31 protein-coding genes and 1 pseudogene (1 of these 32 cut by a window edge) are annotated in these 41,937 nt (G+C 41.9%); 15 read left to right on the forward strand and 17 right to left on the reverse strand.

The genetic code is table 11. The features are described 5' to 3' along the window. The 9 genes from I2I13_RS05185 to I2I13_RS05225 form a co-directional block, all read left to right on the forward strand. Positions 1 to 2,108 carry the 3' portion of a two-component regulator propeller domain-containing protein gene (locus I2I13_RS05185; RefSeq protein WP_195649008.1) on the forward strand. The gene continues 625 nt to the left of window position 1, outside the view, so 2,108 of the gene's 2,733 nt are visible here — the last part of the coding sequence; its start codon lies beyond the left edge, outside the window; the stop codon is at positions 2,106 to 2,108. A gap of 700 nt (positions 2,109 to 2,808) precedes the next feature. Further along, positions 2,809 to 3,324, forward strand: a complete 516-nt coding sequence (locus I2I13_RS05190; protein WP_195649009.1) for an RNA polymerase sigma-70 factor — start codon at positions 2,809 to 2,811, stop codon at positions 3,322 to 3,324. A 69-nt stretch (positions 3,325 to 3,393) separates the two neighbouring features. Further along, the gene (locus I2I13_RS05195) at positions 3,394 to 6,681 is read left to right on the forward strand and encodes a TonB-dependent receptor (RefSeq protein ID WP_195649010.1); all 3,288 of its coding nucleotides are present in this window, start codon (positions 3,394 to 3,396) and stop codon (positions 6,679 to 6,681) included. A 12-nt stretch (positions 6,682 to 6,693) separates the two neighbouring features. Then, a complete protein-coding gene (locus I2I13_RS05200) occupies positions 6,694 to 8,418 on the forward strand; it encodes a RagB/SusD family nutrient uptake outer membrane protein (protein WP_195649011.1) in 1,725 nt (574 codons plus the stop codon). Between the two features lie 37 nt (positions 8,419 to 8,455). Further along, positions 8,456 to 10,009 carry an Ig-like domain-containing protein gene (locus I2I13_RS05205; RefSeq protein ID WP_195649012.1) on the forward strand — a complete coding sequence of 518 codons (1,554 nt, stop codon included), beginning with the start codon at positions 8,456 to 8,458 and terminating at the stop codon, positions 10,007 to 10,009. Between the two features lie 34 nt (positions 10,010 to 10,043). Then, positions 10,044 to 11,438: an alginate lyase family protein gene (locus tag I2I13_RS05210; protein ID WP_195649013.1), complete on the forward strand. Its 1,395-nt coding sequence runs from the start codon at positions 10,044 to 10,046 to the stop codon at positions 11,436 to 11,438. 219 nt (positions 11,439 to 11,657) lie between these two features. Beyond that, positions 11,658 to 13,307: a glycoside hydrolase 43 family protein gene (locus I2I13_RS05215; protein ID WP_195649014.1), complete on the forward strand. Its 1,650-nt coding sequence runs from the start codon at positions 11,658 to 11,660 to the stop codon at positions 13,305 to 13,307. An 89-nt stretch (positions 13,308 to 13,396) separates the two neighbouring features. Next, the gene (locus tag I2I13_RS05220; RefSeq protein ID WP_195649015.1) at positions 13,397 to 14,617 is read left to right on the forward strand and encodes a glycoside hydrolase family 88 protein; all 1,221 of its coding nucleotides are present in this window, start codon (positions 13,397 to 13,399) and stop codon (positions 14,615 to 14,617) included. A gap of 64 nt (positions 14,618 to 14,681) precedes the next feature. Next, entirely contained in the window at positions 14,682 to 15,239 is a 558-nt protein-coding gene (locus I2I13_RS05225; protein ID WP_148366064.1) for a thioredoxin-like domain-containing protein, read from the forward strand. An 88-nt stretch (positions 15,240 to 15,327) separates the two neighbouring features. Here the strand turns inward: I2I13_RS05225 and I2I13_RS05230 are convergent, their stop codons facing one another. From I2I13_RS05230 to I2I13_RS05245, 4 genes are all read right to left on the reverse strand, one after another. Then, a complete protein-coding gene (locus tag I2I13_RS05230) occupies positions 15,328 to 15,804 on the reverse strand; it encodes a copper resistance protein NlpE N-terminal domain-containing protein (protein ID WP_167511813.1) in 477 nt (158 codons plus the stop codon). A gap of 56 nt (positions 15,805 to 15,860) precedes the next feature. Next, on the reverse strand, positions 15,861 to 17,153 hold the full coding sequence (locus tag I2I13_RS05235) for a hemolysin family protein (protein ID WP_148366065.1): 1,293 nt from the start codon (positions 17,151 to 17,153) through the stop codon (positions 15,861 to 15,863). A gap of 192 nt (positions 17,154 to 17,345) precedes the next feature. Continuing rightward, positions 17,346 to 18,128 (reverse strand): M48 family metallopeptidase, encoded by a 783-nt coding sequence (locus I2I13_RS05240; RefSeq protein WP_148366067.1) that lies wholly within the window; start codon positions 18,126 to 18,128, stop codon positions 17,346 to 17,348. Between the two features lie 31 nt (positions 18,129 to 18,159). Next, positions 18,160 to 20,538 (reverse strand): TonB-dependent receptor, encoded by a 2,379-nt coding sequence (locus tag I2I13_RS05245; protein WP_195649016.1) that lies wholly within the window; start codon positions 20,536 to 20,538, stop codon positions 18,160 to 18,162. A 179-nt stretch (positions 20,539 to 20,717) separates the two neighbouring features. On the opposite strand from I2I13_RS05245, the gene I2I13_RS05250 reads away from it, so the two are divergent. Both I2I13_RS05250 and I2I13_RS05255 read left to right on the forward strand, forming a co-directional pair. After that, a complete protein-coding gene (locus tag I2I13_RS05250) occupies positions 20,718 to 21,152 on the forward strand; it encodes a DUF2007 domain-containing protein (protein ID WP_148366071.1) in 435 nt (144 codons plus the stop codon). Positions 21,153 to 21,177: 25 nt separating this feature from the next. Continuing rightward, positions 21,178 to 21,996, forward strand: a complete 819-nt coding sequence (locus tag I2I13_RS05255; protein ID WP_148366073.1) for an alpha/beta hydrolase family protein — start codon at positions 21,178 to 21,180, stop codon at positions 21,994 to 21,996. 381 nt (positions 21,997 to 22,377) lie between these two features. Here the strand turns inward: I2I13_RS05255 and I2I13_RS05260 are convergent, their stop codons facing one another. Further along, positions 22,378 to 23,826, reverse strand: coding sequence for a S41 family peptidase (locus tag I2I13_RS05260; protein ID WP_148366075.1), 1,449 nt, complete (start codon positions 23,824 to 23,826; stop codon positions 22,378 to 22,380). Positions 23,827 to 24,006: 180 nt separating this feature from the next. Between I2I13_RS05260 and mnmA the strand changes: the two genes are divergently transcribed. The 3 genes from mnmA to I2I13_RS05275 all read left to right on the forward strand — a co-directional run bounded on the left by mnmA (position 24,007) and on the right by I2I13_RS05275 (position 25,749). After that, positions 24,007 to 25,074: a tRNA 2-thiouridine(34) synthase MnmA gene (gene mnmA, locus I2I13_RS05265; RefSeq protein WP_148366077.1), complete on the forward strand. Its 1,068-nt coding sequence runs from the start codon at positions 24,007 to 24,009 to the stop codon at positions 25,072 to 25,074. Between the two features lie 89 nt (positions 25,075 to 25,163). Then, complete coding sequence (locus tag I2I13_RS05270) at positions 25,164 to 25,418, forward strand: hypothetical protein (RefSeq protein ID WP_148366079.1); 255 nt, start codon at positions 25,164 to 25,166, stop codon at positions 25,416 to 25,418. Next, entirely contained in the window at positions 25,408 to 25,749 is a 342-nt protein-coding gene (locus tag I2I13_RS05275; protein WP_099146391.1) for a type II toxin-antitoxin system RelE/ParE family toxin, read from the forward strand. Before I2I13_RS05270 ends, I2I13_RS05275 begins: the two co-directional genes overlap by 11 nt. A 9-nt stretch (positions 25,750 to 25,758) precedes the next feature. Here the strand turns inward: I2I13_RS05275 and I2I13_RS05280 are convergent, their stop codons facing one another. The 7 genes from I2I13_RS05280 to I2I13_RS05310 form a co-directional block, all read right to left on the reverse strand. After that, positions 25,759 to 26,418: a response regulator transcription factor gene (locus I2I13_RS05280; RefSeq protein ID WP_148366081.1), complete on the reverse strand. Its 660-nt coding sequence runs from the start codon at positions 26,416 to 26,418 to the stop codon at positions 25,759 to 25,761. Positions 26,419 to 26,507: 89 nt separating this feature from the next. Beyond that, a complete protein-coding gene (locus tag I2I13_RS05285; protein WP_148366083.1) occupies positions 26,508 to 27,098 on the reverse strand; it encodes a DUF4251 domain-containing protein in 591 nt (196 codons plus the stop codon). Positions 27,099 to 27,165: 67 nt separating this feature from the next. Further along, on the reverse strand, positions 27,166 to 28,593 hold the full coding sequence (gene nhaC, locus I2I13_RS05290; RefSeq protein ID WP_148366085.1) for a Na+/H+ antiporter NhaC: 1,428 nt from the start codon (positions 28,591 to 28,593) through the stop codon (positions 27,166 to 27,168). 156 nt (positions 28,594 to 28,749) lie between these two features. Continuing rightward, positions 28,750 to 29,184 carry a hypothetical protein gene (locus tag I2I13_RS05295; protein ID WP_148366087.1) on the reverse strand — a complete coding sequence of 145 codons (435 nt, stop codon included), beginning with the start codon at positions 29,182 to 29,184 and terminating at the stop codon, positions 28,750 to 28,752. 47 nt (positions 29,185 to 29,231) lie between these two features. Beyond that, positions 29,232 to 30,407 (reverse strand): MFS transporter, encoded by a 1,176-nt coding sequence (locus tag I2I13_RS05300; RefSeq protein WP_195649017.1) that lies wholly within the window; start codon positions 30,405 to 30,407, stop codon positions 29,232 to 29,234. A 26-nt stretch (positions 30,408 to 30,433) separates the two neighbouring features. Next, positions 30,434 to 32,872 carry a penicillin-binding protein 1C gene (gene pbpC, locus I2I13_RS05305; protein ID WP_195649018.1) on the reverse strand — a complete coding sequence of 813 codons (2,439 nt, stop codon included), beginning with the start codon at positions 32,870 to 32,872 and terminating at the stop codon, positions 30,434 to 30,436. 135 nt (positions 32,873 to 33,007) lie between these two features. Beyond that, complete coding sequence (locus I2I13_RS05310; protein WP_195649019.1) at positions 33,008 to 38,638, reverse strand: alpha-2-macroglobulin; 5,631 nt, start codon at positions 38,636 to 38,638, stop codon at positions 33,008 to 33,010. 100 nt (positions 38,639 to 38,738) lie between these two features. Here I2I13_RS05310 and I2I13_RS05315 point away from each other — a divergent pair, with 100 nt between their 5' ends. After that, complete coding sequence (locus I2I13_RS05315; protein ID WP_074556384.1) at positions 38,739 to 39,140, forward strand: FKBP-type peptidyl-prolyl cis-trans isomerase; 402 nt, start codon at positions 38,739 to 38,741, stop codon at positions 39,138 to 39,140. A 24-nt stretch (positions 39,141 to 39,164) separates the two neighbouring features. On the opposite strand, the gene I2I13_RS05320 is transcribed toward I2I13_RS05315, so the two are convergent. From I2I13_RS05320 to I2I13_RS05340, 5 genes and pseudogenes are all read right to left on the reverse strand, one after another. Continuing rightward, a complete protein-coding gene (locus tag I2I13_RS05320) occupies positions 39,165 to 39,551 on the reverse strand; it encodes a LytTR family transcriptional regulator DNA-binding domain-containing protein (protein WP_148366370.1) in 387 nt (128 codons plus the stop codon). Between the two features lie 169 nt (positions 39,552 to 39,720). After that, the gene (locus I2I13_RS05325; protein ID WP_148366095.1) at positions 39,721 to 40,833 is read right to left on the reverse strand and encodes a helix-turn-helix domain-containing protein; all 1,113 of its coding nucleotides are present in this window, start codon (positions 40,831 to 40,833) and stop codon (positions 39,721 to 39,723) included. A gap of 130 nt (positions 40,834 to 40,963) precedes the next feature. Beyond that, positions 40,964 to 41,317 (reverse strand): DUF1622 domain-containing protein, encoded by a 354-nt coding sequence (locus tag I2I13_RS05330; protein ID WP_099146399.1) that lies wholly within the window; start codon positions 41,315 to 41,317, stop codon positions 40,964 to 40,966. Between the two features lie 185 nt (positions 41,318 to 41,502). After that, positions 41,503 to 41,706 (reverse strand): annotated as a pseudogene (locus tag I2I13_RS05335) (hypothetical protein); the annotation flags it as partial. A 111-nt stretch (positions 41,707 to 41,817) separates the two neighbouring features. Further along, positions 41,818 to 41,937 (reverse strand): GGGtGRT protein (locus tag I2I13_RS05340; protein ID WP_195649020.1); only part of this gene is annotated, 120 nt, incomplete at its 5' end.

The raw sequence follows: 41,937 nt of genomic DNA on the forward strand, positions 1-41,937 counted from the left end.
AAACAGATTATTTCCGTTGTTTGACCCGTATCGGAGAAACGCTCTATCTAGGTACAATGAGCCAAGGTGTAGTACGTTTCGATATAAAAAAGGAAATATTCTCTCATGCGGTATCTTTAGGCTGTGATGTCATTTCTGATATTTCCAGCGATGGAAAAGAGACCGTATATATAGCTACTGACGGTAATGGCGTCCATTTCCTCTCACATAAAGACCAACAAGTGACACGCCGCTTCTACCACGATGTCAATGATAAGGAAGGAATTCGCAGTAATTCTATTTATTCCTTACTTGTAGATGATAGAGGTGCTGTCTGGGTGGGACATTTTCAGGCAGGATTGGATTATTCACTCTATCAGAACGGACTTTTCCGTACGTATGCCTATCCGCCTTTGTTCAATTCGGCAAACCTCTCCATTCGTTCTTTCGTAAACCGAGGGCAAGAGAAGGTTATCGGTTCACGCGATGGTTTGTTTTATATAAATGAGGTTTCCGGAGTCGTGAAGAGTTTTGTAAAACCCGTTTTGACTTCGGATCTGATACTGACAATCAGCTTCTATCAAGGAGAATATTATATAGGTACGTATGGTGGCGGTATGATGGTACTGGATCCGGGAACGTTATCTCTTAAATATTTTGCACAAGGAGATACGGAGCTTTTTCAAAAGGGACATATATTCTGTGTGAAACCGGATGCAAAAGGAAATCTTTGGATAGGTACTTCACACGGACTCTTCTGTTATAACGGACAGACCAAACAGATCAAACACTTTACCAGTGCTAACTCCCAACTGCCGGAGGGCAATGTGTATGAAGTAAGCTTTGATTCTACGGGTAAAGGATGGATTGCTACCGAAACCGGTATGTGTATTTATGATCCGGCTTCTCAAAGTTTACGTTCTAATGTGTTTCCGGAGGGATTCGTTCATCGGGATAAGGTGCGTACGATCTACGAAGATGCTGAACACAACCTCTATTTTATCCGTGAGAAAGGGAGCTTGTTTACATCTACTTTAACGATGGATCGTTTCCGGAATCGCTCTATCTTTTCTACTCTTCCGGACAATTCGCTGATGTCTGTTATAGAAGATAACCAAGGCTGGCTGTGGGTAGCTTGCAATGATGGATTGTTGCGTATTAAAGAAGAGGGAGAGGAGTATGATGCTTTCACTTTCAATGATGGAGTGCCGGGACCAACTTTTACGAATGGAGCCGCTTATAAAGATGAAAAAGGACTATTGTGGTTTGGTAACACCAAAGGACTGATTTATGTCGATCCGAAACGTGTGGACGAAGTGCGTGGCAAGGTTCGTCCGATCGTATTTACCGATATACTGGCTAATGGCGTTCCTTTCACCAGCTCCTCTTTGAAATACAACCAGAATAATTTGACTTTCTGTTTCACTGATTTTGCCTATGGTCTGCCGTCTGCCTTACTATATGAATATAGACTGGAGGGAGTGGACAAGGACTGGAAACTATTGGCTGCACAGAACGAAGTTTCCTATTACGGACTTTCTTCCGGAACTTATACTTTCCGTGTACGTCTTCCGGGAAATGAGCAGTCGGAAGCTATCTGCCGAGTGACAGTACGCTCTATGATACCCTGGTGGGGATGGGGATTTTCCATTTTATTAATTGTAGGAATTATAGCCTTTATACGATATTATGTCTGGAAACGTATGCGTCGTTTACTTGCTTCTTCTGCTGTTGAAGAGAAATATAAGACGAATAGACTGACCGAAGAGGAATGTAAAGAACTTCATAAGAAACTGGTGGCTTATGTGGAGAAAGAAAAGTCATATATCAATCCCGACTTAAAAATGGGTGACTTGGCTTCTGCTTTGGATACTTCTTCACACTCATTATCGTATCTTTTGAACCAGTATCTAAATCAGTCTTACTATGACTTTATCAATGAATACCGCGTTACCCAATTCAAAAAGATGGTAGCGGATAGTCAATATTCCCGCTATACCTTGACTGCACTGGCAGAACTTTGTGGTTTTAGTTCACGTGCTTCTTTCTTCCGTTCATTTAAAAAGAGTACGGGAGTTACTCCGAATGAATACATCCGTAGTATAGGCGGAACAGCCAAAGAAGAGTAACTTTTCGACTTATTATCTCTGAAATCTATTTTGCACTCATATTCCCTTCACTCCTTCACTTCTCCCTGTTCATCGGGGATAGAGGGTGAAGGCTCCCGATTCACTAAGTGACTTTCTTTCTTCCGCTTATTTCTTTCCATAATCTATTAATAGATAAGTTCTCCTTCTCCCTATATAAACTTCTTTTGGTCCTATTGTAAAGTTGTTTTTTATAGGGAGTAATCTATAAACGCAAGCTTTGTTTTTATAAATGCAACTTGCGTTTATAAAAACAAAGCTTGCAATTATATAATTGAAGCTTGCATTTATAGTTTACCCTTAATCAAATGTAACTTTGCAATAAGTGCAAAGCAAGTTTATCTTTAATGAAATGAAAGTTTTCTCTTAATGTTTATGTTTCATCAAAGCCGTTGATGAGACAATGAATCGGTAAGATCATGAAATGATGAGATTGAAAAGGAGAGAAAGGTAAGGGCAAACAGGTGTAAGTGGAGCAAAAATGCGTAGATTTTAGTGTATGGAGTCTCATTTTATAAAGTGATACTCTATTTGATGCGAGTGTAAATTGTTGATAATGAGAAGAATGTGTTTAAATAAGTCTAACTAGATTCGTTGAGATTGATCTGCTTTATTTTCTGGCTGTTATATCCGAAATCCCCTCTATATTTGCATCGTGATCAAAACCGAAAAAGATAGTATTATGGAGACAATAGCTAACACTTCCGACAACATTATCACCCGTGCTTATGAAGAATATTATCAGGTGATTCTTACCTATATTACTTATCGTATTACTCATCGCTACGAAGCAGAGGATCTAACCCAAGATGTATTTGTACGTCTGTTGGACTACAAACAAATGCTCCGTCCGGACACTGTGAAATATTTTCTGTTCACTATTGCCCGCAATATTGTAATCGACTATATCCGTCGTTATTATAAGAAGCAGGAGATAGACAGCTACATCTATGATACTATGTCTACTTCTACCAATGAAACCGAAGAAAAAATTATCGGTGATGATTTAATGACAATGGAACGGACCCGTCTGGCTGCCATGCCCGAACAACGTCGGTTAATTTATACATTAAGCCGTTTTGAAAATAAAACTTCTCCGGAAATCGCTAATGAACTGAATCTAAGTTGTAGGACGGTAGAAAACCACCTATTCCTTGGACGTCGTGAAATGCGCGAATTCTTCCGAAACTGTATATAATCTTATTCATTAATAAATAACCCTTTGTGCTTATGGAAAAGGAGTCAGAATTTACAAAGAGGCACCTGTATGCCTTCCCTTATTTTAGAGAACAAAAATTTAATACTATTTTTAAACCTCAAATTTAATTTTATGAATGATATCTTAAAGTGTTCGCCGAAGAGATTTTTATTTTCAATGGTGGTTGCTTCTGCGTTATTGACAGGAATACCCCAAAATACCTATGCGGAAGTTGATAGGTCGCAAACTGTTATGCAGACGGTGACAGTAAAGGGGACTGTGTTAGATGCAAATAATGAGCCGATAATCGGTGCTAGTGTGTTGATGAAGGGGACTACTAATGGTACAATTACGGATATAGACGGAAACTTTATACTTAGTAATGTCAATCCGGGAACATTGGTTATTTCTTATATTGGCTATAAAACAAAAGAAGTTAATGTGAACGGTAGCGCACCTGTGAAAATTACATTGCAAGAAGATTCTGAAGTATTGGATGAAGTGGTAGTAGTGGGTTATGGTACCCAGAAAAAATCTTCATTAACAGGTGCTGTTGCAGTTGTAGGAGCTAAAATGCTTCAGGAAAAAGGAGGACTGTCTAGCCCATTGGAAGCTCTACAAGGACAGGTGCCTGGTGTTATGATAACTCGTAGTTCCTCTGCTCCGGGTGATGAAAGCTGGGGATTAAGTTTGCGCGGATCAGTATCAGTGAACAGTACAGAACCATTAATAATAATTGATGGGGTAGCGTATGAAAGTGTGAATGAGCTTCGTCTGCTGAATCCTAATGATATTGAATCAATGAACTTTTTGAAAGATGGTGCCGCTGCAATCTATGGTTCTCGTGCTGCTGGTGGTGTTGTCTTAATAACTACAAAGAAAGGCGCTGAAGGTAAAGTGAAAGTAGAATATAGCGGTAGCACTACTTTGAAAACTGTTGGTTTGATGGCTTCTGCCATGAATATTGATCAATGGGCAGATGGGGTAATGACAGCATTGACGAACGATAAAAACACGTCTAATGTCTGGTATACTTATGCGGAATTGGCAAAGAAATATAAAGGGTCATATCTTGATATGCGCTATAGTCCTAACCCGTTCGGTTCGACCAACTTTACGGATGTTGCAGATTTTGTGTTCACAGATGATGTAAATTGGCTGGATACGCTTTTTGGTGATACATGGAGTACGGAGCATAGTTTAAGTGTTTCCGGTGGTTCAGAAAAATCATCTTATCGTATTTCGATGAGTTATCTTTATGATGGTTCTACATTGCAATTTGGTGACAATAACAACAAGCGTTATAACTTTCGTATGAATAATACATATAAGTTTACAAAGAACCTGAAACTGGACTCTTCTATTTCGTACAATCGGCAGGAACAGGTTGCTCCGACACAGATTGAGTCAGCTTTATCCGCTACTTTGCCTATGCCGGGACTTCCATTTGAGTCCTTAAACGGAAAACCGTATGCATGGGGAACATGGGGATCTCCTGCGGCTATTGTTAGTAATGGTGGTAATAATAAACTCTCTGTTTCTGCTATATCATTAAGCGAGACATTGAATTATCAGATTTTAGATTGGTTATCCGCTAATGCTAATGTTGGATATAGTACGAGTACGGCATCCCGTAATAAAACAACAAATTCAGTCACTTTTTATAATTATATGGGTGATGTAGAAGTGCGGACAGATCCAACGCAAGCAAACTCAACTTACACTCAGACAAGTTCGAGAACTGATTTTTATTCAGTTTCCGGTTATTTGGCAGCTAATAAAACATTTGCGCAAAAACATAAGTTGAATTTGACATTGGGTGCACAATATGAATTTAAGGAGTATACTTATTTTGGAGTGATGGTGAAAGATATTCAGAATGGTATGGAAATAGTAAACGGTTCGGGTGATGTGACTTTGACCGGTGATGAAAAGAAATATCAAAATGCGAATCTTTCTTATTTTGGACGTTTTAATTATGATTATGATGGGCGTTACTTGCTGGAACTGAATGGACGTTATGATGGTTCTTCTAAGTTCTTGCCGGAAAACCGTTGGGATCTCTTTTATGGTGTTTCATTGGGTTGGCGTATAAAAGAAGAATCTTTTTTGCAGAAGGTTGATTGGTTAAGTGATTTGAAGCTACGTCTTTCTTATGCAGAAGTCGGTAATCAGAGTGGCATTGGAAACTATGACGGAGTACAACTTTATAATTTGGTTGCAGCAGGTGATGATGGCGCATATATAGGTTCTAATAAACTTTCTTATATAAAAACGAACGGAACTCTGGCTTCTACAACACGTAGTTGGGAACGCATAAAAAATTATAATGTTGGTGTTGATTTTGGTTTTCTGAATGGTAGTTTGACTGGTTCTGTCGAGGCTTTTATGAAGCAGAACAATAATATGTTAGTTAGTGTCACTTTCCCGGGAACGTTAGGAGATTCTGCTCCGAAAGCGAATGCCGGAAAGTTTAAAGGATGGGGATATGAAGGTCAACTTAACTATCGTAACAGGATTGGAGATGTAAACTATCACATAGGTGGTACTTTTACTTTTGCCCGTAATGAATTAGTGGATTACGGTGGTACAACAGTTTTAAAGTCAGGATATGTACAAACACAACAAGGTTATCCTCTGAATTCAATTTTCGGTCTGCGTTACGGTGGCAAGATTCAGAATGAAGAACAGTTGGCTGCCTACAAGACAAAGTATTATAATAATAATGGAATTGGTATGCCATCGAATCTGCGTGTAGGTGACAATATGTATTGTGACGAAAACGGAGACGGTGTATTAGATGAAAAAGACTATATCTATCTGGGCAGTGACACTCCTGAAATCTCTTATTCTTTCAATTTTGGGGCAGACTATAAAGGATTTGATATCAACGTTGTTTTTCAGGGAGTTGCCAATCGTTTTGTTTATCGTCCGATTGATAATTGGACAGTGCCGTTCCGTAGCAATTATACCAATACAAGCACTGCTTCTCTTGGCAATACATGGAGTGAAAATAACCGGGATGCTTACTATGCCCCATATACCAATGAAAGTAATATCAATAATTACAATTATCAGGCATCCTCTTTGACAGCACAAGATGGTCGTTATCTTCGTCTGAAGAATGTAACAATCGGTTATACTTTTCCTGCTAAGTTGTTGAATAAAACAAAAGTAATATCAGGGGCCCGTATATATCTGACGGGAGCTGATTTGTGGGAAACTACCAAAATAAAAGATGGATGGGATCCTGAAGCATCTGCTCGTGATACCAATAATACCACTCAGGCAGCTAAGGGGGTGAAACGTTATCCGTTCACTCGTAACTTTACTATCGGAGCTAATTTAACCTTTTAAATAATTGATGATATGAAATTAAAACAATATATAAAAGCCGCATGTCTTTTTTCTTTCGTAGCAGTGACAACTTCCTGTATGGATTTGGAACCATTGTCGGATTTGGGAGATAATTTGGTGTGGGACAACGCTGCCAACTTTCAGCTGTTTGCTAACCAGTTTTATAGTTGGCCTCATGATTTTGACCGTGCTGTGTCAGATGAACCTCATAGTGATTACCGTTCTGATTTAGTGGCAGGTTCATCCATGAATGTATATAGCCAGGGTACAAATGCTATTCCTGCTACAGATGCTAATTACACCAAACTATATAAACGTATTTACTATACTAACCTATTGTTGAAGAATGCAGAAAGTTTTGATGTACCGGCGGATATTATAGTACCTGTAGCCGAAGCTAAATTTTTCCGTGCATATAGTCATTTCGAATTAGTACAGCTTTATGGTGACGCTATCATTCTTACGGAACCTTTGGACTTGGATTCTGAAAAACTTTACGGCAAACGTAATGATCGTGGTGAGGTGATTGACCAGGTGATTAAGGATTTGAAGGATGCAGTTGGCGGCTTACCTGAAACATCATCGGAGGCGGGACGATTGAATAAATATATCGCATATGCCATGTTGTCACGCGTAGCATTGTATGAAGGTACTTGGCAGAAATTTCACACTAACGGCAAAGATGCCACCTCAAATACTTCCCGTAGTACGGAATTGCTGACTATTGCGAAGGATGCCGCCAATGAAGTAATTAAAGGTGGTAAATATCAGTTGTTCTATAATGAAAAACTGGGTAATGAGAGCTATCGCTATATGTTCACATTAGAAGATGGTGCACAATGTAATCCGGCAAATCTTTCGAAGAGTGACAATACAGAATATATCTTTGTGAAACGTCATCGTAATGGAGATAAAACTGCATGGAACCTGACCCATGGTATGGTGGCAAATGCTTGCTATGTAACCCGTAAATTGGCGAATATGTATCTTTGTTCTGATGGGTTGCCTATTGGTAAGTCATCCAAATTCCAGCAATATGCCAGTGTGACTGATGAATTCCAAAATCGGGATAACCGCATGGGAAATAATATGCTATATCATGGACAACAATACTGGAATAATGACGGTAAATGGCGCACAACTTGGACGGATGCTGATTTAACAAGTAGCCTGACTGCTAATGTACGTTCGGGTAGTGGATATCAAAACCGTAAATGGGGTACTGAACGCCAGGTGGAAGATTATTACGAATCTTATGATTTCCCGGTTATCCGGTATGCAGAAGTATTGTTGAATTATGCGGAAGCTGTTTATGAATTGAATGGTACTATTACAGATTCAGAATTAGATTATTCATTGAATAAGGTTCGTCTTCGTGTCAATCCAAGTATGCCTAAGTTGAGTAGTACATTAGTTTCGGCAAACAATCTTTCAATGCGTGAAGAAATACGCCGGGAACGTACTGTAGAACTGGTATTGGAAGGTTTTCGCATTGATGACTTAAAGCGTTGGGCTACAGCTCCTGATGAAATGCCACAAGATATGCTTGGTGTGCAAGTGACAGATACTTGGTTTGAAACAAACTGGACAGATCATAAACGTTCACTTAGTTCTGACGGTTGTCTTATTCTTTATAGTGATCGTACTTGGAATGATAAACTTTATCTTTACCCGCTGCCTTCTGACCAATTACAGTTGAATCCGCAGTTGGAACAGAACCCTGGTTGGAAGAACTAAGATGTGTTATTGTAATAATGAATAAAAGAGAAAACGTATGAAACAGATATTAAAATATGGGCTGGGTTGTCTTTTTATGACAGCAGTTGTTTCCACATTTTTTTCATGTGATGATAATGATGAGGTATCCCCACTTTCTAAAGCGATTTATCCTGCGTCGGTTGAAATGATTATTTCTGAAGATTTGCAGCAGTTTATCTATATTGATGATACGAAAGTCAAGGTACTTCCTTTAGTAAAAGGAGAGAAAGTGGAATTGGGATATAGTATAACACCTGATGACGTAACTTATAAGGAGGTGAATTGGACTTCCAGTAATGAAAATGTGGCCACGGTGGATGCCAGTGGTACGGTAAATGCCGTCAGTGGTAATGGTACGGGCATTGCTGTAATTCAGGTTGCTCCAAGTGTTTATTATTCGGGTAGTGATGTGGCTAGTGCCTTGAAAGTGTTGGTTGTTAATTCATTGGTTAGTGCGGAAAGCATTACGATTAGTTCTGATGCGGATAATGTATATGCAGGAGAGACATTGCAACTTTCAGCAGCAATTTTACCGTCTTCTGCTACTTATAAGACAGTGAAATGGTCAAGTTCTGATGAAACTGTAGCTACTGTGGATAAAGACGGACTTGTTACGGGACTGGATAGTGGCAAGGGCGCTGCTGTCACTGTTACTATCACTGCCACATCTTTGGACGGTGCAAATGTGATAGCTACTAAAGATATTATCGTGAATTCGATTGTACAACCGGAAGAGATTACCATCGATCAGAATTACTCATCAACTAATGGCTATGAATTTGCTATTGCAGAAAAGAGTGTAGCATTGAACTTTACTACAGTGCCGGAAAATTGTACTAAGTCATTGATAGAATGGACTTCAAGTGATGAAACAATTGCTACAGTGAAAGCTGGTGTTGTTACTTTCAATAAGAACGGTGTGTTTGGCAAGGTTACTATTACGGCTACCTGTCCGGAAACAGGAAATACTTCATCTATTGAATTGAATTTGGCAGAAGGTTTAATACGAGAGCTTTTCCGTGATAAAGATAATTGTACATGGTATTATGATCCAAACCAAGCGGCTTCATGGGAATGGCATGAAGGCTATATTACCATTACTCCTAAGGCGGGTACAAAATGGCGCGGAGACTTTAAATGTTATGAAACATCCTGGTTGCATGCTGGTAATTATCCTATTTTTGCAATTCGTATGGATGATTTGAAGGATGTTGAAGGAGTGACTGCACGGAATATTAATCTGGATGGATCGAATGGCTCTTGTGAGGGCGCTAAATTCTCTGGTAATTTAGGTGGAAATAATAATAAGTGGCTGAATGATTATAAGTGCAGTGATGGTAGTCATGTCTTTATTTATGATATATCTACTCAGAAATGGGGATCAACGGATATACTACCGACGACTTCTGTTGCATCATTTAGTACTCTTACATTTAAATATGCCGATATAACCTCATCTTCTGCTACGCCGGTAAGTTATAATGTTTATTGGATACAGACATTCAAGACTGTACAAGATGTACAAGCATATGTTGAATCGGAAGGATTAACTTACGAAGTAATAAAATAATTGGAATAACAATCAAGGTTCAAAATAGATTCTTATGAATAAAAATATAATAAAGACGATAGGTTTAGCACTGCTGATAGCAGTGCAAACTTCTTGCCGTGAGAATGAATTCGGAGTAGTGGATTTGACACTTCCGGAAGGAGTATATGTTCCGGTAGAAGCAGAATATACCTATAATCATCCCTGTGCTATGTTTAATCAGGCTGATTTTGACCGCGTGAAGAATATGTTGGATGATGGGACTGCACCGCAAAAGGTAAAAGATGAATTTGAAAATCTAAAGAACTCGAGTTATGTTTCAGCTTCTTCATACAATCCGCAGCCGCAAACTAAGATTGTTCGTGGCGATGTGACCGGAACTGGTGTTAGTAATGAAAATTACAGTTATGCAATGAAGGATGCCGCAGCTGCTTATCAAATGGCACTTTTATGGAAGTTGACAGGTACTGAACAATATGCAAAGAATGTGATTAACATCTTGAATCAGTGGGCTGCGACCTGTACAGAAGTTACTTCCAATGATGCTAATCATAAACTGGCAGCAGGTGCACAAGGATATACTTTTGCCAATGCAGCAGAAATTATGCAAACTTACGATGGTTGGACAGAAGCGGATCAAACTACTTTTAAAACATGGATTGTGAAAGTATTCGCTTCTAAAAATAAAGATTTTCTGGACAACCACCAAGGTAGTAGTAACTGTGCTTTACATTACTGGTCGAATTGGGATTTGGTTAATATGTGTTCTTATCTGTCTATTGGTATTTTGACTGAAGATGATGATATGGTTAATTATGTCGTCAACTATTTTTATAATGGAGCTGGTAATGGAGCTTTAAATAATTTAATCCAGGGCACTCATATTGATCCATTGTCGAATGAAGAGATATGCCAGAATCAGGAGAGCGGACGTGATCAGGGACATGCTCAAATGTCGGCAGCTGTGACTGCTAATCTTTGCCAGATAGCTTATACATTCTATCAGGATAACAAAGATGTTTCCCGACTGGATTTCTTCGCAGCTAACAACAATGCAATTATGAAAATGGGTGAGTATGTAGCGCTTAGTAATGCAACGGATGGAATGAAGAATGACAATTCAGATGGTACTTGGTTGATTGATATTACAAAAATACCTTTTAAAGAGTATCAGTACTGTATAAATTGTACATGTAAAGATAAGAATCATGGGCAAGATCATAAAATGGTGTCTGATGATGGTCGTGGTGAAGTTCGTCCCGGATGGGAAATCTTTTACACCCACTATGCAAAGATCAAAGGATTAACTAGTGGTTATAAGTATGCTCAAATGCTGGCAGATAAGATGCGTCCTGAAGGTGGGGCAGGAGAGATTGCTAATCGTTATGGATCCAATAGTGGTGCTTTTGACCAATTAGGTTGGGCTACGTTGATGTTGTATCGTGAATAGAGTTAATATGACTTCTTAGATAAATAGAAAAAAGTTGTAAGGGGATTAGGTATTTACCTAATCCCCTTCGTATATATAAGCAAATAGGTCAGTAAATAGATTGCTTTAGAAAAAGAGATAACATTCAGTTTTCTGATAGATTAGTTTTATATAAGGTAGAAAGAACCTGTTTTTTAGGAATAACACTTGAATTTAGAAAAGAATTATTAGTTAGGTAGTATGCGTAAAAAGATTCTGTTTTTAGCAGGAATGATGGCTTGCTGTTCATTGGCAGGTGCACAAGAAATTTCTAAGACCTGGGTGGCTGATAAGGGAAACGGTACTTATCAGAACCCGGTTCTTCATGCTGACTATTCGGATCCGGATGTCTGTGCAGCCGGAGATGATTTCTATATGACAGCGTCCAGCTTTAATTGTATTCCGGGGATTCCTGTTCTTCATTCCAACGATTTGGTGAACTGGTCGTTGGTGAATTATGCACTACCGGTGCAGGAGCCGGAAGAATTTTTCGATAAGGCACAGCACGGTAAGGGAGTATGGGCGCCTTCTATCCGTTTCCATAACGGGGAATTTTATATCTACTGGGGTGACCCGGATTACGGAATCTACATGATAAAGACAAAAGACCCGAAGGGAAAATGGAGTACCCCCGTACGGGTAAAGGCTGGAAAAGGAATGATTGACCCGACGCCGCTTTGGGATGAAGATGGTAAGGTGTATCTTGTATATGCATATGCTGCCAGTCGTAGTGGAGTAAATAGTATTGCCGTGATCTGCGAGTTGAATGCCGAAGGTACGGAAGCTATTTCTGATCCGGTGATGGTATTTGACGGAAATGATGGAAAGAACCATACGGTGGAAGGCCCGAAACTTTATAAACGCAATGGATACTATTACATTTTTGCTCCGGCAGGCGGGGTAGCTACCGGTTGGCAGTTGGTTCTTCGTTCAAAGAATATCTACGGCCCCTACGAATCGAAGATTGTCATGGCACAAGGAAGGACAAATATCAACGGTCCTCATCAAGGCGGCTGGGTAGATACGAACACTGGAGAATCATGGTTCATTCATTTTCAAGATAAAGGAGCTTACGGACGTGTGATTCATCTGAATCCGATGACTTGGGTAAATGATTGGCCCGTAATCGGAGTAGACAAGGATAAAGATGGCTGCGGTGAACCTGTGACTACTTATAAGAAACCGAATGTGGGAAAGACATATCCGGTAACTACTCCACCGGAAAGTGATGAATTCAATACCCGGCATTTGGGACTACAGTGGCAATGGCACGCTAATAAAAAAGACACTTACGGGTTCACTACTGACTTAGGATATATCCGTCTTTATGCAGGCAGCCTCTCAAAAGAATTTGTGAACTTCTGGGAAGTTCCTAACTTGTTGATGCAGAAGTTTCCGGCTGAAGAGTTTACGGCTACGACCAAGTTGACATTTACTGCCAAGCAGGACGGTGAACAAACCGGAATCATTGTGATGGGATGGGATTATAGTTATCTTTCCATTCGTAAGGCAGGAGATCAGTTTATTCTGCAACAAGCAGTCTGCAAGGATGCGGAACAGCAAAATCCCGAACAGATAAAAGAATTGGCAAACCTTCCGGTGGAACATCTGAAGATGCCGGGAGTAGCAGATAATGAGTGGCAAACAGTTTACTTACAAGTAAAGGTTCGTAAAGGAGCCGTTTGTACATTCGCTTATAGTCTGGACGGAAAGAAATATACGACAGTGGGAGAGCCTTTCACAGCCCGACAAGGCAAATGGATTGGAGCCAAAGTTGGAGTATTCTGCGTAACTCCGAATGACGGTAATCGCGGATGGGCAGATATAGACTGGTTCCGGATGACTGAATAAGTGGTGTATGATTAAGTAACTGATGAATGACTAAGTAATCGACAAAGAGAAATAAAGAATAAGAATTAACGCGAATATATTAAACGAAGATGAAAAAGATTGTAGTAGGTCTGGCTGTGATGTTAGGTTTTTGTACGTGTACTCACAAGCCATCCGGTACATTGGATGTGAATAAGGCATTGGACTACTGTGCGGCACAAGCACAGCGTACACTTACGGAACTGAAAACAGATTCCGGAATTGACTATACGATGATGCCGCGTAATATCATGGCTGACGAACATCACTGGAACTGCCGTAAAGCAACGAAAGAAGAATGGTGTGCCGGTTTCTGGCCGGGGGTGCTCTGGTATGATTACGAATATACACAGGATAAACATATTCTGGAAGAAGCTAAGAAATTCACGAACTCATTGGAGTTTCTTTCTCAAATTCCCGCCTATGACCATGACTTGGGATTCCTCGTGTTTTGCAGTTATGGAAATGGTTATCGTTTGACAAAGAATCCAGCTTATAAGAAAGTGATTCTGGATACTGCCGATTCTTTGTCTGCTCTGTTTAATCCGGTAGTGGGAACAATGCTTTCATGGCCTCGTGAAGTGGAACCGCGCAACTGGCCTCACAACACAATCATGGATAATATGATTAACCTTGAAATGTTGTTCTGGGCGGCGAAGAATGGTGGCAATCCTTATTTGTATGATATTGCCGTTTCTCATGCCGACAAAACAATGAAATGTCATTTCCGTCCTGATTATACTTCATATCACGTAGCCGTATATGACACGATTTCGGGTAATCTCATTAAAGGAGTCACTCATCAGGGATATGCCGACAGCACCATGTGGGCACGCGGACAAGCATGGGCAATCTATGGATATACCGTAGTCTATCGTGAAACGAAAGACCCGAAGTATCTTGATTTCGCGCAGAAGGTGACAGATGTTTATCTCGAACGTCTGCCCGAAGACAAAGTCCCTTATTGGGATTTCGATGACCCCTCTATTCCGAATGCCCCACGGGACGCCTCGGCTGCGGCAGTGGTGGCTTCCTCTTTGCTCGAATTATCTACTTATCTTCCGAATGGTACGGGCAAACGTTACAGGGATGCTGCGGTGGAAATGCTGACGAGTCTAAGTTCTGATAATTATCAGAGTGGAAAAAGTAACCCCTCTTTCCTGTTGCATAGTGTAGGACACTGGCCTGCTCATTCCGAGATAGATGCTTCTATTATTTATGCAGACTATTACTACATTGAAGCATTGCTTCGGTTGAAACGTCTGCAAGAAGGAAAGAATGTAATTAAATAAAGAAGATTTATATCGAATAAAACACTATCTTTATCACAGTTATTTAACAATAAATCTATGTTGTATGAAACAGTGCATTAAAACAAATGGAGTTTTATTCTTTTTTTGTTTGATATCATTAATCATTACTGCACAGGAGCAATCAGTGCAGTCTAATATCAAATGCTTGAATTATCCTAGTTCGTTTGAGTTATTGCTTCGGCATTTTAAAGGAAAAATTGTATATATTGATGTAATGGCATCTTGGTGTAAACCCTGTCTGGCAGAACTCAAAGAATATGAAAAAACAGATGATTTTTTCAAAAAGAATGATATTGTGAGACTTTTTATTTCAATAGATGAACCCAAGGATTGGAATGCCTGTCTGAAAAGATTGGATGAAAGATTATTAAATGGGTATTTTGTCACCTATCATCGACCAGAGAATAGTGTTGAGAATAACGAATTTTCTGTTGAAGTGGAGAAGTTGTTTGTCACTTATGATGAGAAAGGTAATTTCGCCGGGCTTTCAGTTCCTCAGTTTATTATTGTTAATAGGGAGGGAGCTATTGTAGAATATAAGGCACAAAGACCAAGCAATCCGGAGGAATTGAAGAATCAGTTGAAACAATACTTGGAATAATATGAGGAAAGACTCCCAAAAACGAAAAGCTCTGCACAGAACCTTCGTTCTGTGCAGAGCTTTTTTACTGGTTAGGGTTAGGTTTATTTTATTGTTTTACCTTGATGATGTCATAATTCAGATCACTGACAGCTTCTTGCAAGCTATCGTTCACCAGACGAAGAGTGGTGTCATTCACAATCACGAAATACATCGGAGCTTCGCCATCCTTCGGAGTTAACTTAACGGCAGTCACAGGTTTTTTGTTCACTACCTTGTGTACAGTTTCTTGTTTCCCTTTTGAAGTGAAAGTCTTGTTTTGTCCTTGACCTTCAGCGTCGAGGTAAGTCATATCCAATGTATACACAGTGTCCATACCGTCAGTTGCAGCGTTCAGGGTCAGTACATAATCAATACCCGGACCGTCGGCAGCAGGAAGAGTACCTTCATAAACTTCAGTCAATTCGGTAATCGGAGTCATAGCAAGAGCTAGACTGTCTGCTTGAGCCTCTGCGGCTTTGTTTGCTTTTGATTGGCATGATGCCAAAGCAGCTACGACTGCTGCTAACATAATTACTTTTTTCATCGTTAAGTGCTTTAAGTTAATATAAATATAGTGAGCTATTGCTCGTTTTTGCTATTCTATTCCTGTTCCTCGTCCCGTTTGATGACAAGCAGTTTGTCTACTCGTCCGCGGTCCATATCCACTACTTCGAATTGTAAATTCTTGTAGGTGAAGATGTCTCCCGCTTTCGGGATACGGCCAATCAGGAACATGGCTAATCCACCCAGAGTAGTGAAGTCTTCCGATTCCAGATCTTCATAGGACAAAATACCCATTTCCTCCATGAAGTCGTCGATATTCATCGAAGCTTCCACCAGCATCGAACCATCCTGCCTGGTAACGATTTCTTCTTCTTCCGTTTCATCCTCTTCAAGGATGTCTCCGAAGATACTTTCAGTCAGGTCGTGCAGGGTGATGATACCCTCTGTGCTGCCATACTCGTTAACAACAACTCCGAACTTGTTTTTGTTCTTCTTAAATAGCTCTAAAACTTTATTTGCATACAAACTTTCCGGAATAAAGAGGGGAGGACGGGCTATCTCGCGTAAGTTAAACAGCTTTTTACTGCCTACCATCAGGATAATATCCTTTACGGAAACAACACCGAGAATTTCGTCTTTCCGTTCGTCCACCAACAGATATTTACTGTAATGTTCTTCTTCGATCGTCTTCATCACCTTTTCCTGCGTATCATCAGGGTGAAGGATAATGAGATCTCTGCGATGCGTCATCAGTTCGTTAGCCCGTTTGTCGGAGAAGCGGAACACGTCACGTATCATTTCTGTTTCCTCTTTGTCAATCACACCCTGTTCCGAACTTTGATGGAGAATCATTTTGATTTCTTCTTGTGTCATGGGGCGTTCTTCGCTTTTCAGACCGATCAGTTTATTCAGTAGCCGGGTAGAGACACTTAGCAACCATACGAAAGGGTAGGAAACCTTTGTCAGCAGGATCATGATAGGACTGAATAATATCGCATAACGCTCCGGATTACTAAGAGCGATAGATTTGGGTACTAGCTCTCCGATAATCAGAGAAAGATAGGTGATGATTGCTACGGTAGTAACCATTGCCAGATTGCGTGCATAGGTTTCCGCTCCCGGGATAAGGGAAAAGAAAGGAACAAGGTCGTCGGCAATAGCCACACCACCATAGGCACCGGATACGATACCGATCAGAGTGATACCAATCTGAATGGTAGATAAGAACTTTTCCGGTTCTTCCAATTGTTTCAAAACTCCGCGGGCTGATTTGTTGCCTTTGGCGACAAGTGTTTCAAGACGTGCTTTGCTGGATGATACCAGCGCAATTTCATACATGGCAAAAATGCCATTCAGTACAAGTAAGAGAAGTATGATAAGAAATTCCATAAATGGATTAAAATGGTTATAGGGTCGAAATTACAAGAAATCAAGACACGATGCAAATATGTGTGACAGATTAATGAATATTTAATAATCGTGTTGTCTTTTTAGATGCAAATGACGCGGATAACACAGATCTAATAAAATGATAGATCCGTGTTTTCCGCGTCATCCGTATTTGAAGAGTTTTCTTACTTGTTATTTAGCGTAGGTTGCTGCTTTTGCTTTGGCACGCTCGATACGTTTCATTGTATCCGGGTGTGACGAGAACATCTTCTGCAGATAAGAAGCCTGTGGAGCATCTTTTGACAGTTCGGACAGTTTGGTCAGTGAGTTAGCCATCGCATACGGATCGATACCATTCTTTACACAGAACTCTACACCGTAATCATCTGCTTCACTTTCCTGTTTCTGCGAGTATTGCGCGCCTGCCAAAGCTTCCGCCATGGCTCCCAGTTCAGAGTCAGTCAACTTGGCTACTTTATCGTTGGTGGCGCCTGCTGCATTCTTTACAGCTGAACGGAGATAAGCATTCTTCATGGCATCTTTTGAGTCTGTGTGAATAACGTGACCGATTTCATGTCCTACCACAGCCATTACTTCTTCATCTGTCATAACATCCATCAGACCGGCACAAATACGTACACTACCGTCACCGCAGGCAAAGGCGTTTACGTCTATCACTTCGTATACACCGAAGTTAAGTTTCAGTCCGTCCACTTCTTTGATATGTCCGGTCAGTCTCTCCAGACGTTTGCCGTATTCGGAATCAGGTTTAGTTAAAGGATTATGAGCATCCATCCATACCATATATTCCTTGCTCATGTTAGCAATGTCCGCATCGGATAAAGTAACGGCTGATACTACGTCTTTACCGGCTTGTAACGCTTTTCCCAGATTAATCTTCTTGCCGAATTGTGCAGAAGCTGTCATACCCATGCCTAACAATACGAAGGCAATCATAGCAATTTCTCTTTTCATACTTTTTTCTAGTTTGATGTTTTATGTATAGTTAATATTCAAATGTTATTCCTAATGTAGGGAGTAATGTTCCGCTCGATTGTTTGATGCGTTTCATTTTATAGTGTTGGCTATCGGCGGGAGCTTCCGGATTCTCAATGATGCCCGTACTCATCAGTACGTCCTGCTGTTTCAATTTGCTTGCCGTGATATTTTGCAAGTCAAGATAGAATCCCAGCATACAATGTTTCAGATAAAATGTCTTGTCGATACGGAGGTCTACCTGTGCAAAGGCCGGAAGCCGTTCCTTATTGTATCTCGAATAGTCGTAATAGGCTTTGCCTTGTGCATCCCAGGCAGATACCAAGGATGATTTATCTTCATCATAAGGCGTATAAGGAGCACCGCCGATGCAACTGACTTTCATTCCGATGCTCCATTGGCACGGTAGATTGTAGGTTCCCCGTAAGTTGAAGATATATCGGTTGTCCCATGCAGATGCAATGTATTCACTCTCTTTGTCGTTGCGGTATTCGCTTTTAAATAAGGTAAAGGAAGAAGCCAGATTCAGTTTCTTGGCGATCAGCCATTTCGCCAGAATCTCCGCACCATACGAGCGTCCCTGGGCGGTAGAGGTCAGCAATTCATTGCCAATTACCCCATAGTCATTCCCTTTGCAAGTAAGAGGGATGCCATCTACAACGGAGAGTGGGATTTTATCATAATCTTTGTAGAATCCTTCCACGGACACTTCGAAAGTATCTCCTTTGCGCCAACTGATGCCCAAGCTTTCCTGGCTGACTTTCATATAGCGGAGATTGTATTTGTTGACATACGTTCCGTTATTATCCTTAAAACCGAGAGCCGTGTAAGGAGGCAACTGGTAATAAAGTCCTGCATTTCCACTTAGAAACCAGTGATCGGCAAGCTGATAGGAAAGCGATATGCGCGGTGAAAGCTGGTCGGAGAGTGATTTCATCGCCGATGAATAATTGTTGGCATCCGCTCTCAATCCCAGAGAAGCTGTGAAGCGTTCATCCATTGAAGAGTAGCTGATAGTGCCGAAAAGTCCCCAGCGCATCATTCCCAAATAGGTATGGTAATCAAACGTTTGTGCCTGATTGGTATATGCCTTTTGAAAGGTGGTATTGGTATATTGGCTATAATCCAGATTCACTCCGAGGTTGACCTTCCAGTTTCGGAGAGAGGAAGTGTTTTCGAAGCGGAATTTTGTTTCCTGTTCGGTAGAGCGGAGACGGAGCATCAAATTCTCCGGAATGCTTTCATCATTCTGGCGGTATTTGGTGTTGCGATTGTTCAGATAGCTGTGACTGACTACCACCGACTGCACATGTGCGCCTGCATAATGACGATAAACGGCCCCTAATGTAAATGTCTCCTGCTTGATTTTCGGCAGGTAACTAAGGATGTATTCATTGTCTTCGCTATCCGCTTTCGTGTTCAACCGCATATTGTCGATTCCTCCGAGTCCCAACACTGTCAACTCGTTCTGTTCGTTAAACCGGGTTTTCAATTTGAACTGCGCATCAGTGAAAGTCGGCAGGAAAGGGAGGTCGAGCATGTCAAACAGGAACTGCAGATAGGATTGGCGCACGGATACCAGATAAGAGGTCTTTTTCCCGATATGTCCGTTGGAGGCGAGCGAGACTTCGGATGCTCCGAGGGTAGCCTTTATTGAGTTATGCTCCATATCTCCGTCGCGCAACTTGAAATCAAGAACGGAACTAAGTGCATTTCCTCTATCAGTGGGAAAAGCACCGGTGTAGAAATTGACTTCACGTATCAGGTCGGCATTGAGGATTCCTACGGGACCGCCCGATGCTCCTTGTGTACTGAAATGATTGATATTGGGAATTTCCACTCCGTCCAGATAGAAACGGTTTTCTGAAGGAGAACCACCGCGCACGATCAGGTCGTTGCGGTAACCTATTGGTGAGAAGGCAACTCCCGGATAAGACTGTACGATGCGTGAAATGTCCCGGTTGGCTCCCGGACTCTTTTCTATTTCCTGCAATCCGATAATGCGAAGACTGACGGGACTTTCCAGATCACGCCGGAAAGGAGAAGCGGTGACGGTTACTCCTGCCAGTTCGGTCAGGTTCTCTTCCATCTCTATTGAGATGTTCAGATCTTTGGTCGATAAAATATATTCGGGAGTAGTGACACTCTTGTAGCCGATGGCTGTCGCTTGCAGGCGGTAGATGCCGGGAGGCACTTGTTCGATAGTGAAATGGCCTTCCGCATTGGTGACGCCACCTTTGTTCAGCCCGAGAACCATTACGTTAATGAACTCTAATGGTTGACGGCTGTTTTTTTCAATAACCGTTCCCTTAATTTGGTGTACAGGTTGTGCCTGTAGCAGGGAAAACAGAAGGTTGGAAAATAGTAGCAGTGTCAACAGTTTTTTCATGTGATTGCAAATTATTGCTGCGAAAGTACAAAAAAAGCATTAAAGAATGATACCTTCCGTGAATAAAAATAGAATCACTTCTTATTTGGCTCGTTTTACTTCTTGATAAAGTTAGCTGGATTTTGTTTCACATTTCATTTTTATATCTTATTTTTGTGGGAAATTAAAACAGATTCCTGATGAAGACTGTAAAATTGATAACTTGTAATGATGCGATGAAGGCGCATATCCTTCAAGGGGCATTGGAGAACGAAGGTATTGAGTCTATTCTGCACAATGAGAATTTCTCTACTTTGTATAAAAGCTGTGTGAGCAGCATCGCGGGGGTGGATATATTGGTGGCAGATGAAGACTATGATAGGGCTGTTCAAGTGTTGAGGGATAACGATAGTTGGCCGGAGGAGTTGACGCTTTGCCCGTACTGCGGTTCATCGGATATCCGGTTGGTTTTGAGAAAAGGAAAGCGATGGCGTGCGATGGGGGCTGCCATACTTTCGGCATTGATGGTTATTCCTCCGGGAGACAACCACTGGAATTACACTTGTAAGCAGTGTCATAAAACCTTCGAAATGCCGGTTTCTAAATTTGATCCTTCCGCAGTGACAGAGGAATAACTATATCTAACTATAATAACACATAATGAAAAAGAAAAAACTTCTATTAATTGTTCTTCTTTTAGTTCTGGTGGCTCCCTCTTTTGCTGCCAAAGTAGATACCTTATTAGTTAAAAGTCCTTCTATGAATAAGGAAGTGCAAGTGGTGGTGGTAACGCCGGATGCTGCGCTGGGGAAGAAAGCGGTTGCTTGCCCCGCCATTTATTTGTTGCACGGTTACGGTGGAAACGCTAAAACATGGATGGGTATTAAACCGGATCTTCCTCAAATTGCGGACGAAAAAGGAATCATATTCGTTTGTCCGGACGGAAAGAATAGCTGGTACTGGGATAGTCCGCTTAATCCGTCTTATCGTTATGAAACTTTTATTTCATCGGAATTGGTGAAGTATATCGACGGACATTACAAGACGATTGCCGACAGGAAAGGGCGTGCCATCACCGGATTAAGTATGGGTGGACATGGAGCGATGTGGAATGCGATCCGTCATAAAGATGTATTTGGTGCTGCCGGAACTACCAGTGGCGGGATGGATATTCGCCCGTTTCCGCAGAACTGGGAGATGGCGAAGCAGTTGGGAGAATTTGCCGCTAACAAGAAGGTATGGGATGAATATACGGTCATCAATCAGATTGATAAAATAGAAAACGGGGATTTGGCAATTATCATCGACTGTGGTGAAGCGGACTTCTTCCTGAACGTGAACAAGGATTTGCACAACCGTCTGTTGGCACGAAAGATTAATCACGACTTTGTCACTCGTCCGGGTGGGCATACAGGAAAGTACTGGAATAATTCCATTGATTACCAGATTCTGTTCTTCGATAAGTTTTTCAAGAAATAAATCCGGGAATGCTTGACTTTGGCTTTTCAATGTCGTATCTTTGGATACAGAATCATAAAATAGATTGAGGTTAAACTACGATAGAAGGAGGAGGCGAAAGCTTTCTCCTTTTTTGTTGTATGCTGCGGTGACGGAGAATCTCACCCCGGCTTGTAGCGGTTGTAAGTCGGTGTATGAAGAGGTTTTAGCTGCCGGGGGACAGGAAATCAGCTGTTTTATCAGGGTAAATCATACGTTCTGTTAAGTATAAACCGATGCTTTATTCAGTAGAATCAGACAGCCTGTTCGGAAAAAGGTGGAATAATGGGACTCTTTTGTTAATGATGCGTAAATCTGCGTTTTGATACACTCTCTTCAGTCTATTTGATTCTTGTTTTGCTTCTATTTAATCTTTAGACCGCCGCCTCCGATAAACCGCCTACTTGCGGGACTAATAACACTTTTCTCTATCTTGAATTGTGCTTTTGTAGTTGTATCTTCTTCTTTTTTCGGGGGATAAGTGCCTTCTATAACTCCGATGGCTACTTTCAGAAGTCTTTCATTGGGATCACCGAATGGCAGGAATTCACTGTAATTGGTAATTCCATCAATGGTTGTCTCACTGATTTTAAGATCTGCGTTAGGTACGAAGGAACCGTTTTCATCATGCTTAGAATTATAAACTGTACAAACCACTGGATTCACCGACCACAGGAATTCCTCGTTGACAAACTGCTCTGTTGCTACATTTTGCCCTTTAGTGGCACTACCTATGCTTACAACGGGATAGCTGTCTTTCAAGAAGAGACTCCCTATTAACATTTCCGGTGCTCCGGCTGTAGTTCCACTGGTGATAACAAACAGACCGGGCAGGTTTAAATTAGTACCGCTTCCTAATATGGTAGGATCAAAGTTGATGGTAGCATCTTTATCCCTGTTCTTGTCGTTGTATTCCAGATAGGCCATTGGCTCGTTTAACCGTGCATTTGATGTTAAGATTGTGCCTAATAACTGCACACAATCTAATGAACCTCCGGCATTGTAGCGCAAGTCAAGTATGACATACTTCACGCCTGCTGTCTTGAATTCTTGCGAGATTTGACGCAGTTCGTCATTGTATTTTTCCGGATCAGCTTTTGTCCCGGCGGTGAAGCTGTTGTACATGAGATAGCCGACCTTGATGTCGCTATTGTTTTCTTTTACCGTAAGTATTTCTGTTTTATGTACCGGATTGTCTTCAACGACTCTTGCAGCAGGTAGTTTTAGTATTTTATCATTCGGAACGACCTTATATACAGTTGTTTCTTCTTCGTCTACTTCCCCTTCTTCAGGCTCAACAGGAACTTCTTTCCATACTCCCATCACTAAATCCCGGGCTTTGGTTCCTTGCAGTAATTGAGTCTCGTATTTTTTGCTGATGTAAGAAGTATCGACTTTCATAATCCAGTCACCGCGCACCAATCCGGCCGCTTCTGCCGGTGAACCGGGAATGACGTAAGTAATTAATGCATTATAAGCTGTATCAATATCCGCACTTCGAACCAGTGAATAATCAAATCCATAGGTAGGCAGGGGAGTTTCCATCACAGAATCCACAAACGAATAACTGTCGCTTTTCGATTTCACTTTAGACAAGAATGAGGCAGGATCCAGAAACAGATTCACATCATTGTAGGAAGGTAGATCTTGATACCACAGATAGTTCTGCTGCATGATGTCGTACATCCATGTATCCAGTGCGGTCTGGTGGGCATACTCCGGCCAGCGGTCGACACCACAGGAGAAAAAGCCACTGATAAATACGATGCTCAGGGCAGGTATGAGGATTATCTTTCTTAATTTCGTCATCATAAAAAGCTTTTTACTGTGCAAATGTAGGAAATACTTTGCTTATCTACCACATTTATGGTATAAAAATGCCTTCAATATGTGATTGGCTGTTAGAGATTCTTGCCTTATCTTTGTAGCATAGAAATTTCTAATAGGTATTAGCTTACATATAGAACGTTATTAATAGACGAATCATTATTCATGGATATAGCTGCATTATTATCAGGAGGTGTCGACAGTTCAGTTGTTGTGCATCTCCTTTGTGAGCAAGGATATAAGCCCACTCTTTTTTATATTAAGATAGGCATGGACGGAGCGGAATATATGGACTGTTCGGCAGAGGAAGATATTGAATTATCTACTGCTACGGCACGTAAGTACGGTCTGTCTTTGGAGGTAGTGGATTTGCATCAGGAGTATTGGGAGAATGTAGCGGCCTATGCCATTGATAAAATCCGGCAGGGACTGACACCGAATCCGGATGTGATGTGTAATAAGCTTATCAAATTCGGCTGCTTTGAACAGCGTGTCGGGAAAGACTTCGACTTTACGGCAACCGGTCATTATGCCACCACCTTGCAACGTAACGGTAAAACTTGGCTGGGCACAGCGAAAGACCCTGTGAAAGACCAGACGGACTTTCTCGCACAGATTGATTACCTGCAAGTTTCCAAACTCATGTTTCCCATTGGAGGGTTGATGAAACAGGAAGTGCGTGAGATTGCCAATAAAGCCGGATTGCCGAGTGCCAGAAGGAAAGATAGTCAGGGCATCTGTTTTCTCGGGAAGATAAACTACAATGATTTTGTCCGTCGGTTTTTAGGAGAAAAGGAAGGGGCGATTATTGAATGGGAAACCGGAAAGAAATTGGGTACACATCGCGGCTATTGGTTTCACACAATCGGCCAGCGCAAAGGGCTTGGATTGAGTGGTGGTCCCTGGTTCGTAGTCAAGAAGGATATTGAAGAAAATACAATCTATGTGTCCCGCGGTTATGGTGTGGAAACACAGTATGGCAATGAATTCCGGATGCATGATTTCCATTTCATTACTGATAATCCCTGGAAAGGACAGGAGAAGGAGATAGACATCACTTTCAAGATTCGTCACACTCCCGACTTTACCAAAGGAAAACTGATACAGGAAGGGGAGACGCAATTCCACATTTTGTCCTCTGAAAAGCTGCAAGGCATTGCTCCGGGACAGTTTGGGGTGATTTATGATGAAGAGGCGAAAGTTTGCGTGGGAAGCGGAGAAATCATCTGTTAAATAGTTTATTTTGAAAGGTGAGGATTCGATAATCAGGATAATTTTCACTACTTTTGTTTCGTAGAATAATAAATAAAGGAGGATTGCTTATGACAACGATGGAATTGAAAAGTCTGAAAATGGACTTGGTGGAGGAACTCCTGAGTTTGAATGACAAAGAGATGCTCAATCGGGTGAAGAACTATTTGAAACGACTTAAGAAAATGGAAGCAGAAAAAGAAATGGAAGAAATCACAAAAGAGGAGATTCTTGCAGGGATTGATGCAGGACTGAAAGAGGTAAAACTTTCTATGGATGGCAAGTTGGAATTAAAGAGTGCAAGGGAGTTTTTGAATGAACTATGAAATAATAGTTAAGCCAACGTTTCAGCGGGAAGCTAAACGATTGGCAAAACATTATTCTTCTTTTAAAGAAGATTTTGCTTCATTGATTGATGAGTTGGAACAGAATCCGCAATTAGGTACCGATTTAGGTCATGGCTTGCGCAAAGTCCGCATGAAAATTACTGCGAAAGGGAAAGGAAAAAGCGGAGGTGCAAGAGTTATCACTTTCACTTTGGTTGTTTCCCAGCAAGATGCAATTTTGAATCTTCTCTATATTTATGATAAAGCAGACAGGGCTTCTATATCAGACAAGGAAATAGAACAACTTTTGAAGCAAAATGGCTTGAAGTAAAGCGTATAATCAGATATAGTATTCGGCTAAATCCACAATCCCTGCCCTCATCGCATATTTAGTAGCCTCGTGCACATTATTCACTCCCAATTTACGAAAGATATTCTTACGATGGCTGTTGATCGTATGGAAACTAAGATTTTTCTCTGCAGCAATCTCTTTCGTCGTTTTTCCTAATGCGATTTCTTTTAGGATATTCTTTTCTGTTTGCGTCAGCAGATGGTCGTCCATGTTTGACGCTACCAGCGGGGAAGAAGCTCCCGAAAGCAGCAGATTGCTGACATGATTGCAAATATACCGTTGTTTGCGGGTGGCGCATTGAATGGCGGTCATGATTTCTTCTTTTGAGTTATCTTTCATCACTACCCCGAAAGCCATGCTGCTGAATAATACCTGACGGAGAAAGTTCAGACTCAGTTCATCGGAGAATAGAATCCAGTCGGCTTCCTTGAATCTTTCCTGCAAGACAATCAATTCATCTGCCCCGGCAAAATTGAACAAGGTATAGTCCAGTATAATCACTGCTTGCGGATACAATCGTAGCTGCTGAATCAGTTCAGCCTTGTTGTCAGCTTCTAAAAGGAGGGACACCTCCTTTTGTTTACTTAACAGGAACATCATTCCCGCCTTACTGATATCCTGATTGTCTGCAATGATAAATTCTCTCATAAGCCATGCTGAATAAAAAAACTCCGCTACAAATGTACGCATTTTGCGCGATTTGCAGCGGAGTTATGATAAGATTCTTAAGATCCGGATTACCAGGAACGTCCTTTGAAGATATTTGACTGGTCAAGCGGAACGATATTTCCGTTCAACGTCAGGTTATTGTTGTTGAAGTTCGGGCTGATACTAACCGAAGCAGTATTGTTTCCGCTGCTCATATTAATAAATACTTGAGCGGAGATGCCGATACCCTGAACACTGAATGAGCAGTTCACATTTCCTTTTTTGTCGATATTCATCTTCATATCCGAAGAATTACCATCCACTGTCACACCACCGATTCCGTTAGGACCCGGGTAAGGAGTATTGAAGGCAGTCTGTACGGTAGCTCTGTTGCCGTTCATCAAGACGAAGTTGGTGTTTGAAGTAACGAATGCACTCATACCGTTACGGAAAATAACCTGATTGGCTTCCAGTACAAATTGCTTGTTCTTCAAAGCCTGCACAGCTTGTTGATAGGCTGCCATGTCCTGCACCTCTTCTTCGGCACGGAGTTTTGCTCTCTCTGCATCTCTTTCTGCTTTTCTTTCTGCGCGGCGTGCTGCTGCGTTACTTTCTTGTGCATACATCATTGTGCTTGCACTCACTAATACTAATGCTAATAATGCAATAAACTTTTTCATAACTTTTTTTTGTTTAGGTTTAATACGTTGTTCGTTTATTGCAAAAACAATGTGTATGCCAGATTGTTCACGAGCGTCGTGCAATTTTATATCCGATGGCTGCCACAGTGATACTCATTAAGGGGCTGATAATGTTGAAAAAACAATAAGGGAGATACACAAGTGTGGGTACACTCAAGATAGTGGCTTGGGTCATTCCACAGCTGTTCCACGGGATCAATACGGATGTAACGGTTACTGCATCTTCCGTCGTGCGGCTTAGTAAGCAACTTTCATATCCTTTCTTGGCATAAATATCGCGAAACATATTTCCCGTCAGAATAATACTGATATATTGATCGGCAGTGGTCAGATTAAGAAACAGCCCGGAACAGACCGTCGCACTGACCACGCTGACTGTTTTCTTCATAAAGCGCACAAAGATAGAAGTGATACTTCCCACCATGCCGCTTGCTGTCATTGCTCCGCCGAAACACATGGCACATAGTATCAGCCAAATCGTATTCAGCATTCCTGACATGCCACGTGTGGCAATTAAATCTGTCAGAACGGCATTATCCGTGTGCAAATTTGTCTCTCCGTAGATAGTCATCATTAGTCCTTTGAACAATGAATTGAATCCGGAAGCGGCGACTCCTGAAATTTCCTCCACTAAATCAGGCTGAAAGATCAAAGCAAAAACAGCTGCCAACAGGGTGGACAGGAACAGCGTAACGATAGACGGCACTTTCCGCGCTATCAATATGCCGGTTACTACGGGAACTATCAACAGCCACGGAGTGATATGAAACTTTTCATTCAGAGCTGCTGCCACTTCTGCGATGTGCTGTGTATTGTTGGCATCATGAGAGAATCCCGCTACGGTGAAAATAATCAGTGTAATGACAAGAGATGGAACCGTAGTAATCATCATGTAACGGATGTGACGGAACAGGGGAGTGTCTGTGATGGAAGAAGCCAGAATAGTGGTTTCGGATAAAGGAGATATTTTATCTCCGAAGTATGCCCCCGAAATAATGGCTCCGGCAATCCAGCCGTCTTCAAAACCTTGCGCCTTTCCGATACCCATCAGAGCGATACCGATGGTAGCAATGGTAGTCCATGAGCTCCCGGTCATAACGGAAATCAATGCGCAGATGATGCAGGTAGATGCCAGGAAGAAACTGGGATGGATAATTTGCATCCCGTAGTAGATTAGCGTCGGCACTACTCCACTAATCATCCAGATCCCACTCAACGCACCGATGATTAATAGAATAATAATAGCTGTCGCTACTCCGGCAATATTGTTGGTTATGGCAAGCTCGTAATCTTTCCAGGGAATTTTATAAAACACCATGCCGATAAGGATACAAATAGCTGTAGTGGTGAGCAGTGACACTTGGCTTCCGCCGCTTAGGGCATCGCTGCCAAATGTGCGGATAGTGGCAAACAATAATAACACCAGTACAATGATCGGTATCAATGATACGAGGGGCGAGGGAGCTTTCTTCATGTTGATTCTTATAACCTTTTATTTATTTTCCGGCTACTGTTTTGTTTATAGCCGCGCAAAGATACAACAAAAAAGGATGAAATCTTTTGCTTCAAAACGTCAGGCAATAAAAATTATTATAAGTTTGTATTTGATCGGAATATGTATAAGCCCGGCTCAATTGGCGAAAGTCTTACGTCTTATCCACCAGTAGCGGATGAAAAGCCCTCCCGTCAGGATGAGGGCAATGGATAATCCGGTATAGAAAACGGAAATGAACGTTTCGGGCAGAAGGTGGAAGCTACGTATGGTAATTCCCAGAGAAATCATGAAGATCATTGTAATCCAGCTTTTTACATCGAAAAATGAAAACGGGCAATTTCTGTGTTCTTTCTTTTGTTCGATTCGCTGGGTATGTTTATAATAAAGTCTTCTGAACACCAGAACGAAGAATAACAAGAAAACAACGGTAGCTTCTCCTATTTTGAACATCCAATCTTGGGAGGTGTTTAACCATGTTACAATTCCTATTCGCAGAATATTGGCACCGGCTATAATCCAGACGACACCGGCTGTGATAAGTAAGATTTGTCTGTTAACTCCGTATTTCATTGGCTTATTTTATTGTAATAAACGGTTTGACCGTCTGTTTTGTTGACTTACTTCTTGTAGAAAGTCGTAATTAATAAAGAAATCCCTGTTAAAACGACTCCGGTACCGATCACTCCGTGCCAACCATACAGTTGCCAGAAGCTGCCCGCCAGAAATGTTCCCATCGAACCGCCAATAAAGTAAGTAGTCATGAAAACTGTATTGATGCGGTTCGAAGCGCGCGGGTCCAGTTCGAAGATACTTGTCTGGTTGCTAAGTTGGATACATTGCATCCCTATGTCAATGATGATGATTCCGGCAATGATACCAATAAAGGTGTTTTCACCGATGAAGAACAGTAACCAGGCAAAGAGAATCAATCCGCAGCCGATAAAGTTGAAGCGGCGTACACCGACTTGTTTTACATATTTTCCAACAAAAGAGGCAGTCAATGCCCCCGCCACTCCGCAAAGTCCCAGCATACCAATGACGTCGCTGTTGGCAAAGAACGGAGCTTGTCCCATTTTAAAAGCCAGACAAGACCACATGGCGAGGAGGGAGCCGAAGTTCAATGCCGCCCGGATGGAATAAATCCGTAGTTGCGGATATTCTTTCACTAAGGCTAACAGGGATTTCATCAGGCCGCTATATTTCCCCTGAAAGTTGGTCTGAATGTCGGGAAGGACTTTTAGTACAACAATGGCACAGATAAGCATCATGCCTGCAGCGATGTGATACATTTCCCGCCAGCCAATCAGTTCACCGATAAATCCGCTGATAACCCGTGAAGCCAGAATACCGGTCAGTAATCCAGATAAGACAATTCCTACATTCCTGCCTTTATTTTCCGGACGGGAGAACTGGGCGGCTATCGGAATGAATATTTGTGGAATCATCGAACAAACTCCCGTGAGGAATGAAGCAATAAGTATCAAATGGAAATTGTGCGTCAGGGCGATGGTCAATAGGGAGAATATCAGAACGGTGAAGTTGACCAGGATGATTTTCTTACGTTGATATAAATCTCCCAGAGGGGTGATGAACAATAATCCTGCCGCATAGCCTATTTGCGTGACCATGGCAATCAGGTTAGTTCTGAACTCTGATATGCCAAGTTCATGGCGTATCATATTTAATAGGGGTTGGATATAATAGATGTTGGCTACCGAGACACCGGCCACAATAGCAAGTGTCCAGAGGATAGATGCCGGTAGTCCACCGTTTTCTTTTAATGGCTGTTTCATGCGGCAAAGATAATAAAATAAGATGTTTATTCGATGAAGAAAGTGGTGGAAACTGTGTTACCTTCTCCGTCTACTGCCGTCAGGGAATGTTTGCCGGGAGCAGGTCGCAGTGAAATTTTGTGGAAATCCTGTGTCTGTGTCTGATAGGTGTCGTCGAGATGCCAGAAGATAGTGGCATTGGGATTGCTGTGTGCCAGTTCCACCGTGATAAAGCCTTTGCTGCCGTCCAGTTGCTTGGGCAGCTTGATGTGGGCGTTCATCGGAGGGTAGATGAACTGCATGGGTTGGAAAGAATCTTCTCCACAGCCGGCTTTGAAAGGTGGCAGCGGTTTATATTCCGGATGATGCTGTTTATAGTACCATTCCCATACGGGTGGCAGGGCAAACCATGATTGCTGAATGGTAGGTTCCGTATTTGCACAGTTTTCATAGATGCGGTGGCTTTCGTCGGCGGATAGTGTGACGAGATGATGGTAAGGACAAGCCTCTGTCCGTAATCCGACGGGAAGGATCAGTACGGTGTCGGTTTCTTCACAGAAACGTCCTTTCAGATGACCGGATTGACGGCATATTTCTGCATCAACGAAAACTCCTGTGGGACGTTCGAACCAGGGTGAAGATGGGAGATAATTGAATATATCGAATAATACGGGACCGGCCGTTTGTGCACCGACCAATCCGGGTTTTCCCTCTCCGGTTGCATTTCCTACCCATACGCCTACTGCATAGCGGGGAGTCACGCCAACGGCCCAGGCGTCACGGAATCCGTAACTGGTTCCGGTCTTCCATGCGATAGTCTGCATGGAAGGAATTGATTTCCAGTCAATCTCTTCAGGCCGGTTGACTTCTGTTAAGGCGGAAAGGGTGAGCCAGGCTGCTCCTGCCGAAATAACCTCTTCAGAAATAGCTCCTTCTGCTATTGTTCTTTCTGATATAGCCTTTTCCGAAGTTGTCTTTCTTGAAATTGTCTTTCCTGAAGTAACTTTTCTTGAATCATCTCTTCCCGAAACAGTCTTTTCTTCTGTTCCCAGTAGTATCTGTACTTCCTTTTCTTGGGGAAGATTGTTGGAATGATTGTTGGAGAGGCTTCGTCCCATTTGTGCATAGGCATTCGTTACATCCCATAAAGTAGCTTCAGCGCCTCCTAAAATGAGTGATAATCCGTAATGGGAAGCTGATCGGTTGATAGTCTTGAATCCCATTTGTTGCAGCATGTGATGAAATTTGGGTACTCCATACCTTTGTAACATAGTGACAGCCGGGATATTCAATGAGCGGGCAAGAGCTTCGGAAGCGGGGACGGCTCCTTCAAACTGCATGCTGAAGTTTTGTGGAGTAAAGCCATTGATGTTGACGGGTACGTCCGGTAACAGCATTTGCGGTAATAGACTTCCTTCCTGTAGCATGGCACTATAGAGAAAGGGTTTTAAAATACTACCTGTACTTCTGGGAGCTTGAATCACGTCTACTTGATTCCCCCCTTGTTTGCGGTCGAAATGTACATTTCCGCAGTATGCTACCACTTGATTGACGGGAATGTCTATAATTAGGATAGCCAGGTTACGGATATCACTTCGATTAAATTCATTGCTCCACCGTTCCGCCAAACTCTCTATATGGGTTTGTATTCCTTTATCAATGGTTGAGCGGGTATATAATCCGTTTCTTTCCTGATAGAAGCGGGTAACCAGATGTGGGGCTGTTTGAGGAAGAGGATGTGGTTCGTCGGGTAACGGTTCGCTAATAGCCAATTCATAGGTGGACGCATCAATAATCTCTTCTTCAAAAAGTTGTTTCAATAGACGGTTGCGTTTGGAAAGAAGTGTTTTTCGTCCTTTGGATAGATGAATCATGGCGGGGGCATTGGGCAGGACAGCCAGCATGGCTGATTCCGCCCATGATAAATCTTCGGCAGAATGACCGAAGTAACGCCAGGCAGCAGCATCCAGTCCTACCACATTTCCTCCGAATGGTGCATGAGAGACATACATGGATAAGATTTCCTCTTTGGAAGTCCGGAACTCCAAACGGGTAGCCCAGATCATTTCAATGACTTTCTCTCCGATAGTTCTGGGTTTGTTTCGGGCGAGACGGATGGTTTGCATGGTAAGGGTACTACCTCCGCTTACAACACGTTTATTCTTTAAATTCTGATAGAGTGCCCTTCCGGTAGATAACGGATTAACTCCCCAATGGTGGTAAAAGTGTTTATCTTCAAAGGTAATAAGGCATTGCTTGATTTTATCAGGTGTTGTCTTTCGGGGAGGAAACCGCCATTGACCATCCGAAGCGATACGTGCTCCCAGTAATTCTTCGTTTCGATCAGTCACAACGGTGGAGTAGGGTACATGAAACAGTTGCTGGGGAAGGCAAAAGATGTATCCTATCGTCAAAAGGGTAATGCTTATTGTCATTACTTTCTTAGTGACAGATAATCGTTTGAAGAATTTATATATCGGGTTCATTTAAATGTTAAAAGCTAAGAGACATATCTTTTTGAAACATGATTAGGGAAGAAATAATTAGGCACGGATTACACGGATTTCACGGTTCTACTCGTTAACCAAAACCGCGTAATCCGTGTAATCCGTGCCTAAAATTTATCGACTGACAGTTGTTCTTCCCGCTTTGCTGCGTGCCTGTACGTTTACATCATACATTGCTTCACATTGAACGGCAGGAAGAATAAAGTTACCTGCATAAGTCGCTTGCAGTCTGACAGTGAATACTTTTGTTTCACCACGACGCAAATTGAAATAAGTCAATACCCTGTCATCGCGTATATCCAGATAATTATATTTGCTGACGGACTTACCGGAACCGTCGGCTGTTACGCTTTCCGTTTCGGGGGCAACCATTCTTTCGTTGTATATTTCCCAGCCGGACGGTATGATATGCGTCAGTGCCAGATTGGTGTAGTCGGAAGTTCCGCTAATATTGGATATGGAGGTGATAGCCATAAAGTCAGTTCCCTGTATAATATCATTGACAGAGATCGGTGTACCGTTCAGGTTGGCATATCTTATATCCATGCGAAGATTGTCGCTGATGGCCGGTAATGTATCGTTCAACAACTGTGTGCGTGTGATAAGGTCAACGCTAAGCGCTCCTTTTCCTTGATTTTTCACAGCGATCATACCGGATTTGGGAGTGGTGGCTATTTCCTTCTCAAACACAGCCTTAGCTGATTTCACGGCAGGTTGTTGTTTGTCGTTCCATGTCCATACGAAATCCAGTGTGCCTGACAGCTTTTCGGCCAGACGTCCCATTGCCATAAGAGCAAAAGCGGTGGATTGGGTACTGAACCACTCCTCTTGTGACAGATTCTTTGAAACGACTTTTGCCTGCTGCAAAGCATCCCGTTCCCGGTTCATCAGGATCAGTGTTTCCAGAATCATAGCTTCATCACGGTCGGAGGAACCGTAAATCTGATTCATGGAAGAGTAGGGGCTTACTGTTGTTTCCGCATTATACACCAGTTCTTCAGCCGGTTTCATCTTTCCGGTCAGTGCATAGGTTGCTGCCAGTCTCCATTTAGCCTGAATGGATAATCCTGCCTGTTCTTTCATCCGGTTCATGGCACCATATTCCGGTGCTCCTGCCAATGCAAGCGTATATAAACGGAAAGCCTGTTGCAATTCCGACTGCCATTGTTGCCAGCCGCTTGCATCCTGCGGCATCCGCCAGTTTTGTGCGGCAGCACGTTGGAAACGCTTCCACTTATTCAGTACGTTCGAATGAACGGCGTATCCTTTTTCTTGTGCCAGTGTCAGGAACATTCCTGCATAAGAACTGATCCATTCGTCGGCAACAGCATTTCCCGGCCAATATACAAATCCGCCATTGGGAAGTTGACGACCATAAATCTGCCGGATAGCTTCCTGTACATTTGTCTTTATCTTTTCGGCTTCTATCTTATCTATTGTTTTGAATTGACCGATAAACAGAAGAGGCAAAGCCTTGGAAGTCAACTGTTCCGTACAATGGTGCTGATAGTTGTATAAGAAGTCGAAACGGCGGCTGATGTCAACCGAAGGTATGCGTGATACTTCCAGCTTTATCTGATTATTTGCAGAAGAACTGCTTAGATTGTATGAAAGTTCTTTGCTTTGTCCGGCTTCTACCCATTGACTGTTGCGCAGGGTTACTACCGGATTCGGGTTGCGTACTTCTATTTCAATGGTTTCTTTCGTTTGTTGTCCGCCACCATTGGCTGTCAGATGGATGGTAGCCTTTCCTGTTTTACTACCTGTTTTTAAGGTAAAGAACACGAGCTGGTCACCCGGTTGGCTAAATTTGAGCGACTGTTGGTTGGCCCCTACAATCTGTACTCCTCCACCGGACGCTTGAAGTGATACGGTTACATTCTTTACTTGATTTTCCATCGCAAAGATATTTACCGGAACGGTGATTTCTTCCTGAATACTAAGCACACGGGGCAAGGTGGACAACATCATTAACGGAGTCCGTACGAAAGCCGTTTTTTCCGCATTGCCGTACGCTCCCTCTTGTCCGGCAACCACCATGGCACGTACCGAACCTACATACATCGGAAGTTTCAACGTATGCGTCTGGCTCTTACCTTTTCCCAGATAGAAAGGACCTATAAACTTGACTACCGGTTTGAAACGGTTTGCTTTTGCATCGGCAGGCTTCAATGTCGCGTCGCCACCCGTACTGAAAAGTGAACTGTAACTTCCGGCGGAAGCTCCCAATACATTATCATACATATCCCATGTCCGGATGCCGAGTGCTTCGCGTGAATAGAAATCATTCCATGGGTCCGGGGTCTTGAAATTGGTAAGATCCAGCAAACCGTCGTCTACAATAGCTAATGTATAAGTCATCGGTTTTCCGGTCTTTTCGCTGACGGTCACATTGAAGTTGGTTTCCGGGCGTAACACTTCCGGCATCTGTATCTGCGGTTGTAACACCGTCTGACTGTTAGTCACGAATACCGGAACGACGCCATACATACGGATGGGCAGGTCATTGACTGTTTGCGCATGAGGCTGTAACAAACTGATATGCAGATATACATTCGGAGTCATCTCCGGTGTAATCTTGAATGTATATTTCGTATCTCCTCCGTTGGAAACCTCTATCCATTCTTGCCGTAATACGGTAGAACCGTTTTCTATGGATACCAGTGCACGTCCTCCCGCTGCTGCAGGAATGATTGCTGTGGCTGTTTCTCCTATTTCATAAGAGTCTTTGTTCAGTGAGAAAGCAAGCATCTTGATACCGCTGGGATCAGTCTTGCTCGAACGTCCCCGCCATTCCGGCCAGTCAACATAAACTGTACCTCCGGTGGCATGTCCACTCTCTTTATCTTTCACGTAAACCAGATAGCGTCCCCATGACGGATAATCGATACGGAATTTGAAAGATGCTTTTCCGCCTCTTGTCTGTAAATTGCCGCTGGCAACAGGAGTGATGGAACTATTGTTGATATACGTTCCGAAAGATTCACCACTGTTTTCCCACCACCAACTCCAGCCGATGCGGTATATTTTGTATTCCAGATTAGAACTGTTCACTAGCTGTCCCTGCGTGTTTACAGTTACAATATCGAATACATGATCTTTGTCAGTTTCAATATATTTGCCTTTCGGCTGGTTCAGATTGATACCGACATAAGAGGTGAATGGTGAGAATGGAATCGTTTGAGTGTAGATGCTGGCATCTCCTCCCGGTTCGAACACGCGGGTGGTGAAAGTAGCGTTCAGCATACCCGGCGCTTCCGTTGCGGTCGGAACTTTCAGCATGACGTTTGCTTTCCCTTCTGCATCCAGTGTGCCGTCAAATATATCTGTTTTGATAGTCGTGAAATCCGTAGCCGGATTGTTAAAGATATATTGTCCGTAATTCTTGAACTGTGTATTCACTTTCGATAAAGACATTTCTACTTTGGCTTTCAGTTTGGAGGCAGTTGCTCCTGTCAGCCAAGTTGAAGTGAGTGGGGCATAGAAATCCTTGTCCGTGGCTTGAAGAACCTTCGGCAATGCCAGATTTATTTTCAGGCGGTTGGGTTTTATGGTTTCGATACGCAGACCTTTGTGGAAGGTGGTTCCTCCCACCTTGATATACGCATTCCAAAGCCCGGTCGGGTCTGTTGCCTGTGTCGGAACGTCGAATGTATAGAATCCGTTCATTCCTTGTGTTGAAATCATTTTCGTGTAGAACTGTCCCCTCGGATTGTAAATCTCCAATGCTACGGGATGCTTGTCGGGGATTCTCTTTTCGCGGTCTTCCAATATAAAGGAAATATGCAGCGTGTCTCCCGGGCGCCATACCCCTCTTTCGCCATATATGAATCCTTTCAGTCCCTTTTGGATATCTTTTCCTCCCACGTCGAATCTGCTGACGGATTGTTCTTCACCGTCCACAACGCGGACGTATGCCTTTTGCTTTTCCGATTCTGCCACAATTATGAAAGGCACACCGTTCGGAGTGATTTCAACGAATCCTTCCCCATTGGTTTCTCCTTTCCCTATGGGTTGTAACTGGAAGTTATACGCTGTTACCTGTGCTTTCCCTATCGGCTTTGTATCCAAAATATTACTGACAGCAATCCACAGTTTATTCAGTGAGTTCCGTTTTACAATCATTCCCAGGTTGGAAGCAAAAACGTTGCAGGCAGCTATCCGGTCTGAATTCATGTAATAAGACGGATGACAGGGATTGTCGCGTTCCGTCCATCGGTACACACTCCAGTCCATTGTTCCGCCATTGTAATAATAGTAGGCTTCGGGGGTATTCCAGATTGCTTCATCTTCTTCGGACAAGACACTTCCACTTACTTTAGTCAGTCCGTCGGAGGTGCTGCTGTCGGCGAATTTCATATCCTGATTCTCGACTCCTCCACAAGGATAAGCGGAGTATTCCTGACGGAATGAAAGTATTACACGATAGATGGCACCCGGTTCCTGATGGATTAATCCGGCAAGGTCTATCGAGTAATCTCCCCAATGATGAATGTCTTTGGAAGCATCTTTGGCAAGCCATAACGTTTTCTTGTAAACCAGTCTGCCCGAACGGCGCAGCTCATTGGCCGAGGCCAGTGAATTGGTTTGCATAAACATCAATACATTGTTCTCAAAAATGCGGATCACGCTCAAATCCACAGCATACAGGTTGACAGCCCTGAAAGGAATAATCAGACTTTTCGAATCGGGCAGGATAGCGGCGGTAGTAGACATTTCCACTTGTGGTTTCAGACTTACTTCACTGAATGAGATCGTATGAGAAGTTCCCAACGCTTTACCTTGACTGTCTTTGACTCCTTCATGGATATTCAACGTCAGTTTATTTTGTGTGTTTGCTTCGAAATAGATAAAAACTCTGTTCTCGCTGATTTGGAAGATCGATGAGGAGATTTCCGGGATCTCAATCAGTCCTTTTAAATCTTGAGTAGTGGATAGGGGAGCGGAGAAAACAATCTCGATTCCGTTTTCCGGTTGGTCGATGCGTTCGGCAGACATAAAACGAAAACAATCTTTCGCCGGTATCAGTACTTCTTCGCTTTGTTTACGGTCGATGCCGGCCGGGGTGCCGTTGGCTGTGATAGTCAAGGGGTAATCATCAGCTTCTCTGGGGATTTGTCTGATACTAAACAAATACCGGGTATGATTGTCGGTTGCGGTGACTTCCACCGGATAACTCTTTTTCCCGTCACTGGCAGTCAGCATCTTTTCTACCTCTTCCTTTTTCACTACATCGCTGAAACGTATCTCTCCTTTCATATTTATCTCATTCGGTTGGGTAGCTGTAATCGGTAATGATTCCAGTTGCAGGGTGAAGTTACGTTCTTGTACGCGGAATGAGAAGTTGAACTCTTTCAGCTTTTTCTCTACTTCGATAAAGTCTCCGAGCCGGAAAGTTCCTTCGTAAAGTGTTCCCGGTTTCAGCGCTCCTTCTTCAGGCACAAATTCAATGGTATTGTTGCTTACCCAATATGCTTTTCCCTTTAATGAAGGTGAGAAACTGAATGGGTTGCTTTTTAACTCATTGTTTATATCCACCATGGGTTGGTCGTGGGTCAGTTCTATACGTATGGTCGAATTTTGCGAGATGACTCCTCCCGTATATGCGTTTACATACGGTGCATAATCGGCAGAAGGAATGATGTCTTTTTGAGTGCGTGTGCATGAATATAGGCCCACAGTTATCATGATGAGCAAAAATAGTCCGGTAGCACTGATGCTACGTGTAGTCTTTGTTTGTCCCATAGCGAGGAGTCTTTTTATAGTTCAACGAACAAATATACAGTTTTTATGCTAAATCCTTTGTTATTCTGATTATTTTTGCAAGTTCTTAATCAATTTATTTATGGGGAAAAAGAAAGAATACAAAGAGGCCAATCGGCGATTTCTGAAAAAGCTGTCTTTTCAGGAGGGTGTTTTCGCATTGCCGGGTGGAATCTATTACAAAGTTTTGGAAACTGGCGAAAGTACGATTTCTCCGGGTGCACGGAGTATTGTTACCGTGCATTACAAAGGAAGTCTGATTGATGGCCGGGTGTTTGATAATTCTTATGAGCGTACTTGTCCCGATGCCCTACGTCTTAGTGATGTAATAGAAGGATGGCAGGTGGCACTTCAGAAAATGCATGTTGGCGATAAATGGATTATTTATATTCCTTATGCAATGGGATACGGTATCAAATCTTTTGATTCTATTCCTGCCTACTCGACATTGATCTTCGAAGTGGAACTGCTGGGTGTTGCATAGAGCATAAAGATGAGCTATAGGGAATCAGATACATGGATATTTTTCTTTTAGCTTCTTCATGAAAGACTTGCTTACTTGTAAAAGTTCCATTTCATTAAATGGAGGAAGCAATATGCAATTGTTGTCTTCAATCGAAACCAGATAGCTTATATTGATAATGTGTGACTGGCTAATCTGGATAAGATAGGGATGCAGACTCAATATCTTTTGTGAGTTTGTATTTCTTCTGAGTGCCAGGATATGATTGTTATTTAATACAGCTTCCCATAGTTTACTCTTGGAGTTATACCGGAAATAGCCAATCTGTTCTAAATGGATTAGTTGCAAGTTTCCAGTTATAGTAGTATATAAAAAGATCTTTTCTTCTTGATTTTTCTCTGTGTTGGTGTGATTGCAATTATCAGTATTCATATTCATTCTATTTATCTTGGTATCTGATTAATCTGTTGATGATGTGAACGTCGTAGTTTTATTTTGCATCAAAAGTAATGGATTGCTTTTAGCTACAAAAATAAAAAGTGTCTCATTCCTGAAATGAGACACTTTTACTAGTAAGAATTATGCTTTTAAAAAAAGGAATTTATTGCTTTACTCTTTGACTATCAATGAATTTGCTGGGTGATACACCATACTTTTCTGAAAAGTTACGATAGAAAGTTGCCCGGGAGGTGAAACCGCATGCAAACATCAGTTCTTTTACATTACTCTTTGGATTTTCGGCGGCTAGCTGTCTGAAATATTCCAGTCGAAGATAATTAATGTATTCCCGGAAACCTGTAAAACCCCGACTTTTGATTGCTGCTGAAATATCGTGTTCTTGTTTATTCAGAGCTTTGGCTAAAAGTTCTATATTATACCGTTGATCGGTATAGGGATGCTGTTCCTGAAGATAGGTTTCAATCGTTAAGAAGAGCGGGAGAGGAGGAGATGATTTTCCGGCTTGTGGCATTATGGGGCTTTCCGTATTCTTTGCGTTATGAATCATGTTTATATGGTTCGAAAACGGGTTCTCGTAACGTAAATATTGTATGGAGAATAAGACCGTAAAAACGATTGCCATAATGCCGAACAGGTTGAAAACAAATTCATTGATATTTAGAGTGAACAAGATGTATATCCCTAAAAATACGAATAGAAAACCGATGAATAGATACATGTTATTATTTATCCTGCGGTAGGTCTTGTTATTCATCATAGGATAAATAAGAAGAACGAGCGGGGTAAAAACGGATAACAGGAATATGCAAACCCTAAGCTTGACATCTATTAGATGGATATTCGGAATAATTTCATCCATGGAGTGGATGGGAGTGATATTCCCATTGAAGCTTAAATAGCTGATTCCTACGGTTATCGTAATAATGGGTAATAATAGAAAAGTAAATATTCTGAAATGGTTCAGATAGCCCGGCGATAAAGAAGCGATAGGGAACAGGGCTACAATATTTGCTAAAGCATACCATTTGAGCATTTTCTCAATGTTGAGCAATTCTGTGAAGTTGTATTCCGGAGTGTCTGTGACAATTGTCAGCCATCCGATATTTTCCCATGAAAACATAATACCGATGCCGGTAGCTATAATTCCCCAATATAATTTCGGATAATTATCTTTGGCGCGTATGATAAGGATGATTCCTATAATTAACGCAATCAGATCAAGTGTAAGCTCAATAGATAGATGTGTAATTCCCATTTTTTTTGACGTGTTTCTATTCCTTGCCAGTCAGTGTGTAAATGTTTCCCGTACAAAGGTAGGTAAAATAGAAATATCAGGCAATAAAAAAGGACGTGGCTTTGAAGAAACTTAGTTGTGCGGTAATATGCTATATTTCTTTCGCTGAATCATTTTCGGCCAATTCTTTGATCTCTTTATTCAAAAATACAGAAAGCACAGTTCTCACTATGACTACTCCACCTAGGATTGCCAATTCGTCCAACGTCGGATCAACCACTGTTTTTAGTATGTCGGAAGCAATTAGAAACTCCAATCCAAGCAAAAGGTAAGTACCAAAATCCGCCCTCAACTGTCGTATATTGTTAACCGTATATGTTCCGTTGAATCGTTTTATCTCATTGCGTAAAAAGGCAATGAAGCAGACTAATACTCCGTAAGTGACAATTAGCAGACTAATAACACTGATAATAGTGGCAAGTGTATTTAAGAATGTGAGTAGCATTGTTGTATAATGTTTTAGTATCTGTTATGTAAACAGGCGAAGTCGTACAAAAGTTCTCGAATTAGCTACATTATTTGCTCTTGCAGGTTTATATTAAGTTATATCTGTTGATGAATGGAGATGTATACCTATTCAAAAGGGAATGTGGTTGTAAATAACGGAAAGGCTACCTTTGATCTTAATTCTTATAATGAGTATAGTGCTGATTTCTTAAATGTTCTTAATCTTATTTGCGTATCAATGAAATATAAGTCACCATCAATACCATATAATACATTGTTAGGGACAGCGTCAAAGATTTTGTATTGTTCATTATGGAATTCATCTATATAGTCCATTTCAAAACCAAGTGCTTCCATATATTCAGCTATTTCATCTTCTGTAGCCTTAAATAATGTCTGGAATGAAGTGTTTGTAACTGCCATCTATTACAAGTTACTACAAAAAAACTCCTGCAATCGCAAGGACTACAGGAGTTTATCTATATAAAGTAATCTGAATTACTTGCTTAAAGCCTGAGCTACATCAACCGCACAAGCTACTGTACAACCTACCATCGGGTTGTTACCAATTCCCAGGAATCCCATCATTTCTACGTGAGCAGGAACTGATGAAGAACC

Origin of the sequence: Bacteroides sp. D55t1_190419_B8 (genome assembly GCF_015558905.1) — a bacterium.
Taxonomy (GTDB): domain Bacteria; phylum Bacteroidota; class Bacteroidia; order Bacteroidales; family Bacteroidaceae; genus Bacteroides; species Bacteroides vicugnae.

Bases quoted from the DNA above. Each gene is read 5' to 3' on its own strand.
- I2I13_RS05275 (WP_099146391.1), top strand. From the start codon at position 25,408: ATGAACTATGAAATAATAGTTAAGCCAACGTTTCAGCGGGAAGCTAAA.
- I2I13_RS05190 (WP_195649009.1), top strand. From the start codon at position 2,809: ATGGAGACAATAGCTAACACTTCCGACAACATTATCACCCGTGCTTAT.
- I2I13_RS05205 (WP_195649012.1), top strand. From the start codon at position 8,456: ATGAAACAGATATTAAAATATGGGCTGGGTTGTCTTTTTATGACAGCA.
- I2I13_RS05325 (WP_148366095.1), bottom strand. From the start codon at position 40,833: ATGGGAATTACACATCTATCTATTGAGCTTACACTTGATCTGATTGCG.
- mnmA (WP_148366077.1), top strand. From the start codon at position 24,007: ATGGATATAGCTGCATTATTATCAGGAGGTGTCGACAGTTCAGTTGTT.
- I2I13_RS05295 (WP_148366087.1), bottom strand. From the start codon at position 29,184: ATGAAATACGGAGTTAACAGACAAATCTTACTTATCACAGCCGGTGTC.
- I2I13_RS05220 (WP_195649015.1), top strand. From the start codon at position 13,397: ATGAAAAAGATTGTAGTAGGTCTGGCTGTGATGTTAGGTTTTTGTACG.
- I2I13_RS05310 (WP_195649019.1), bottom strand. From the start codon at position 38,638: ATGGGACAAACAAAGACTACACGTAGCATCAGTGCTACCGGACTATTT.
- I2I13_RS05200 (WP_195649011.1), top strand. From the start codon at position 6,694: ATGAAATTAAAACAATATATAAAAGCCGCATGTCTTTTTTCTTTCGTA.
- I2I13_RS05215 (WP_195649014.1), top strand. From the start codon at position 11,658: ATGCGTAAAAAGATTCTGTTTTTAGCAGGAATGATGGCTTGCTGTTCA.
- I2I13_RS05230 (WP_167511813.1), bottom strand. From the start codon at position 15,804: ATGAAAAAAGTAATTATGTTAGCAGCAGTCGTAGCTGCTTTGGCATCA.
- nhaC (WP_148366085.1), bottom strand. From the start codon at position 28,593: ATGAAGAAAGCTCCCTCGCCCCTCGTATCATTGATACCGATCATTGTA.
- I2I13_RS05255 (WP_148366073.1), top strand. From the start codon at position 21,178: ATGAAAAAGAAAAAACTTCTATTAATTGTTCTTCTTTTAGTTCTGGTG.
- I2I13_RS05235 (WP_148366065.1), bottom strand. From the start codon at position 17,153: ATGGAATTTCTTATCATACTTCTCTTACTTGTACTGAATGGCATTTTT.
- I2I13_RS05195 (WP_195649010.1), top strand. From the start codon at position 3,394: ATGCCTTCCCTTATTTTAGAGAACAAAAATTTAATACTATTTTTAAAC.
- I2I13_RS05330 (WP_099146399.1), bottom strand. From the start codon at position 41,317: ATGCTACTCACATTCTTAAATACACTTGCCACTATTATCAGTGTTATT.
- I2I13_RS05285 (WP_148366083.1), bottom strand. From the start codon at position 27,098: ATGAAAAAGTTTATTGCATTATTAGCATTAGTATTAGTGAGTGCAAGC.
- I2I13_RS05210 (WP_195649013.1), top strand. From the start codon at position 10,044: ATGAATAAAAATATAATAAAGACGATAGGTTTAGCACTGCTGATAGCA.
- I2I13_RS05245 (WP_195649016.1), bottom strand. From the start codon at position 20,538: ATGAAAAAACTGTTGACACTGCTACTATTTTCCAACCTTCTGTTTTCC.
- I2I13_RS05260 (WP_148366075.1), bottom strand. From the start codon at position 23,826: ATGATGACGAAATTAAGAAAGATAATCCTCATACCTGCCCTGAGCATC.
- I2I13_RS05250 (WP_148366071.1), top strand. From the start codon at position 20,718: ATGAAGACTGTAAAATTGATAACTTGTAATGATGCGATGAAGGCGCAT.
- I2I13_RS05320 (WP_148366370.1), bottom strand. From the start codon at position 39,551: ATGAATACTGATAATTGCAATCACACCAACACAGAGAAAAATCAAGAA.
- I2I13_RS05225 (WP_148366064.1), top strand. From the start codon at position 14,682: ATGAAACAGTGCATTAAAACAAATGGAGTTTTATTCTTTTTTTGTTTG.
- I2I13_RS05240 (WP_148366067.1), bottom strand. From the start codon at position 18,128: ATGAAAAGAGAAATTGCTATGATTGCCTTCGTATTGTTAGGCATGGGT.
- I2I13_RS05270 (WP_148366079.1), top strand. From the start codon at position 25,164: ATGACAACGATGGAATTGAAAAGTCTGAAAATGGACTTGGTGGAGGAA.
- I2I13_RS05300 (WP_195649017.1), bottom strand. From the start codon at position 30,407: ATGAAACAGCCATTAAAAGAAAACGGTGGACTACCGGCATCTATCCTC.
- I2I13_RS05280 (WP_148366081.1), bottom strand. From the start codon at position 26,418: ATGAGAGAATTTATCATTGCAGACAATCAGGATATCAGTAAGGCGGGA.
- I2I13_RS05315 (WP_074556384.1), top strand. From the start codon at position 38,739: ATGGGGAAAAAGAAAGAATACAAAGAGGCCAATCGGCGATTTCTGAAA.
- pbpC (WP_195649018.1), bottom strand. From the start codon at position 32,872: ATGAACCCGATATATAAATTCTTCAAACGATTATCTGTCACTAAGAAA.